We start from the raw sequence: 40,702 nt of genomic DNA, 5'->3' as shown, positions 1-40,702 counted from the left end.
TATTAATTAGCTCCTTTTTTATTTTGATGTTTTTTGGCGTGCAATTCTTTCAATGTTGCTTTTTGTTCTGGCGTAAAAACAGCATTGATTTCATTAAACTCCTTTTGACGAACTTCTTTCATTTTCTTTTTCAATTCCAGTTTTTCGTCTTTGTAGCTGTCTTCAATTTGTTTGATTTTAATGACTTGCGCATCTGTCAAGTTCAAATCTTTTTTTAATTGTTGTAATTTCTGCTCTCTCGATCCTTCATTTCTGTCTTGCGCTGAAGCAGTTGTTAAAGTGAAAGCAATTAATCCTAATCCTACATATTTATAAAATGCTGTTCTCATAATTATCAACTTTTTTTGTTTTATTTATTCTTAAGACTTCAAAAAATTAAAAAGGTTTAAAACGATAAATGTTAAAATTTTTCGGTTATGATGAAATCTTTTAAAAGATGTAACATTTGTGATGAATAATCGACCAATATTTTTTAAATTATTTTTGAAATCGATTAAACCTTTTCCAAAAAGGATTGTCAAACAAGTTGTAAAATTATAAAACTACAAAACGAAAAATTAAACAAATGAGGTTAAGAAGTTTATTTGCTTTGATTTTTATTTGTGTTTGTGCAGGATTGAATGCGCAAGAGCTTTTAAAAATTAAAGGGAAAGTCTTATCAAGTGAAAACAAACCTGTAGAATACACTACAATATCGCTTGAAAGCTCGGAAGATGGAGTTGTGGCAGAAGCGGCAACGGATGCAAAAGGAGAATTTACAGTAGAAGCAAAGGCTGGGCAATATGTTCTTGTGATTGAGCCATTGGGATACGATGTAATAGAAAAACAGATTAATTTAGAATCTGCATTAGATCTAGGTACTTTTACTGTAAAAACGACGCAAACAGTTTCGTTAGGAGCAGCAGTTGTAACAGCGGAAAAGCCAATTTATAAAGTAGAATTGGACAAAAAAGTGTATGATATGGCGAATGATCCAATGTCGCAAGGTCAAACATTGTCTGATGCTTTAGCAAATGTACCATCGGTTTCTGTTGATGCAGAAGGAAATGTTTCGTTGAGAGGAAATGATAATGTAAAATTCTTGATTGATGGAAAACCTTCGGGAATGTTGGGTGTTTCTGATGTAGCAGAAGCTTTAAAAAATATTCCAGCCGAAAATGTTGAGCGTATCGAATTGGTGACAAATCCTTCTGCACGTTATGAAGCTTCTGGTTCTGCGGGAATTATTAATATCATCCTTAAAAAGGGAACAAATACAGGTTTTAATGGTTCTGTAACGTTGAATGGAGGTATTCCTAAAATGGTTGGAGGAAACGTCAACTTAAACTACAAAACAAAAAAATATAACATCTATACTACTTTAGGTACACGTTATATGGATAGAGAAGGGGAAGGAAATGCTTTGACAACAAACTATCCGAATGGAATTATTTCTGATTATAGAAAAACAGATACGAACAACAATAGAATTCGTAGAAACTATAATGCACGTTTAGGAGGTGAATATTATTTAGATGATAAAAATACATTAGGAGCTTCTGCAGGATATCGTTATAATAATGGGAATAATATTAATGATGTTAGATACTATTATTATGATGCATTATGGAATCAAACAGATAAAACAGCTCGTATCGAAAATGAAAAAGAGTTAGAAAAAAGTTTTGATGCGGATTTTAACTACAAACACGCTTTTGATACAAAAGGACATGAGTTTACTTTTACAGGACGTTACTCGTACCAAAAAGAAGACGAAAATGGAATTATTCGTAATTTAAATGCAAGTGATGCATTGACAGGAAATGAAAGAACATATAGTTTAGAAACTCAAAATTCTGCAGTTTTTACAGCAGATTATGTTCGTCCAATTGGAGAAAAAGGGAAATTTGAACTAGGTGCACGTGTTGATTTGAGTGATACGAAAACAAATAGTGGAAATAATACAATTAATACGGACGGAACAGAAACTCCAAATAAAGCTTTCTTAGCTGATATAGATAATCAACAAAATGTATATGCTGGATATGTGCAATACGGAAATGCAATTGGAGAAAAATTCCAATACTTTGCAGGTTTACGTCTAGAAAGTTCTGATATGGAAATTGCAAATCATTCAGAAGGAACTACAATTTCAAAAAAATATACAGATTTATTCCCAACATTAACATTGAATTATAAATTGACAGATAAAAATGAGATGCAATTAAGCTACTCTCGTCGTGTTCGTCGTCCAATGGGATTCATGTTAATGCCATATTTTTCTAGTGTAAATGCATTAGATGTTCGTCGTGGTAATCCAGATCTTAATCCAACATATACTAATTCATTCGAATTATCGTATATCGCAACAGTTGGTAAATTGATGGTGACACCAAGTTTATTCTACCAAAGAACAACTGATGTGATTAATGATTTCCAAACATATAATTATATCGAATCAGGAAATCCTTTAAAACCATATAATCAAGCATTTGAAACGATGCCAGTTAATGCAGGAAATGAAGACCGTTATGGTTTAGATTTAACTGCTACTTATCGTCCTTTCAAATGGTGGAATTTAATGTTTAATGTCAACTTGTTTGGATACAATAGAACAGGTTCTTACTCAGCAATAATTTCAGATTATTTAAATCCAGATACAGGAGTTACAGAGTCGAAAGAATTTACACAAAGTTTCAAAGGAGATGGATTTAGTTCTCGTGGACGTTTATCATCAAACTTTATTTTACCAAGTGATTTTAAATTACAAATTGCAGGTAATTATATGGGAGGAATGAAAACTGCTCAACAAAAAACAGAAGATAACTTATCAATGGATTTATCTTTATCAAAAGATTTATTGAAAAAGAGAGCTTCTTTAACATTAAATGTTCGTGATGTATTCAATTCTCGTAAAAGAGAGCAAACAACTTTCTACGAAGAATCAGAAAACTATCAAAGTATGCGTTGGATGAAACGTTCTATTAACCTTTCATTTACGTATCGTTTCAAAAATACAAATGAGAAAGAGCAACGTGGTAAACAACAACGTTCAAATGGAGAAGAAATGGGAGGTGGAGAAGAAATGCAAATGCAATCAGCTTCTTAGTAGTTTGAAAATAATCGAAAAAAAAAGGATCGCAATTGCGATCCTTTTTTTTTATCATTTGAATGAAAACGAATTATTTGTTTTTCAACAAATCACGAATTTCAGCCAATAATTCTTCTTGTGTTGGTCCAGCAGGAGCAGCTTCTTCAGCAGGAGCTTCTTTTTTCAACTTGTTAATTCCTTTAATCATTACGAATAAAGCAAATGCAACAACTGTAAAAGAAATAGCAGCAGCTAAAAAGCTACCATATTTAATGGCTGTTCCTGGAATTACTAATGCTGCTAAATTTTCAGCATGAATGGCTTTCAAAGCTGGATTTAAAAGTGCTGGTGTAATGATATCTTCAACTAAAGAAGTAACAATTTTACCAAATGCACCACCGATAACAACACCGACAGCTAAATCTACTACGTTGCCTTTTACAGCAAACTCTTTAAATTCTTTAAAAAATCCCATAAGTTTAAATTTATTTCTAAGTTTATAATAATTCTAAGGTTGATTGGTATCTAATCTATTTTTAGATGAGATAAATAAGTATAAACCGATTAACATAAAAGGAATACTTAAGATTTGACCGTTGTTTAATCCTATATTCAACATTTGAGCAACTGCTTCTTCTCCTTGATTTTCTTTATAGAACTCAACAACAAATCGTATTAAAAATAATAAAAATAAGAATATGCCTAACAAAGCTCCCAAATATTTTGTCTTATCTGTTTTGTTGTACATATAAAGCATAATAATTCCTAAGATAACATATCCAATCGCTTCATAAATTTGAGCTGGATGACGAGGAATTACTTCTCCATATCCCAAACTTTGTTGATGAAATTTTACTGCCCAAGGTAATTCTGATGCCTTTCCTACAATTTCTGAGTTGTAAAAGTTTCCAATTCGAACCGCAGCTCCACCAAAAGGAACAACAACAGCCATACGGTCTAATAACCACAATACATTGCGATGCAAATATTTTCTACTAAATAAATAGGAAGTTAAAATGACACCCAATGCTGCTCCGTGACTTGCAAGTCCACTAAATCCTACAAATTCGTAATCTTGTAATAGACCAAAGAAAGCACTTTGTCCTGGTGAATGTTGTACAGGTAAGAAAACTTCGATTGGTCGTTCGATAAACGCTGCTGGATCATAAAAAATATATTCTCCAAGTCTTGCACCTACAATTGCTCCAATAAATGTGTAAAGGAATAAAGGATCAAGTAGTTCTTTTTTCTGATTTTCTTTCTTGAAAATATTTGACATCAAATACCAGCCTACGACAAAGGCAACTATCCAACATAAACTGTAAATATGTACTTTGAATCCTGCTATTTCAAATAAATAAGGTTTTGGATCCCAATCGATAAACGAAATTAAGTTAATCATTAATTTTTCTTTTTAGGTACAGGGTCGTATCCATGTCCTCCCCAAGGATGACAGCGACCAATTCTTTTTGTTCCGAGCCACAAACCTTTTAGCAAACCATGTTCTTTTAATGCCTCTATCATATAAGAAGAGCAAGTTGGTTGATATCTACAATTGCTTCCCATCCAAGGAGAAATCGCTAATTGATAAAATCTTACCAACAGAATAAATGGTGTAACCAAAATTTTGTTCATCTCACAAAGTTAATCAATAACCGAAATAAAAAAGAATCAATCTAAAAAGTTTATGCTTTTGCAGATTGATTCTCTATACGATACGTGCTTAACGCATATTATTTTTTAGTATAACTCGCTGGATCTAATGCTTTGTAAGACCAGTTTTGTAAAAACTCTAACACAACTTTCGGATCATGTCCTTTCACTTCTTTGCTTTCAAGATAAGCTGAGTTTTGTGTGTGAATTAAATTTCCTTTCTCATCTAAAATTACAAAAACAGGAAATCCAAAACGCTCTGGGTGTTTCAATGCAGCTAACGTTTCTTCGTTTTTATTTTTTGGAGAATAATTTACATGAACCACTTCATAATTATTCGCAATATAATCTTTTACTTCTTGATTTTCTTTTGTCAATTTATCAAACATCACACACCAAGCACACCAATTACCACCAATTTGTAATAAAACGTGTTTATTTTCTGCAGAAGCTTTTTGTACCGCATTCGCAATATCTACTTTCGGATTTGTTTCTTCGCTATAAATTTTTGGTTTTTCTGTTTGTTGACCAAATGCAAAACTTAATGATAAAATCATTAAGCTAAAAAACATAGTTAATTTTTTCATTTCAAATTCTAAATATTAAGTCGAATTTACAATAAAAAATTATGCCGAAAACGTTTTTCTACGAATTAATAATCGTATAGTATAAATTTAGTTTTTCTTGAACCGAATTTATTTCATTATTTTTTTCGTTTTGATTAAATTGATTAATCATATTGATAGAGAATTTTGATTCAAATTCTAAACGATCCAATTCAATTTCATAAAAATTAATTTGATGATGAATTTGCGTGAAATAATAATTTACCAATTCAACATACATCAATCTAAGTTCTTGATTTACTCTGATAAATTCGACAAATTCTTGCAATTCGACCAAAAACTCAATCATTTGTTTATTGATTTCTGATTGTTTATCTTTTAGTTCAATCTTTTTCAAATAATCAGTTGATAAAGCAATTTTATCACCCAAAAGTTGGTGCTTTCTTGTTAAAATTAAAGCACATTCTAACGCTTTCTTCATCATTTTAATTTTTATTCTAACACAAAGAAAATAAATCTAAATGCCAAAATATGTCGCCCAAAAAATCATTCATTTTGACAAAACATTCCCTAACTTTGAAATCTAAACAAGATTTTATGAATGCGCCTTTAGCTGAAAGAATGCGTCCAAAAACGCTTGAAGAATACATTAATCAAAAGCATTTGGTGGGCGAAAACGGACCAATAAAAATGATGTTGCAACATGATATGATTGCTTCGATGATTTTTTGGGGACCGCCAGGGACAGGAAAAACGACACTAGCTCAATTGATTTCCGAATTAACTGATCGACCATTTTATACGTTGAGCGCCATAAATTCTGGTGTGAAAGAAGTGCGTGAAGTAATTGAAAAAGCAAAGAATCAAAATTTGTTTTCGGGAACGAAAAATCCGATTTTATTTATAGATGAAATTCATCGTTTCAATAAATCACAGCAAGACAGTTTGTTGGGAGCGGTAGAAACTGGTTTGGTGACTTTGATTGGAGCGACAACCGAAAATCCAAGTTTCGAAGTTGTACCAGCTTTGCTTTCGCGTGCGCAAGTTTATGTATTGAAACATCTCGAAAAAGAAGATTTAGTTGATTTAATCGAACGAGCTATAAAAAAAGATACGGTTTTATCTAAATTAAATATTGAATTAGTTGAAACAAATGCATTATTAAGATATTCGGGTGGTGATGCAAGAAAACTGTTGAACGGTTTGGAGTTGGTGATTAATAGTTTTTCTCCAACAGATAAAATCATCATCAACGATGAAATTGTGCATGAACGTATTCAGCAAAATTTAGCACGTTACGATAAAACGGGAGAACAGCATTACGATATTATTTCGGCTTTTATCAAATCGATTCGTGGTTCAGATCCAAATGGAGCGGTTTATTGGTTAGCTCGAATGATTGAAGGTGGTGAAGATTTGAAATTTATTGCGAGAAGAATGTTGATTTCAGCTTCCGAAGATGTGGGAAATGCAAATCCAACAGCGATGATTTTGGCGAATAATACATTTCAAGCTGTTTCGGTGATTGGTTATCCAGAATCTCGTATTTTATTGAGTCAATGTGCGGTTTATTTAGCAAATTCTCCAAAAAGTAATGCAACTTATTTAGCGATTGGTAAAGCGCAACAAGTTGTGAAACAAACAGGGGATTTACCTGTTCCGTTGCATTTACGAAATGCACCAACTAAGTTGATGAAAGATTTGGATTATGGAAAAGAATATAAATATTCGCACGATTTTCCAGGAAATTTTGCTGAACAAGAATTTTTACCAAATGAAATTTCGGGGACGACTTTTTATGAGCCAGGAAATAATAAGCGAGAACAAGTGGATAAACAATCGCTGAATCAAAAGTGGAAAGGTAAGTATGGATACTAAAAATAAAAATCTCAGTTAATCAAGTTTAACTGAGATTTTAAGGTTTGGTTGATTTTTTTGGTTTAGATTGGTTTTATATGATAATAGGTTGGTGATTGTATATATACAAGGTTTGTGCCAAAACTTAATAAAAAGTAAAAAATTGATTAAAAAAAAGAAAAAATTAAACTTTTTCGATCAAAAAAAGGAATTTTAATTTATAAAATAAAGAAAATGAAACAAATACAAATTATAAACGGACCTAATTTAAATTTACTTGGCGTTCGCGAACCAGAGATTTATGGAACACAAACTTTCGAAGATTTTTTTGAACATGAATTGAGAAAGCAATTTCCAGAAGTTTCGTTGCATTATTTTCAATCAAATCACGAAGGAGATATTATTGATAAATTGCACGAAATTGGTTTTAAATATGACGGAATTATCTTGAATGCTGGTGCGTATACGCATTATTCGTATGCGATTGCAGATGCGATAAAAGCGATTACAACAAAGGTGATAGAGGTTCATATCTCTGATATTTATGCACGCGAAGATTTCAGAAAAAATAGTGTAACAGGTGAAAGTTGTCTAAAAATTATTTCAGGAAAAGGTTTACCAGGTTATGTTGAAGCTGTGAATAATTTTGTGAAATAATTAATAATCATTATCTTAACAAGTTTAAAGTCTATCACCAATGAAGAAAATTATTTTAGGATTAATCTTCGGATTAACCATTGTTAGTTGTAATTCGAAAGCTGATAAACACAATGCAGAGCAAAAAGCTCAGGCAATGACAGCTTGTGAACAAGCGGCAATAATACCAGGAATATCTGCAGCTAAAAAAGAATTGATTACAAAATATTGTGACTGTTCGACAGATAAAATGATGGATGAATTTACGTATACAGAAATGATGCAAATGAATAATCCAACACCTGAATTACAAGAACGATTAATGAAAGTGATTGAGCCTTGTATGAATGATTTGAAAACAAAATCTGCTGAATTAGGAGAGTGATAAACAAAAAAGTCGGAACAACGTTCCGACTTTTTTAATATTCTTTTTTGTATTGTTCTTTCTTGAATTCGTCTACAAGATGTTCGTTCAAACTATCAATATAGCCTAAGATTTCTAATTTACCAATTTTACTCGAAGCCGAACTTGTAAATATTTTTGGTAATTCTTCCCAAGTTTTTAACAACTCGTTTTTGTAGTGATTCAAGTTTTTTTGCATTTGTGTACTCGTTAGTTTATCTAATTTTGTAAACACAATTGCAAATGGAATTTGTTTGTTTCCTAACCATTCCATAAACTGTAAATCTATTTTTTGAGGCGTGTGTCGAGAATCAATCAATAAAAAAACATTCACCAAGTTCTTGCGAAACTCAATGTAATCATAAATCATTTTATTGAAACCACCGCGAACACCTTTTGGTGCTTTAGCAAAACCATAACCTGGTAAATCGGCTAAATACCAAGTGTCGTCCATTTCGAATGTATTAATCAATTGAGTTTTACCTGGAGTTGCAGAAGTTTTAGCTAATGCTTTTTTATCTGCTAACATATTGATTAATGATGATTTTCCAACATTAGAACGCCCAATAAATGCGTATTCTGGTTTGAAAGGATCTGGACAATCTGTATATTTTTGCGAACTTTTTACGAATTCAGCTTTTTTAATCATAATTATGCTTTAGTGGCTGGATCTAATTGTTTTTCGATTAGCCATTTGTATAAAATTTCGTTGAATAATTCAGGGTGTTCCATCATTGGAGCGTGCCCACATTTATCAATCCAAAATAAAGAAGCGTCTGGTAATTCTTCTTCAAATTCTATTGCAACTTCTGGTGGAGTTACATTATCTTGTTTTCCCCAAATCAAACAAACAGGCATTTTGATGTCTTTTAAATCATCTTTCATGTTAGATTTGATTGCGTCTCTTGCAATATATAAAGTTTTGATAGCTTTATTTCTGTCATTTACAGTGTCAAAAACATCATCTACAATTTCTTTTGTAGCGATAACAGGATCGTAAAAAACTTCACGCGTTTTACGTTCTACATATTCGTAATTACCACGTTTTGGGTAAGTTTCTCCAAAAGATTTTTCGTACAAACCAGAACTTCCTGTTAAACAAAGTGCTTTTACATATTCTGGATGTCTGTGACAAACCATCAAACCAATATGTCCTCCTAAAGAATTTCCAACTAAAATAGCTGGTTCTTTAACGACTTCTTCAATAAAATTTGCAACATGTTTTGCAATATTTTTGATATTAGTATTGATGACAGATAAAGAATATAATGGCAATTCTGGTGCGAAAACCTTATATCCTCTTTGTGCATAATAATTTGTAAGTGAGCTGAAATTGCTAAGTTCACCCATTAATCCATGAAGCAAAACAATTGGTTGTCCCTCTCCTTCTTCTATGTAAGAGAACTTATCTTTTTTCTTTAAGCTAAAAAACATTTACTCGATATTAAGTCGACAAATTTAATTAATTATATTTTTTATTTCGTGGTTTATATGAAAAACTTTAACAATCCATATTAATCACTTATCAAAACAAGGTCTATATAAACATTATTTCTCATTTTATACATGGGGTTTGCGTTAGAAAAAACATAACTATCTGATACTAAATTTTAAATTGTTGATAACTATTTCAATAAAAGTGGTAAAAAATGGTAATTTGTGGTAATATTTTCTTTATTTTTGGAAAAATTCTATCATGAATTCATTAATTGGAACATATGAGTGTAAGGTAGATACAAAGGGTAGGCTCCCAATACCAGCGGGTTTGAAGAAACAACTTGCTGAATGTTTGGAAGATGGCTTTGTGTTGAAAAGATCTGTGTTTCAAAATTGTTTAGAACTGCATCCAATGAAAGAATGGGAAAAAGTGATGAATGATTTGAATAAATTGAATCGATTTGTGAAGAAAAACAATGATTTTATTAGAATTTTTACGGCTGGATTAAAAATTGTCGAAGTTGATGCAAATGGAAGGCTACAGATTTCAAAAGATTTAGTGAAATTTGCAGAAATTAATAAAGAAGTTGTTCTGAATTCTTCTGTAAACATGATCGAGATTTGGGATAAAGACAAATATGAAGAGTCGATTAATGTAGATGATTTAGATTTTGCTTCTTTGGCAGAAGATGTAATGGGAAATTTAGGAGAAGATGAGTGAATATCATAATCCAGTATTATTAAAAGATAGTGTTGATGCGTTAATTATTAACGAATCAGGTATATATGTAGATTGTACGTTCGGGGGTGGAGGACACTCACGTGAAATATTAAGTCGTTTGGATCAAAATGGGAAATTATTTTCATTTGATCAAGATGTAGATGCGGTTCGCAATAAAATTGATGATGATCGATTTGAGTTAGTTGAGCAAAATTTTAGATTCTTGAAAAATAATTTAAGATTTCGTGGAATAAAACAAGTTGACGGTGTTTTGGGTGATCTAGGAGTTTCTTCTCATCAGTTTGATACGCCAGAACGTGGTTTTTCAACTCGCTTTGATGGAGAATTGGATATGCGAATGAATCAGAATGCAAAATTATCTGCCAAAACAATTATTAATGAATACGAAGAAGAAGATCTTGCTCGTGTTTTTTATGATTTTGGAGAATTGCAAGGTTCGTATCGTTTGGCGAGAGAAGTTGTGAAAGCAAGAGCAGATAAACAAATTAATACAATTGATGAGTTGAAGCAGATTTTTTCATTCATTCCAAAAATGAAAGAAAATAAATTTTTCGCTCAAATGTTTCAGGCATTACGCATCGAAGCAAATGATGAAATGGCTGCATTGAAAGAGATGTTGACGCAATGTGGAGAAGTGATAAAACCGGGTGGTCGCTTGGTGATTATTTCGTATCATTCGTTAGAAGATCGCTTAACAAAACGCTACATGAAAAACGGAATGTTTGAAGGTGAACCTGAACGTGATGTTTTTGGAAATTGGTCGGCACCTTTCAAACCTTTACAATCAAAGGTGATTGTGCCAACGCAAGAAGAAATTAATGAAAATCCAAGAGCGCGTAGTGCGAAAATGCGTATTGCGGTTCGTAATGAGGATTAAGAAATAGGAATGGCAAAAAAGAAAAAAATATTACCAGAGAAAAAAACTTTTACAGGTTTGTTGAGAGGTGAGTTTTTAATCAAAACTGGCTCAGAACAAAACTGGAAGTTCATGTTGTATCTGGTAGGTTTGGCTTTTTTGAGTATTTCGAGTTCGCATTTAGTTGATCGTAAAGTGGTTCGAATCGCTGAATTACAAGATAAAGTAGAAGATTTAAAATCTCAATATACAGATAAGCATCGCGATTTGATGCGTATGCAATTAGAAACGGAAATTTTGGAGCGTACAGCAGTGTATGGTTTGAAAATTCCAGATAAACAACCTTATTATATAGTAGACAAAGTTTATGACGAAGTCAGCGAAAAATAAAAACAATATTGTCATCAAAGGATGGGTATTTGCCGGCGCACTTGCGATTTGGGCCATCTTTATTGTTGTTTTTATGTTTCGAATTAATATTGTAGAAGGGGTTGAATTAGAGCGTTTTGCTGAAAAGAATAATTTTAGATTAGATACCGTTACGGCGGAGCGTGGTAATTTATATGCTTCTAATGGTGCATTAATGGCTACAACTGTTACAAAACACAATGTTTATGTGGATTTGACGGTGATCAAAGATGAATTATTTAAAACAGAAATGCACAATCTTGCCGATTCTTTAGGTAAGATGTTTACAAAATCACCTTCTTATTTTTACGACAAATTTTCGACAGAACGTAAAAAGAAGAATCGCTACATGATGTTAGTAAAAGATTTGGATTATGAGCAATATCAACGCATCAAAAAATTTCCAATCTTCAACAAAGGTCAAAACAAAGGTGGATTTATTCATGAAACTGAGTCAAAACGAGAATTAATTGTTCAAGACATTGGTGTTCGTACAATTGGTTACGATGATCAACGCGGAAAAGTTGGGTTAGAAGGAGCTTATTCTGACTTATTAAGCGGTATTGAAGGTCGTCGTTGGGAGCAATTTATGGGACGTGGAAAATGGAAACCAATGAAAAGTTGGGAGCAAGAGCCCCAAGCGGGTTCATCAGTTTACACAACAATAGATGCCGATTTACAAATGGTTGCTTATGATGCTTTGTACAAACAACTTTCTGAATTTGAAGCGCAACACGGAAGTGTTGTTGTGATGGAAGTTCAGACAGGGAAAGTTCGTGCAATTGTGAATTTATCTCGCAAAAAAGACGGAACATATATCGACGATTATAACTATGCGGTTGGTGAAGCTGCAGAGCCAGGATCTACTTTCAAAACGGTTTCGTTGCTAGCTGCAATGGATGATGGTTTTATCAATAAAAATTCGACAGTAGAAACGGGAGGTGGAAGTTATAAATTCTATGGTCGTACGATTACAGATACACACGGTTATGGAACATTGACTGTAGATGGCGTGATGAAAAAATCGTCTAACATTGGTACAGCTAAAATTATAAATAAATATTACGGAGAAAACCCGAAAGCTTTCTTCAAAAAAATGGATAAATGGCATATGACTTCGCCTCTTGGAGTAGATATTCTTGGAGAAGGAAGTCCAATTATGCACCGTCCAGATAGTAAATCTTGGAGTAATATTACGTTGCCTGTAATGGGTTATGGGTATGGTTTACAGTTAACTCCAATTCAAATTGTGACTTTCTACAACGCAGTGGCAAATAATGGTAAAATGTTGAAGCCATTATTTATGGATAAAATCACGCGTAAAGGTGAACCTGATAAAGTTTTCGAGCCTGTTGTTTTAGTGGATCAACTAACTTCTTTGGAAAATGTAAAACAGATGCAAGAAATGCTTCGTGGTGCAGTAGAACAAGGAACGGGACGTATTATTAGTAATAGTAATTACGATATTGCTGGTAAAACTGGTACTGCTCGTGTTGATTATTGGAAGCGAGATGGTAAAGGAATGCAATATCGTGCTTCATTTGCAGGATATTTTCCAGCAGAAAAACCAAAGTATTCTTGTATCGTAGTTGTGCACAAACCAAATACAGCCAAAGGGTTTTATGGAGGTAGTGTAACAGCTCCGGTTTTTAAGAAAATTGCCGATTGGGTATATTCAAAAACTCCCATACCTTTGCCACGCGATTTAGTAAAAAAGAACGCGGTGAAAGAGTTTAAAAAAGGAGATGATATTAATGTTAGTAATTCTAAAAATATAGTACCAAATGTGACTGGTCATACAGGGTCTAAAGCAATTCCGGTATTAGAAAATTTAGGATTAGATGTACAATATTCAGGGTTTGGAAAAGTAACAAATCAATCCATTCCTGCGGGAACAAGATTTAAGAAGGGTGAGACAATTTATTTAATGTTGGAAGGATGAGAAATTTAGTTGATTTATTATATAAAGTTTCCATCTCAGAAACGATTGGTTCAACAAAAGTTGAAGTCAATAATATTCAATTTGATTCAAGAAAAGTATCAAACGATGATGTTTTTGTCGCTGTAAATGGAGTTACAGTTGACGGTCATCAGTATATAGAAAAAGCGATTGGTTTAGGTGCTAAAGCAATTGTTTGCGAAGTTTTGCCAGAAAATTTAATTGATGGAGTAACGTATGTGAAAGTTGAAAATTCAACGATTGCATTAGGAATTTTAGCTTCTAATTTTTATGGAAATCCAACAAAAGATTTAAAACTTGTTGGAGTTACAGGTACGAATGGAAAAACAACAACGACAACTTTGTTGTACGAATTGTTTACAAAATTAGGTTATGCTTGTGCATTAATTTCGACGATTAAAATTGTGATTGATGGTGAAGTGATTCCGTCTACGCATACAACGCCAGATATTTTGACATTGAACAAAATGTTTCGTGAAGCGGTAGATAGAGGATGCGAATTTGCTTTTATGGAAGTTTCTTCGCACGGAATTCATCAAAATAGAATTGCTGGTTTGCATTTTGAAGTGGCTGGATTTACGAATATCACACACGATCATTTAGATTATCACAAAACGTTTGCAAATTATCTTGCAGCAAAAAAGAAATTCTTCGACGATTTGCCAAAAACGTCTACAGCAATTTCGAATGCAGATGATAAAAACGGAAAAGTAATGCTTCAGAATACAGTTGCTACGAAAAAATTGTATGCGCTAAAAACTGATGCAGATTTTAAAGGGAAAATTATTGAACACCAATTTGATGGAATGCAATTAGAATTCAACGGAAAAGAATTCTGGACATCATTAATTGGTCAATTCAATGCATATAATTTATTATTAGTTTTTGGTGTAGCGTCAATTTTAGGACAAGATGAGTTAGAAGTTCTAAAAGCATTGAGCACACTAGGAAATGTTGATGGTCGTTTTCAAACATTCAAAACGGAGTCAGGAATTATCGTAATTGTAGATTATGCACATACACCTGATGCATTAGAAAATGTTTTGGATACAATAGAAGGGATTCGTACCAAAAACGAAAAACTAATAACAGTTGTAGGCTGTGGTGGAGATCGCGATAAAACAAAACGTCCAGAAATGGCCGATATCGCGAGCGAAAAATCTAATCTTGCCATTTTTACATCAGATAATCCAAGAACCGAAGATGCAGAAGAAATTCTTCGCGAAATGGAAGTTGGTGTAAAAGCGCAATTTTATAATCGCACCTTGAAGATTACAGATCGAAAAGAAGCTATAAAAACAGCACTTAAAATGTCCGAACCAAAAGATATTATTTTGATTGCGGGAAAAGGTCACGAGACGTATCAAGAAATTAACGGAGTAAGAACACATTTTTCTGATGTAGAAGTTGCATCAGAATTGAGTAAAATATTGAACAAATAAAGAATGTTATACTATTTATTTGATTATTTAGAAGGTATCCATTTTCCAGGAGCGCGTATGTTTCAATACACGTCTTTCCGCGCGGGAATGGCAATTTTATTGGCAATGTTCATCAGTTTGTTTTACGGAAAACGAATCATCAGTTATTTACGTAAAGAACAAATGGGCGAAATTGTTCGTGATTTAGGTTTAAAAGGACAAATCGAAAAAGCAGGAACGCCAACAATGGGTGGTTTAATCATCATTTTGGCGACATTAATTCCGACTTTACTTTTTGCGAGATTAGATAATATTTACATTATTATTTTGTTGGTTTCAACAATTTGGTTAGGTGTGATTGGTTTTTTAGACGATTACATCAAAGTTTTTAGAAAAAACAAAGAAGGTTTACAAGGTAAATTTAAAATTTTAGGACAAGTTGGTCTTGGAGTTGTAGTTGGATTAATGCTTTATTTCAGTCCAACAGTTACTGTAAAACATCAAGAAAATAGAGTAAAAACGCCTGTAGGAACAGAACAAACAGAATACAGCCGACAAATAAAATTTGGTCCAGAAGAAAAAACGTTGGAAACAACAATGCCTTTCGTGAAAGGAAATGAATTTAACTATTCTGATATTTTATTTTGGATGGATGCGCAAGATCGACCAACATGGGCGGTTGCAGCGATTTTTATTTTTGCGGTAATTTTTATCATTACAGCAGTTTCGAATGGAGCAAATTTAACAGATGGAATCGATGGTTTAGCAGCTGGTAGTTCGGCTGTGATTATGGCAGCAATATCAATGTTTGTTTTCGTTTCCGGAAACTTAATGTTTGCCGATTATCTGAACATTATGTTTATTCCGCGTTCAGAAGAAGTCTTGATTTTCTGTGGAGCTTTCCTTGGAGGTTTGATCGGATTTATTTGGTATAATACCTATCCAGCTCAAGTATTTATGGGTGATACAGGAAGTTTAACAATCGGAGGAATTATTGCTGTTTTAGCAATTATCGTTCGTAAAGAATTATTACTACCAATTTTGTGCGGAATATTTTTCGCAGAAAGTTTATCAGTAATGTTACAGGTGTCTTATTTCAAGTACACGAAAAAGAAATTTGGTGAAGGTCGTAGAATCTTTTTGATGTCTCCTCTACATCACCATTTTCAGAAGTTAGGTTATCACGAAAGTAAAATTGTGGTGCGTGCAATTATCATCGGAATCATTTTAGCGGTAATTAGTATTATTACCTTAAAGATTAGATAAAAAATGAAAAGATTAGTCGTTTTAGGAGGAGGAGAAAGTGGCGTAGGAACAGCTATTCTTGCGAAGAAAGAAAACTTTGATGTTTTTCTTTCGGACATGGGACAAATAAAAGACAAGTATAAACAACTTTTGGAGGAGCACGGAATTGCTTATGAAGAAGGTCAGCACACAGAAGAATTAATTCTGAATGCCGATGAAGTAATGAAAAGTCCAGGTATTCCAAAAAAAGCAGCGCTAATTCAGAAATTAGAAGAAAAAGGAATTTCAATTATTTCTGAAATTGAATTTGCGTCTCGTTACACAGATGCAAAAATTATTGCGATTACAGGATCTAATGGAAAAACAACAACGACAAGTTTGATGTTCCATATCCTAAAGCAAGCTGGATTAAATGTAGGATTAGGTGGTAACATCGGAAAAAGTTTTGCAAAATCTGTAGCAGAAGACAACTTCGATTATTATGTGTTAGAAGTAAGTAGTTTTCAGTTAGATGATATCAAAACAGATTTCAAACCGTATGTTGCAATTTTACTGAACATTACACCAGATCATTTAGACCAATACAATTATCAGTTTGATTTGTATGCAAAGGCTAAATTCAGAATTACTGAAAACCAAGATGAAAACGATTATTTTATCTACAATTTGGATGATCCAAAAACAATGGAGATGATTGATCAGATTGATATTCGAGCTCATCGCAAACCGTTCACAATGATGGATGCAACAAATGAAGCATACGCAAACAATGAATTGTTCCGTGTGAACGATTCGAATGGTGATTTTACAATGTTAGTGAATGATTTAGGATTAATTGGTAAACACAATGTTTCTAATTCATTGGCTGCGGCTGTAGCTGCAAAAATTATTGATATCAATAATGAGGAACTAAAAAAGAGTTTGTCTGATTTTAAATCGGTTGAACATCGTTTAGAGCCTGTTTTGACAATTGGAGGAATAGATTTTATCAACGATTCTAAAGCAACAAATGTGAATGCAACATATTTTGCTTTGGAAAGTATGACGAAACCAGTTGTTTGGATTGTTGGAGGAACTGATAAAGGAAACGATTACAACGAAGTTTTACCTTTCGTGAAAAAGAAAGTGAAAGCAATTGTTTGTTTAGGTGTTGATAACGCAAAAATTGTTGATTTTTTCAGTCCATATATCGATACAATTGTTGAAACAAATACAATGAAAGATTGTGTAGAACAATCATATAAATTAGCAACAAAAGGAGAAACGGTTCTTCTGTCACCAGCTTGTGCAAGTTTCGATTTGTTCAAAGGTTACGAAGATCGTGGAGATCAATTTAAAGAAAACGTACGCAAATTATAATAACATAACCAACCAATGTCTAACATCGTACAAAAATATTTTAAAGGCGATAAACCGCTTTGGGCTTTCATTTTATTGTTAGCACTATTTTCGTTCTTACCTGTTTATTCTGCAAGTTCTAACTTGGTGTATACGGTAGGATCGGGAACTATTTTTGGGCATTTAGGTAAGCACGCTGTGATTTTATTAATTGGTTTATTTATCATTTATGGATTACAACGTATTGATTATCGTTGGTTTGGTTTGTTTGCTTTAACAGCGGTTGTTATACTTTCTGGAGTTTTGGCAATAACACTCGTACAAGGACAAACCATTGGAGGTGCAAATGCTGCGCGTTGGTTAACTATTCCAGGGACTGGAATTGGTATTCAGCCTTCGATGATTGCTTCGCAAGCGTTGTTGATTTATATAGCTCGTTATTTAACAAAAAATAGAGACAAAGAATATACATGGAAAAATACAGCAGTTCCATTATTCTTACCAATTATTGTAATTGTAGGATTAATCTTTCCTTCTAATGGTTCAACAGCGTTGATGTTAGCTGGAATGTGCGGAATATTGTTGATTATTGGTGGATTTCCATTCAAATATTTATTTACAATTGCCGGGGTAGGTTTAGTACTTGGTGGCGGATTTGTGTGGATGGCTTTATCTCGACCAGATTTAGTAACAAATTCTCGTGTGCACACATGGATGTCACGTATCGAGAAATTTAATGACGATTCTGGATTAGAAAGTTATCAAGTTTTACACGCAAAAGCTGCAATTGCGAGAGGATTGAATGAAATGGCTGGACCAGGAAAAAGTGTTTTCAAACAAACTTTACCGCAGTCATCATCCGATTTTATCTTCGCGATTATTGTAGAAGAATATGGTGCAATTGGTGCAATTCTATTAATCGGAATTTTCCTTCTGATTTTAATACGGATTTGTATCATCGCATCTAAAATTCATACCGTTTTTGGTACGCTACTTGTATTTGCAGTGGGCTTACCAATTATTATACAAGCGATGGTAAACATGGCGGTAGCGGTTAATTTAATTCCTGTAACAGGGCAACCATTGCCAATGATTAGTTACGGAGGAACATCCATTTGGATGACATGTATTTCGTTCGGAATAATTTTGAGTGTAAGTACTCAGATTAAATCGCAAGAAGAATTAGAACAAGATAGAAAAGTATTAAGTGAAGAATACATCGAAGACATCGCCTAAAGTTTTAATAAGCGGCGGAGGAACAGGTGGACATATTTATCCAGCCATTGCAATTGCAGACGAAATAAAACGTCGTTTGCCAGATGCACAAATTTTGTTCGTTGGAGCAGAAGGAAGAATGGAAATGGAAAAAGTGCCAAAAGTTGGGTATGACATAAAAGGTTTACCAATTTCTGGATTTGAAAGAAGTAACATGAAAGCGAATTTAAAGTTCCCTTTCAAATTGATAAAAAGTTTAAATCTTGCAAAGAAAATCTACAAAGATTTTCAGCCAGATTTAGCTGTTGGTACAGGAGGTTATGCAAGTGGACCAATGTTGTGGGTAGCGGGAAGTAAAAATGTTCCGATTTTATTACAAGAACAGAATTCGTTTCCAGGAGTTACCAACAAAATTTTGAAAAATAAAGCTAGTGCTATTTGTACAGCTTACGAAGGAATTTCTCAGTTTCCGCAAGAAAAAGTGCATTACACAGGAAATCCTATTCGTGCCGAAATTTTTCAAAATTTACCTTCAAAAGCAGAAGCAATTTCAGCTTTTGGATTAGATCCAGAAAAACCAACTATTTTATCAGTTGGTGGTTCACAAGGATCAAGAGCAATGAACAATGCTTGGTTAGAAAACCTTGACGAATTTGTTGCAAGTGGTGTTCAGTTGATTTGGCAAACAGGAAAGTTAGATTATCAAAAAATCAAAAATTTGGTTGGCGATAAATATCCAACGATTCATGTAACCGAATTTATTTACAACATGAAAGATGCGTATGCAGCTTCGGATATGATTGTTTCTCGCGCAGGAGCAATGGCGATTTCTGAATTGTGTATTGTTGGTAAAGCAACTATTTTGCTTCCATTGCCAACAGCGGCAGAAGATCATCAAACCAAAAATGCACAAGCATTGGTTGAGAAAGATGCAGCGATTATGGTAAAAGATGTAGATGCAAAACAAATTTTAGTCAAAGAAGTAATTGCTTTGGCGAACAATGAAGAATTAAAAAATAAATTATCTCAAAACATTAAGCAATTAGGGAAACCGAATGCGACAAAAGAGATTGTAGATATATTATTGAATTTATTATAATGAATATTTTAGATAAAACATATTATTATTTCATCGGTGCAGGAGGAATCGGAATGAGTGCTTTGGAACGTTTCTTCAAGTCAATCGGAAAAGAAGTTGTAGGTTATGACAAAACACAAACCGAGTTAACAACTGAATTGATTGCTGAAGGAATTGATATTCATTTTGAAGATAACATCGAGTTAATTCCAGCAGGAATTAATCCAAAAAATACGTTGGTAATTTATACGCCAGCAGTACCAAAAGATCATTCAGAACTAAATTATTTTTTAGTGAATGATTTTAAAGTCATGAAGCGTTCAGAAGTGTTAGGTGAAATTACCAAACATACATACAATATTGGTGTTGCGGGAACACATGGAAAAACAACGACTTCATCTATTTTAGGACATATCCTAAAAGTTGCGAATGTAGAATGTACAGCTTTTTTAGGTGGTATTGCAGAAAATTACGATTCGAATATCATCTTAAATGGATCTAAATATACAGTTGCAGAAGCCGATGAGTTTGACCGTTCTTTCTTACGTCTTTCTCCAAAATTAGCGATTATCACAAGTGATGATGCAGATCATTTGGATATTTATGGTGAGCGTGATGAAGTGAAAAAATCGTTTCAAGAATTTGCGGCAATTGTGGAAGAAAAATTATTTGTTCACAAAGGTTTGCCTTTCGACGGAGCTTTTACGTATGGAGTAGATTTGGACGCAGATTATGATGGGCACAATGTAAGAATTATTGATGGACATTATGTATTTGATGTAAAAACACCAAACGGTTCATTGACAGATGTTGGAATTTTATTACCAGGACATCACAATATGGAAAATGCGGTTGCGGCTTTAGCTGTTGCAGATTACATGGGTGTTCCACATGATAAAATTAAAGAAGCTTTATCAACTTTTGTTGGAGTTAAAAGACGTTTTAATCGTTTCGAAGCAAATGGAAAAATTTACATCGACGATTATGCACATCATCCAACAGAATTGAATGCAGCAATTCGTTCAGTTCGTGAACTTTATCCGGGTAAAAAAGTGTTGGGAGTATTTCAGCCTCACTTATTTACACGTACAAGAGATTTCGCAGAAGAGTTTGGACAAAGTTTATCGCAGTTAGATAGTTTGATTTTATTAGACATTTATCCTGCCAGAGAGTTACCAATCGAAGGAATTACTTCAAATTGGTTGCTAGAAAAGGTGAATTTAAATGAAAAAATAGTATCTTCATTAGAAGATAGTTTAGCAAACATCAAAAAACAAGATTTTGATGTATTATTGACTGTTGGAGCAGGAAATATTGATACAATTGTTAAACCAATAAAAGAGTGGTTAAGTGAAGCGTAAATTGAAAATCATAAAAGTGATTTTTGGAGTTGCCTTGCTAATCGGTTTGATTAGTTTTACGGTAATTAAGAATGCTTCGCGTACTGTGAAAAAAATTGACGTGGCGTTTGTTCAGCCAGTTGATAATTATTTTATTAATGATGAATCGATAAGAGAAATTATCAACAAAGATGGAAAAGACATTCTGAAACAATCTCTACGAGAGGTGAATGTAAAAGAAATCGAACAAAAAGTAAGTGAGAGTCCTTTTGTGGATTCTGTACAAGTAAGTAAGGATATCAACGGACATTTACGACTTGACATAAAAGCAAACTCAGCAGTAGCAAGAATAAAGACGCTGAAAAATGAATTTTATTTGACAACAAAAGGCGGAAAAATGCCTTTATCTAAATTAAATTCAGCAGATGTAATCTTAGTTTCTGGTGATGTAAAACCGAATGAATATGAGGATTTGAGTAAATTTGTTCAAGCTTTGAAAGCAGACGATTTATTAAAAAATCACATCATAGCCATTCAAAAAGTGGGACAACGTTCTTTTAATTTAATTGTAAACACAGGAAACTATTATATAGAATTAGGAACTTTAAACAACTTTGAACAGAAGTTACATAATCTAAAATTATTCTATAATCAATACATTGATTTTATAGGAACTGAAGATTATGAAAAATTGAGCTTGAAATTTGTAAACCAAGTTGTAGCAACCAAACGAATAAAAAATGGAGAACAATAGTAAGATTGCAGTTGGCTTAGACATAGGGACTACAAAGATTGTAGCGCTTGTCGGACGAAAAAATGAAAACGGAAAAATTGAGATTCTTGGACACGGACAAGCAAAAAGCTTGGGTGTACACAGAGGTGTTGTAAATAATATTACTCAAACCATCAACTCGATAAAAGAAGCAATTGATAAGGCTGAAAGGTCATCTGGTGTCAAAATTACAGATGTTACTGTTGGTATTGCCGGACAACATATTCGTAGTTTACAACATAGCGATTACATTACTCGTACCAATTCAGAAGACGTGATTGATGATAATGATTTAAAGTTATTAACAAATCAAGTTTACAAATTGGTCATGTTACCTGGAGAAGAAATTATCCATGTTCTTCCTCAAGAATTTAAGGTTGATAACGAAGGTGAAATCCGCGAACCAATCGGAATGTACGGAAGTCGTTTAGAGGCTAATTTCCATGTGGTTGTAGGACAAGTATCATCTATCCGAAATATTGCACGTTGTGTAAAAGCTGCTGGTTTACGTTTGGCAAGTATTACTTTAGAACCAATTGCATCGTCTAGTGCTGCGCTTAGCGAAGAAGAAAAAGAAGCTGGTGTTGCATTGATTGATATAGGTGGTGGAACAACGGATATTGCAATTTTTAAGGATAATATTATTCGTCACACATCTGTTATTCCGTTTGGAGGAAATGTGATTACAGAAGACATTAAAGTTGGATGTTCTATTATTGGAAAGCAAGCCGAAGCTTTAAAAGAAAAATTTGGTTCTGCTTGGCCAGGAGAAAATAAAGAAACAGAAATTGTATCGATTCCTGGTTTAAAAGGACGCGAAGCAAAAGAAATATCATTAAAAAGATTGTCACAAATTATTCATGCACGTGTGCAGGAAATTTTGGAACAAGTATATTTGGAATTGAAAAACTACGGTTGCGAAGATCAAAACAAAAAATTGATTGCAGGAATCGTTTTAACAGGTGGTGGATCTAAATTGAAACACATTCGTCAGTTAACAGAATATGTAACAGGAATGGATGTAAGAATTGGATACTCTAACGAACATATTGTTGGTGCTAAAGCAGAAGAAATTAGTGGTCCAGAATATGCAACATCTGTAGGTTTATTGATGAAAGGTTTAGAAGAATTAGCGGCGAATTATCAGCACGAAATTTATGAAAAACCAGTAATTAATAACTTAAATAACCAAGAAGAATTAGAAATTGGAATTCAACCAACTCAGCACAAAAAAACTGCAAAAGCAGAAGTTATAGTAGAGGAGGAATCGGTAATCCAAAAACCAAAAAGAGAAGAAATAGTTGACGAATTTTTGGATCAAGAAATTGGTGAAAAGAAAGAAGCTAAATCTAAACCAGAAAAGAAAAATTTCTTTTCGAAATGGACGGATAAATTTATCCAAATGATCAACGAAACTGAATAATAAGAATAAACTAGAATAAATTACGAACCAATTTAATAAGAAGAATATGAGTGATATGTTAACAGGAGATATTGTGTTCAACTTACCAAAGAGCCGATCTCAAGCTATCAAAGTAATCGGAGTAGGTGGTGGAGGTAGTAATGCCGTAAACTACATGTTTGAACAAGGAATTGCAGGTGTAGAATTTGTAATTTGTAATACGGACTCTCAAGCATTAGCAAATAGTCCAGTACCAACAAGAATTCAATTAGGACAAGCAATAACAGAAGGTTTAGGAGCTGGAGCAAATCCTGAGGTAGGAGAGCAATCTGCTATCGAAAGTATGGATGATGTAAAAGCTGTTTTAGACGAGGGTACTAAAATGGTATTTATTACTGCCGGAATGGGTGGTGGTACAGGAACCGGAGCAGCACCAGTAATTGCTGGTATTGCAAAAGAAATGGATATCTTAACAGTTGGGATTGTTACAGCGCCATTCTTTTTCGAAGGAAGAATGAGGTTGGAACAAGCCGAAAAAGGTATCGAAAAATTAAGACAAAACGTCGATTCATTAATTGTTATCAACAATGATAAATTACGTGAATTATACGGAAACTTAGGTTTCAAAAATGGTTTCTCGAAAGCTGATGAGGTTTTAACAACAGCAGCTAAAGGAATTGCAGAAGTTATTACTCAACACTATGCAATGAACATCGATTTACGTGATGCGCGTACAGTACTTAAAAATTCTGGTACAGCAATCATGGGATCTGCGCAAGGTTCTGGTGAAAACAAAGCGAAAGACGCAATTTCTTCTGCTTTAGATTCTCCATTGTTAAACAACAACAAAATTACAGGTGCACGTAACGTATTGTTATTGATTTTATCTGGTAATAACGAAATTACAATGGATGAAATCGGTATCATCAATGATTACATTCAACAAGAAGCTGGTAATAGTGCAAATATTATCATGGGTATTGGTGAAGACTTAGATTTAGGAGATTCTATCTCTGTAACTGTTGTAGCAACTGGTTTTCCTACAGAAGATCAGGCGTATACAGGAAAAGAGGAACAAAAAATTGTACATACATTAGAGGAAGAACAACCAATTAATAAAACGTTATCAGTTGAGCAACCTTTTGTGAATCGTGTAAAACCAATGACGTTAGATTTTGGTCGTTCTAATGCTTCTCAGCAAGCACCACAAACGCCTCAACAAAATCAAACGCCAGAGGCTCCTCAAAATAATTATCGTCAAGCAGATATTAACCAAAGTTTTCAACAACAAACTTATCACAATACGCCAGAAGAATCTTTCGAAGAAAATAATTCTCCAAAGCGTTATGTTTTAGATGATATTGATGATGAGCCAGTGCAAGAGAGACGTTCTTATGATGATTTCGAACCACGTTTGAAATCAGATTTTAATCGTCCGCAAGAACCAACGAATAATGTAAATAATAATCAAACATATAATTCATATTCTAATCCTGTAGCTTCAGAGCAGTCAAACTATCCTCAAAATAATTATGCTGGATATCAAGCTCCAAAGAACGAAGGATATGGAAATGTAGAGCCAGTTCAATCTAATGTAGCTCATTCTGTTGCTCCACAAGCTGAAGAATTACAAGTTGCTATAGATCCATTTAGTCAACCAATTGAGCAATCAAATGATCCTGAATTGAATAGTATGATTGAAGAAAGAAGAAATCGTTTGAAACAATTTAATTTTAAATTCAACAATACGATGACGAATTCTCAAGTAGACGAATACGAAGCAATTCCTGCTTACAAACGTCAAGGATTGAATTTATCTGATCGTAATGATAATCAATCTTCTGATTTTTCTGTCGGAACGAATCGTAACAACGAAACACAAATTCGTCCAAACAATTTTCTACACGATAACGTAGATTAACAAACGATCACTCGTAAAAAATATTCTTATTATAGAAAAGGTTCATTGCTTTTGCGATGAGCCTTTTTTTGTCTTAAATTTGTAGTCTAAAAGCAAAACAAATGAATTTAGAAACTCAAATAATGGCACAGTTAAAAGAAGCGATGAAAGCTAAAAATACTGTTGCTTTAGAAGCTTTAAGAGCTGTAAAATCTGAATTATTATTAGCAAAAACATCAGGTGCTAACGGAGAATTATCAGAAGATCAAGAAATTGCTTTATTACAAAAATTAGTAAAACAACGTAAAGAAGCTGCTGAACAATTCGAAGCAAATGGACGTGCTGAATTAGCTGAAAAAGAATTGGCACAAGCAGAAGTTATTCAACAATTTTTACCTGCTCAATTATCAGACGAAGAATTAACAGCTGCAATTACAGAAATTGTTGCAGAGGTTGGCGCTACTTCTCCAAAAGATATGGGAAAAGTAATGGGAGCTGCTTCATCTAAATTAGCTGGTAAAGCGGAAGGGAAATTAATTTCAGCTAAAGTAAAAGACATTTTAGCTAGTTTATAATTGATTTTTAAATCTTTAAAAATTAAGAAAAGGTAAAGTTTTATAAACTTTACCTTTTTTATTTCTTTATTAGATAAATTTCTTCAAATTATACAAAACTATTATTTATTGATAATCAATAGTATATCCGATTTAAATAAATAATTCCCAAAAAAATTAGGATTATAGTTTTATTTTAACATTAAATTAACAAATCGCTGTAAGCATCTAAATTCGCAAAGCACATGAGATTTTAGAATTAAAAATCAATTGATTAGAATAATTCTAAATAAGAAGCTGTTTATACCCTTAAATTTGCAAAGTAAATCAGAAAAATCTAAAGGATGACGAAAAGCATTACAGCGTTTATAGCAATGTTAATGATTTTTCCAATAGCAAATGCTGATGGTAAAATTTTTAAGGATTCTGGTAATAATGACACAATTATTATGCCAGCTTCTGAGAAAAGATTTAGTAACGATATTGATAATGATACCATCAAAAAAGATACATTATCAGTTGAAGATGAAAAGTTGGTTGGAGAACTTATCGAGAATAGTGCTCGAAAAATCTCGACAGGAGTTGTTTCTTGGTATGGAGACAAATTCCACGGACGCAAGACAGCTAGTGGTGAAACGTACGACAAACACGAACTAACGGCTGCCCATAAGTCTTTACCATTTGGTACGAAAGTAAAAGTTACGAATATCAGAAATGGTAAATCTGTGGTTGTAGAAATCAACGACAGAGGTCCATACGCTAAATCTAGAGTTTTAGACTTAAGTCAAGCTGCATTCAGCGAAATTGGTCACACCAACACAGGAGTGATGCAAGTTGAATACGAAATTATCAAAAGCGAAGACAAGAAAGACTAAGATGTTCAGAAAAAATTAAAAGGTTTGAGAATTTATTCTTAAACCTTTTTTTATGCTTTTAAGTTTCGTGCAAAAAAAATCCTGACAAATGAATATCAGGATTTATAATTATATGATGTAAGAAAATCTTAATCTAAAATTTTAAGCACTTTAGTTGTACGGGCTCTTGATGCTTCAACTAATTCAGCTTGTGCTAAATCTTCACCGTAAGAAGGGATCATTTCTTTGATTGCTTCGTTCCAGTTGTTTTTCATCAAGTCTGGGAAACATTGTTTCATTAAGTTCAACATTGCACTAACAGATGTAGATGCTCCTGGAGATGCTCCTAATAAAGCAGACATTGTTCCATCTTGAGATGTAACGATTTCTGTACCAAATTTCAAAACTCCTTTTCCGTCTTGTTTTTCGATTACTTGTACACGTTGTCCAGCAGTTTGTTCGAACCAATCGTCTAATTTCGCTTCTGGGAAATATTCTTGTAATTCTTCTACTTTTTTCGCTTTAGACAACATCACTTGTTCTACCAAGTATTTTGTTAAATCGATATTGTTTAAACCACAATTCATCAAAAATCCTACGTTTCCTAAGTTTACAGATTTGAATAAATCACAATTAGATCCGTATTTTAAGAATTTTGTTGAGAATGTTGCAAATGGTCCAAATAATAAAGATTGTTTTCCATCAATAACACGTGTATCTAAGTGAGGAACAGACATTGGTGGTGCACCAATTTTTGCTTTTCCATATACTTTTGCATGATGTTTTTTGATGACTTCTTCGTTTTGACAAATTAACCATTGTCCACCAACTGGGAAGCCACCAAATTTTTTCGATTCTGGAATTCCAGATTTTTGTAACAATAAAATTGCTCCTCCACCTGCACCAATAAATACGAAATCAGCATTAAGTGCTTTGTTATTTCCAGATTTTAAATCTTTTACTTTAACTGCCCATTTTCCGTTGCTAAGACGAGTTAAGTCTTTTACTTCGTGTTCAGTTTCTAACGTGATTTCTTTTTTGTCTTGTAAACCTTTGAAAATTTGACGCGTTAATTCACCAAAATTCACATCAGTTCCCAAGTTCATATGCGTTGCCGCAACTTTTTCATTACCTTTTCTACCGTCAACAATTAATGGAGCCCATTCTCTGATTTTAGAAACATCATCCGAATATTCCATATCCTTAAATAAAGGATGCTGAGATAATTTTTCGTAACGTTTTTTCAAGAAATTTACATCGTCATCGCCCCAAACAAAAGACATATGCGGAGTAGGACGTAAGAATTTTTCTGGAGAAGAAACGTAATTATTTTCGACTAAGTAAGACCAAAACTCTTTCGAAGTTTCAAATTGTTTTGCAATATTAATTGCTTTATCAATATTAACCACTCCATTTTTGTCCATTGGTGTATAATTCAATTCACAAAAAGCAGAGTGACCAGTACCTGCATTATTGAAAGCATCAGAGCTTTCAAATCCAATCTTATCTAATTTTTCGAAAACAGAAATCTTAATTGCCGGATTTATTTTTTTAAGAAGTATGCTTAAAGTAGCACTCATGATACCAGCACCAACTAACACTACCTCTTGAGGTTGTTTTTCCATTTCTCAAAAATATATTTACGTTGCAAAGGTATTAATAAATAGCCTTTTTTGCGAAATAATACGCAGAAAAAACAATGATTTTTTACATAAATTATTGTTTTGAGATAATTTGAATAGATTTTATTTTATAGAAAATTATTCAAACTCTGTTTTTCCGATACTTTCGATGTTGTCTGCTTGTGATAAATCTAATTCAAAAGCTTTTTTATTGACAACTGTAGTTTTAGAAATCTTATCGTGCCAACCATTTTCTCCTAAAAAAGATAAAACTTAAAAGGAATTATTCTACAAAGACTTCTCATAAAATAATCTTTCGTGGTAGGTGTAGAACCATCTATCATCACAACTTTTGTTCCGGTAACTAATTTGCCAATAGAACGTCCTTTTGTGATAGATTCTATCAGAAAGTAATAAAAAACTAAAACAATTGCTGCTATAATATTATAAATCAAATTGCTTTCAGGTAATTGGAAATTCATCATTACTGCTACTACACCTAATATCAATCCAATAATAAATGTACATATCAAGTATACTATGCCATCTATTAAATAATTTGCTAATCTCAAACCTTGATTGGTTTTGTGTTCGCCAACTTTGTAATCTTGATACATAATGTTTAGTGTTAATTAGTTGTAAATATATGATAAATGATAATTTTAGTGGAATTATTATTAAATTTTATCTTCCATCCAACGTCTAAGGTTGATATAATTGGTATTTCTACGCAACAAATTTTCATTGTACGAATCTTTCAAGAAATCATCTAATTCTCTGAAAGCTTTAACTTTTTCATGAGGATACAAATCATTCAATTCAATAAAAAATAAACTAATTTTTCGTGTAATAATGTTACTATTTTTCATCTTTTTGCAGAATTGATGCGTTTTGTACGAATATGTATCCAATTCTTGATCATTCCCAGAATCATACAAATTCATCATAATCAAAACCAAGGTGTAAAAATGTAAATCTTCTTGAATTGACGCTTCACTATTGATTATTTTTTGACAATACTCGAACGAATTATCCCAATCTTTGTTTAAGAAATAATAGGCAGCAATTTTTAGATAAAGCACCAAAATATGATGATTATCGATTTTATGATGATGCGATTTAATTTCGCGTAAAATATCTTTAATCAAAAATGGACTAATATTTTCTTTTGGATTAATGAAAAAATAATTCAGTTTGCTATTAAATTTATTGATAAACCAAAGCGCTTCCACATTATCATTTTGAGGCAAAATCTCGTAAACAGATTCTAATTTATCAAACCAAAATTTAAATTCTTCAGAATTTTTTTTCAGGTATAAGATCTTTAATAAATAGCTATTTCCTTTAATAAACCAAACTGGATGACTAAGAATTCGTTCTTTTTTCTCGTAAAATAATTCAACCCATTTTTTCGAAAATTCATAGGCAGAGTGTAGGTTTTGCGTTAACATCGACAACCAAACATTTGCTTTGTAAAACCACAGTTTCTCTTTGAATTTTAATTTCTTAAAATCGATATTTTTTGTTTCCGAATCAAAGAAATTCTGAATTTTTTGAATTTCATCATCATCTTTTGCGTATCCATTCTCGAGCAAAATACTATACAATTTTAGCGATAAATTAGACAATTTACTTGCTTGTAAATTCTGTAAACTCAATTCCTCCGATTGTTCAATCAACTGATCTGCACGACCAGAAATACTTCGTGTAATGAATTGTGATTCGATAATTTTTTCGAGTTCTAAAATATCATAAGCAATGGCTTTTTCGTCAAAATCTAAGGCTTGAGTTTTGGCTTTGTCCAACATTTTTAGACTTTGTTTGTGTAAGCCTTTTTGATACAAAATCGTAGCAAAATCAAACTGTTCACGTATTTGCATACGCGAATTTTGTTGCGAAGGATTCATTCTCAAGCTAAACAAAATTTGTTTGTACAAATGCGCTTTTAGATTAGATAATTGTTGTTTCGTGGTAATTTTTTTCTTCAAAATAGCCGTTTCATCATATTCTTCCAACTTATCCAATGCTTCAAATAATAACAAAAATTTTGCATCTGCATTAATTTGCAGACGATTTACATAAAGTTTGAATTGACGTTTTTCGGAACGATTAAGTGACTTTATTAAACTAAATAGTGCGTCTTTGTTATGATTTGACATTGTAATTAAATTATATATAATGTATTGAAAATAAAATGATTATGATAAATATTTTAGCTTTAAGAATTGTAAAACACTTTTCAATTTGAAAATTTAAAGTTAGTACAATTTTAATTTTACATCACAATAACAAACAAAACTAATTGCAATGAGTGCTGAGAAGATTCAAATTTTTGATACGACACTGAGAGATGGAGAGCAAGTGCCGGGGTGTAAGTTAAACAAAAAACAGAAGTTAGAAATTGCGGCTCGATTGGACGAATTAGGCGTTGATATTATCGAGGCTGGTTTTCCAATTTCAAGTCCTGGAGATTTCGAAGCCGTAAATGCAATTTCAAAATTAGTGAAAAATGCCACAGTTTGTGGTTTAACTCGTGCAAACAAAAAAGATATAGAATCTGCAGCTAAAGCTTTACAATATGCGGTAAAACCAAGAATTCATACCGGAATTGGAACTTCGGATTCTCATATTATTCACAAATTTAATTCGAATCGTGAAGCGATTATCGAACGTGCCGTTGAAGCGGTTGCTTATGCAAAAACATTTGTAGATGATGTTGAGTTTTATGCTGAAGACGCAGGAAGAACGGATAATGCTTTTCTTGCTCAAGTTTGTGAAGAAGTGATCAAAGCTGGTGCGACAGTTCTTAATATTCCAGATACAACGGGTTATTGTTTGCCTTTTGAGTATGGAAATAAAATTAAATATTTGAAAGATCATGTTCAAGGAATTGATAATGTGATTATTTCTTGCCACAATCATAACGATTTAGGTTTAGCGACAGCGAATGCAGTTGCAGGAGCTATAAATGGAGCACGCCAAATAGAATGTACAATTAATGGAATTGGTGAGCGTGCTGGTAATACGGCCTTGGAAGAAATCGTGATGATTTTTAGACAACACAAAGAATTGAATTTTTATACAGATATCAATGCTCAAATGTTAACAGAATTAAGTCAATTAACTTCTGATACAATGGGAATGATGGTTCAACCAAACAAAGCAATTGTAGGATCGAATGCTTTTGCGCACAGTTCTGGAATTCATCAAGATGGTGTGATTAAAAATCGTGAAACATACGAAATTATCAATCCGGCAGATGTTGGAGTTAATGAGTCCTCTATTATTTTGACAGCTCGTAGCGGGCGTTCAGCATTAGCTTATCGTCTAAAAGATATCGGTTTCGATACATCTAAAAATGAATTAGATATTTTATATGAACAATTTTTAGAAATTGCGGATCTAAAAAAAGAAGTCGTTCGTGAAGATTTACTTGGATTAATACATCAGTTTAATCAAACATCACAGAGAAAATTCGCATGAGAACATTATTCGATAAAGTGTGGGATGCCCATGTTGTCAGCCAAGTAGAAAATGGACCACAAGTGATTTATATTGATAAACATTTAATTCACGAAGTAACAAGTCCACAAGCTTTTGCAGAATTAGAAGCGAGAAATATTCCAATTTTTCGACCAAATCAAATTGTTGCAACTGCGGATCACAATGTACCAACGATTAATCAAGATCAGCCAGTTCGAGATCCATTATCAAAACAACAATTAGAGCAATTAGCGATTAATTGCGAAAAAAATAATATTACTTTTTATGGTTTAGGTCATCCGTATCAAGGAATTGTTCACATTATTGCGCCAGAATTGGGTGTTACGCAACCAGGAATGAGCATGGTTTGTGGTGATAGTCACACATCTACGCATGGAGCTTTTGGAGCAATTGCTTTCGGAATTGGAACAAGTCAAGTTGCACAGGTTTTTGCTAGTCAATGTTTGTTGATGAATAAACCAAAATCGATGCGAATTACAGTTAATGGAAAACTGAATCCAAATGTTCAACCAAAAGATGTGATTTTATATATCATTTCTAAAGTGGGAACAAATGCAGGAACAGGTTTTTTCTGTGAATATGCAGGAGATGTTTTCGAGAATATGTCGATGGAAGGTCGAATGACCGTTTGTAATATGTCGATTGAAATGGGCGCTCGTGGCGGAATGATTGCACCAGACGAAACAACTTTTGCTTATTTAAAAGATAAACCATTTGCCCCGAAAGGAGAAGAGTGGGAGCAAAAAGTAGCGTATTGGAAAACTTTACCAAGTGATGCTGATGCGATTTTTGATGAAGAAATAGAATTTGATGCGGCGGATATTTATCCAATGATTACGTTTGGTACGAATCCGGGAATGGGAATTTCGGTGAAAGATATCATTCCATCAAAAGATTCGTTAAGCGATAATGAAAAAGAATCGTTTGAAAAAGCATTGAAATATATGGGTTTCCAAGATAATCAATCAATCATCAATCATCCAATTGATTATGTGTTTATCGGAAGTTGTACCAATGCAAGAATCGAAGATTTGCGTGAAGTGGCAAATTATGTGAAAGGAAAACAGCGCAATGAAAATGTAACAGCGTGGATTGTTCCAGGATCGAAACAAGTAGAAAAACAAGCGATAGAAGAGGGTTTGGATAAAATTTTTGAAGCTTCTGGATTCAAATTGCGCGAACCAGGTTGTTCGGCTTGTTTGGCAATGAACGACGATAAAGTTCCAGAAGGAAAATATTGTGTATCGACTTCGAATAGAAATTTTGAAGGTCGTCAAGGTCCAAATTCTCGTACATTATTAGCAAGTCCTTTGATTGCTGCTGCTGCTGCAATTCATGGAAAAATTGTTGATATCAATTAAAATTTACTCAAAATGGATTCAATCAATCAATTAAAATCATCGGCTGTTCCGATTAAAATAGAAAATATAGATACCGATCAAATTATTCCAGCTCGTTTCTTGAAAGCAATTAGTAGAGAAGGTTTTGGAGATAATTTATTCAGAGATTGGCGATTTAATCAAGATAATCAATCAATTGATAACTTTCCGCTGAATGATTCAAAATATGCAGGAAAAATATTAGTTGCAGGTAAAAATTTTGGTTGTGGTAGTAGCCGCGAACACGCTGCTTGGGCAATCAAAGATTACGGATTTGATGTGGTGATTAGTTGTTATTTTGCAGATATTTTCAAAGGAAATGCATTGAATAACGGAATTTTACCAATCGTTGTTTCAGATGAAATTTTAAATCAAATTTTTGAAATCATCGATCAAAATCCTTCAACAGAATTTGAAGTTAATTTAGAAAATCAAACCTTAAAAATTCAAGATCAAACCATCTACTTTGATGTTGATTCTTATAAAAAAATCTGTTTATTAAATGGATATGATGACATCGATTTTTTAATCAGTCAAAAAGATAAAATAGAAACTTACGAACAAAACCATAAATCTTTACAACATGAAAACGCATAAAATTGCAGTACTTTCTGGCGATGGAATAGGACCAGAAGTCGTTTCGGAAACAATAAAAGTTCTGAAAGTCGTAGAACAAATTTTTAAATATAATTTCGAATTTGAGGAAGCTTTGATTGGTGCAATTGCAATAGACGAAACGGGAAATCCTTTGCCTGATGCGACATTGCAATTATGTAAAGATGCAGATGCGGTTTTGTTTGGTTCTATTGGAGATCTAAAATATGACAATAATCCGAACGCTAAAGTTCGTCCCGAACAAGGTTTGTTAAAGCTGAGAAAGGAACTTGGTTTATTTGCAAATATCCGTCCAATTAAGGCTTACGAATCTTTGTTGGGGAAAAGTCCATTGAAACGTTCGCACATCGAAGGAACAGATATGGTTATTTTTCGTGAGTTGATTAATGGAATTTATTTCGGAGAAAAATTTACGGCGCAAGATGGTTCGCATGCCTATGATACGTGTTCGTACAATAGAAAAGATATTGAACAAATTACACATTTAGCTTTTCAGGAAGCAATGAAACGTCGTAAAAAAGTAACGTTGGTAGACAAGGCAAATGTGTTGGACACGTCTCGTTTGTGGAGAAAAGTTGCGATGGATATTAGCCAAGAATATCCAGAAGTTGAATTAGATTTCTTGTTTGTTGATAATGCAGCGATGCAATTAATTATCAATCCAAAACAATTTGATGTGATTTTGACTGAGAATATGTTTGGCGATATTATTTCGGATGAAGGAAGTGTAATTGGAGGAAGTATAGGTTTGTTGCCTTCGGCTTCTATTGGTACAGAAAATGCATTGTTCGAGCCTATTCATGGTTCGTATCCACAAGCAAAAGGAAAAGGAATTGCAAATCCTATGGCTTCTATTTTGAGTGCTGCAATGATGTTGCATTATTTGGGATTAGAAGAAGGTGCGAAAGCAATAGAAAATGCGGTGGAAAATGCGATTAATAATTTGATTGTAACTTCAGATTTAGATGAAACGAGTGATTATTCGACATCTGTTGTAGCAAATTATATTGCGAAGATATTATTGAGCGATCATGATCATCATTCATATTTTAATTTTGAAAACGTATTGATGGGAAAGTCGACAATTATATAGTTTTTATTATTTATGACTTAATGAAAAAGCCATTCAGATTTCTGAATGGCTTTTTCTATTGTATATTTTTATGAGTTGATGATTACATCATTCCTGGCATTCCGCCTCCCATTGGCGGCATAGCTGGCTCATCTTTTTTAATTTCTGTAACAACCGCTTCAGTAGTAATTAACATACCTGCAACAGAAGCAGCGTTTTCTAATGCAACACGAGCAACTTTAGTTGGATCAATAACTCCAGCCTCGATCATGTTTACATATTCGTCAGTTTTTGCATTGTATCCGAAATCACCATTTCCTTCTTTTACTTTAGCAACAACTACAGAACCTTCTCCACCAGCGTTGTGAACGATTTGGCGTAATGGTTCTTCAACTGCACGCGTTACAATTTTAACACCTGTCGCTTCGTCAGCATTTGTTGTGTCAATTGTTAAGTTAGATAAAGCTCTAACGAAAGCAACACCACCACCAGCAACGATACCTTCTTCTACAGCAGCGCGAGTTGCGTGTAAAGCATCATCAACACGGTCTTTGATTTCTTTCATTTCAACCTCAGAAGCAGCACCAACGTATAATACAGCAACACCTCCAGCTAATTTAGCTAAACGCTCTTGTAATTTTTCGCGATCGTAGTCAGAAGTAGTTGTTTCTACTTGCGCTTTAATTTGGTTAACACGAGATTTGATTTGCTCAGCATCACCAGCTCCGTTAACAATAGTTGTATTGTCTTTGTCGATAACTACTCTTTCTGCAGTACCTAACATTTCTAAAGTAGCAGTTTCTAACGTAATTCCTTGCTCTTCAGAAATAACAGTTCCTCGTGTTAAGATTGCGATATCTTGTAACATTGCTTTTCTACGATCTCCGAATCCTGGTGCTTTAACAGCAGCAATTTTTAAAGATCCTCTTAAACGGTTCACTACTAAAGTAGCTAAAGCTTGACCTTCAACTTCTTCAGAAATGATTAAGAATGGACGACCTGATTGAGCAACTGGCTCTAATAAAGGTAAGATTTCTTGTAAGTTAGATATTTTTTTCTCACATAATAAGATGTAAGGATTCTCTAATTCAGCAATCATTTTATCTGCATTTGTAACGAAGTAAGGAGATTGATATCCACGATCGAATTGCATCCCTTCTACAACGTCAACATAAGTTTCTGTTCCTTTCGCTTCTTCAACAGTGATAACACCTTCTTTTCCAACTTTAGAAAAAGCTTCTGCGATTAATGATCCTATTGTATCATCGTTATTTGCAGAGATAGAAGCAACTTGTTTGATTTTTTCTGATGAATCACCAACTTCTTGAGATTGCTCTCTTAAGTTAGCAACGATTCCTGCAACAGCTTTATCAATACCACGTTTTAAGTCCATTGGGTTTGCACCAGCAGCAACGTTTTTCAAACCTTCGCGAACGATAGCTTGAGCTAAAACTGTAGCAGTTGTAGTACCATCACCAGCAACGTCGTTTGTTTTAGAAGCAACTTCTTTTACCATTTGCGCACCTAAGTTTTCGATTGGATCTTCCAATTCGATTTCTTTTGCTACAGAAACTCCGTCTTTAGTTACATGTGGAGCACCGAAAGATTTTTCTAAAACTACGTTACGACCTTTTGGTCCTAATGTTACTTTAACTGCATTTGCTAATGCATCAACACCTCTTTTTAAAGCGTCTCTTGATTCAATATCGAATTTAATATCTTTTGCCATTTTTATTTATGTTTTGATGTCTTAAGTCTTAAGTCTTAAGTCGAATATGATTAAAAATTAAAAAATAAGTTACTTTGTACTTAATACATTTTACTTATTACAACTAAATTTAGATGATTGCCAAAATATCAGCTTCACGCATGATTAAATAGTCCTTTCCTTCTAATTTTAATTCAGTTCCTGAATATTTTCCGTAAAGAACTTTGTCTCCAATTGCAACAGTTATTGGTTCATCTTTTTTACCATTACCAACTGCTACAACGATTCCTTCTTGTGGTTTTTCTTTTGCTGAATCTGGGATAATAATTCCTGATGCTGTTTTAGTTTCTGCAGGAGCAGGCTCAATAACCACTCGATCTGCTAATGGTTTAATGTTTAATTGTGACATATTTGTATTTTTATTTTAATAATTGATGGTTTTAAATAAACGAAAAACGTGCCAACACACAATTTCTGCCATTATGGATAAGTTAATTTCACTCCTTAAAACAAAAATGCCAAGTTGTATGACAACTTGGCATTTAAAGTGATTTTTATGAATAATTATTTTTTGATAATCACTTTTTTCGTGAATTGTTCGTTACCTGCTTCAATCGAAACAATGTAAACACCATTTGATAAATTCGATAAATTAACTTGTTGAGATTTCGAAGAATTTAACGTGTTTGAATAAACTGTTCTTCCTGCTAAATCTGTCACCGTAATTTTACCTGATGTAAATGATTTTGTAAAATCTAAATTGATAATTCCATTTGATGGATTTGGAGAAATCGTAGCTAAATCTTTCGAATTGATTTCAGAAGTTGCTAATTTATCAGAAATTTCAAAATTTGCAGCATTTACAGCTAAGAAAACATTATCAATCGCTTTAATCATAATGCGCGCTTCTTTTGTCAAGGTAACATTTGTTGGAACTGTAAAATCATATTTTCCATTATTTGGAACTGATTCAGCTAAAACATAATCAAATGTTTTTCCACCATCAACCGATAATAAAATTTTTACGTTTTGTGTATCAATTCCATTTGCATCCGTTCCCGCAACATCCCAAGTAATTGATGCTGGATAATTTTGAGTCCAATAATCAGTTGTTGCTTGCGAAGTCACTTTGAATGGACCGAAATCTTTTGTAACAAGTACAACATTTTTACGATCAGTTTGACCTCCTTTAGGATTGTTATCTCTAACTAAAAGAGAGAATTTTAGCGTACGAGCAACGCTTGGAATAACTTCCCAGTTCATAGGAGCTGGATTTGTCTCTAAAGTTAATTTACCATCAACAATTGATTGTAAATTAGGGAAGTATCTGTATCCTACTGTAGTTGGATTAAGAGATCGAAATGTTGGTCCATTTTTATTAGTAGATACAGGAGGTTGTGTAGCTATTTGTGTATCTGTTTGTTCCCAGTTGTATGTTATTGCGTCTCCATCAGGATCACTAGCTGTTGCTTCCAAAACAAAAGCGGTTGAGTGAGGAATGTTATATGACAATTTATCTAGAACAATGACAGGTTCATTGTTTCCTGAATCAGAATTTACTGAACAACTTCCATTTGTAGAAGTAACAAAATTATATATATTACTAACACTTACAGTAGAAAAATAAGGGTCACTATTATTTTGTACATTAGGAGGACAAATACCAGCATAAGCCATAATGGTACTTCCACTACCAGGTTCAACTGCTGTAGCGCCTGAGCGATTTCCACTACAAGAATTGTTAAAAGTATGTGGTGCTCCAAATTGGTGTCCCATTTCATGGGCAACATAATCAATATAGAAAGGATCATTAATAGGAGCTCCTAATCCTGTAACACCACCAGCTTTATCTGTACTACAGGGGCTTCTCAAATATGCAACACCTCCACCACCAGTAGAAAATACGTGTCCGATATCATAATTGTCAATACCTATAACTTCATCAATTACTTTTTGATTTTCAGATAACATTTCTTCTCCGTCATTGTTTGTATATTCATCGTCTGTTATAAATAGAATTTTATCATTGTCTTCAACTAATTCCATTGTAACACCAAACTCTTTTTCATAGACTCCATTTACACGAGTCATAGCTACATTTATTGCAGATAAAACTACAGCTAATTTTTCCTCATCTGTTCCATTCGTTGCTCCAGATCTGTTTATGTGGTATCTAGAATATTCTACAGTTGTGGCTAATGCTAATCGATATTTTCTCATTTTACCATCAACAACTGTTCTGTTATGACTGAAATTTTCTGTTACTTGATTAATTAAATTTTGTTGTTGTACATCATCAGTATGACATATGAAATTAATATTATCATCTACATTTTTTCGACTGTAAGAAATGTATGTAGATAGATCTTCTGTATACGCATCAATGTAGGAGATTTCATAACCTTTATGAATCATAGCGCTAAAGCCATGAGATGGTGAATAACTGAATCTAACGGTTGATTTTCCATCAGTAGATTTTCCGACGTAAGACTTAATTGTTTTAAATTTTTCTTGTAGTTTAGGAGCCATAATAGAAGCCTCTTCTACAATATATTTTGTTAATTCTCCATTTTCATTTGGAATATAAATTGTTTTAGATTGATTCAATCCTTTATTCGAAGTATTGTTTAAATCGTCAATTAAATTTCCAATGTCTAATTTAAATAATTTATAATCTTTAGGTGTTGATGATCTTTCTACTAAATCATTAAGTTGGAAATTTTTGTTTTTAAATTCATGCCAGTGATTTTTCTGTGCAAAAACAGTTCCTCCTATAAGAAGGGATAAAATAATAAATTTTGATTTCATAAGCTTTAATATTCAAGTATTAGATAGTGAATTTCTTTTGGAATTTCTAAAAATAAAGTATTAATAGAATCATCAAATTCTGTGTTACTCTTAGTTAATTTTAAAATGCCTTTTTTCTTGTTAACAATTAATTCAGAAGCATCATAATTGCTGATATCCATTTTGCATATAACAGCAATTTTTTTATCTGAAAAATCAACAATATCTAGCGGACTATTTTTTTTACCAGGAATAATAAATGATTTTTGATATTGGTTAAAATTGTCTGAATTAGAAAATATCGTAATCTCATTTTTACAGCCATTACCATCAAAAGAAGTTCTTAAAATAGTTAATTCTTCTTTAGGTATTTTTTTTAATTTTTTCTGTGTAGAGCATCCAAAAATTAATGTGAACAAAATGAATAGATATAAATATTTTTTCATTGCAAGATAGAGGTTTAAATCTTTATTATATAACAATAATTAATTAAATATATTATGATTTTATTGAACAAAAAAAACCTCAAATAATTTATTTGAGGTTTTCTTGTATATTTTTTAAAAAGAATTACTTCGCTGGTTGAGCAGGTAATTGATTTTGACTAGTTCCATTTGCTGCTGGTTGAGCAGGTAAATTATTAGCTGGAGCAGTAGTTGTTTGTTTTATTGGTTTTATTGCATTTGGATTTTCATGCGTTACACCCGCACCAATAATTAATACAACGATAGCTATAAATAATCCCCATGTTGTATTGTCTAAAAACTTGTTAGTTCTTTGTACTCCAAACATTTGGCTACCTCCGCCACCTCCAAAAGTAGAAGATAATCCCCCTCCTTTAGGATTTTGAGATAATACAATTAATACTAGTAATACACTTAATATCATGATAATAACCATGAAAAACTGAAATAGTCCCATTTTATTATTTAGAGTTTTTTAAATTTTCAATTTCTTTAATTCGATTTGCAAATAAACCATTTTTTTCTGGATATTTCAAAATTAATATTTTATAAGCTTTAATTGCTTTATCATATTTTTTTTGTTCAATGTAAATTTGTGCTAATGTCTCAGTCATTAAATCTGAATATTCTTCACTGTTTTGAACAAAATTGGAAGCTGAATTTACTGGAGTAATTTCCGATTTTTTCATCGGAACTATTTTAGGATTTTTTTCAAGAAAATCGTCAATTAGTTTATATTTTATTTCTCTTTCAGCAATTTCCTGTTCCTCTTCTATCGTTTTTTGATCTTTCTGTTGAGAAGGAAATTTTTTTAACCAATCTGAAAAAGAAAATGTAGAATCAG

The 40,702-nt window shown here is 32.9% G+C and carries 40 protein-coding genes (1 of these 40 running past the window's edge); 23 read left to right on the top strand and 17 right to left on the bottom strand.

Features of this window, described 5'->3' with window-relative positions:
- Positions 1 to 2: 2 nt before the first annotated feature.
- On the bottom strand, positions 3 to 329 hold the full coding sequence (locus tag N5D03_RS05440; RefSeq protein ID WP_280051108.1) for a hypothetical protein: 327 nt from the start codon (positions 327 to 329) through the stop codon (positions 3 to 5).
- 236 nt (positions 330 to 565) lie between these two features.
- Between N5D03_RS05440 and N5D03_RS05435 the strand changes: the two genes are divergently transcribed.
- Entirely contained in the window at positions 566 to 3,088 is a 2,523-nt protein-coding gene (locus N5D03_RS05435) for an outer membrane beta-barrel family protein (RefSeq protein ID WP_125349656.1), read from the top strand.
- A 73-nt stretch (positions 3,089 to 3,161) separates the two neighbouring features.
- Here N5D03_RS05435 and mscL read toward each other — a convergent pair whose 3' ends face one another.
- From mscL to N5D03_RS05410, 5 genes are all read right to left on the bottom strand, one after another.
- Positions 3,162 to 3,545, bottom strand: a complete 384-nt coding sequence (gene mscL / locus N5D03_RS05430; protein WP_038332787.1) for a large conductance mechanosensitive channel protein MscL — start codon at positions 3,543 to 3,545, stop codon at positions 3,162 to 3,164.
- Positions 3,546 to 3,578: 33 nt separating this feature from the next.
- Complete coding sequence (gene lgt / locus N5D03_RS05425) at positions 3,579 to 4,472, bottom strand: prolipoprotein diacylglyceryl transferase (protein WP_280051107.1); 894 nt, start codon at positions 4,470 to 4,472, stop codon at positions 3,579 to 3,581.
- Positions 4,472 to 4,705 carry a membrane protein insertion efficiency factor YidD gene (gene yidD / locus N5D03_RS05420; protein WP_125349653.1) on the bottom strand — a complete coding sequence of 78 codons (234 nt, stop codon included), beginning with the start codon at positions 4,703 to 4,705 and terminating at the stop codon, positions 4,472 to 4,474. Before yidD ends, lgt begins: the two co-directional genes overlap by 1 nt.
- Positions 4,706 to 4,803: 98 nt before the next feature.
- The gene (locus tag N5D03_RS05415) at positions 4,804 to 5,295 is read right to left on the bottom strand and encodes a thioredoxin family protein (RefSeq protein ID WP_280051106.1); all 492 of its coding nucleotides are present in this window, start codon (positions 5,293 to 5,295) and stop codon (positions 4,804 to 4,806) included.
- Positions 5,296 to 5,368: 73 nt separating this feature from the next.
- The gene (locus N5D03_RS05410) at positions 5,369 to 5,770 is read right to left on the bottom strand and encodes a hypothetical protein (protein WP_125349651.1); all 402 of its coding nucleotides are present in this window, start codon (positions 5,768 to 5,770) and stop codon (positions 5,369 to 5,371) included.
- Between the two features lie 116 nt (positions 5,771 to 5,886).
- Here N5D03_RS05410 and N5D03_RS05405 point away from each other — a divergent pair, with 116 nt between their 5' ends.
- The 3 genes from N5D03_RS05405 (at position 5,887) to N5D03_RS05395 (ending at position 8,167) form a co-directional block, all read left to right on the top strand.
- Complete coding sequence (locus N5D03_RS05405; protein ID WP_280051109.1) at positions 5,887 to 7,167, top strand: replication-associated recombination protein A; 1,281 nt, start codon at positions 5,887 to 5,889, stop codon at positions 7,165 to 7,167.
- 213 nt (positions 7,168 to 7,380) lie between these two features.
- Positions 7,381 to 7,803, top strand: a complete 423-nt coding sequence (locus N5D03_RS05400; RefSeq protein ID WP_115001756.1) for a type II 3-dehydroquinate dehydratase — start codon at positions 7,381 to 7,383, stop codon at positions 7,801 to 7,803.
- A 40-nt stretch (positions 7,804 to 7,843) separates the two neighbouring features.
- Positions 7,844 to 8,167: a hypothetical protein gene (locus N5D03_RS05395; protein ID WP_280051105.1), complete on the top strand. Its 324-nt coding sequence runs from the start codon at positions 7,844 to 7,846 to the stop codon at positions 8,165 to 8,167.
- A gap of 34 nt (positions 8,168 to 8,201) precedes the next feature.
- On the opposite strand, the gene yihA is transcribed toward N5D03_RS05395, so the two are convergent.
- Positions 8,202 to 8,834, bottom strand: coding sequence for a ribosome biogenesis GTP-binding protein YihA/YsxC (gene yihA, locus N5D03_RS05390; RefSeq protein WP_084106860.1), 633 nt, complete (start codon positions 8,832 to 8,834; stop codon positions 8,202 to 8,204).
- A 2-nt stretch (positions 8,835 to 8,836) separates the two neighbouring features.
- A complete protein-coding gene (locus N5D03_RS05385; protein ID WP_280051104.1) occupies positions 8,837 to 9,619 on the bottom strand; it encodes an alpha/beta hydrolase in 783 nt (260 codons plus the stop codon).
- Positions 9,620 to 9,881: 262 nt separating this feature from the next.
- On the opposite strand from N5D03_RS05385, the gene mraZ reads away from it, so the two are divergent.
- From mraZ to N5D03_RS05310, 15 genes are all read left to right on the top strand, one after another.
- Positions 9,882 to 10,343 carry a division/cell wall cluster transcriptional repressor MraZ gene (gene mraZ, locus N5D03_RS05380; RefSeq protein WP_038332815.1) on the top strand — a complete coding sequence of 154 codons (462 nt, stop codon included), beginning with the start codon at positions 9,882 to 9,884 and terminating at the stop codon, positions 10,341 to 10,343.
- Positions 10,336 to 11,241 carry a 16S rRNA (cytosine(1402)-N(4))-methyltransferase RsmH gene (gene rsmH / locus N5D03_RS05375; protein WP_280045228.1) on the top strand — a complete coding sequence of 302 codons (906 nt, stop codon included), beginning with the start codon at positions 10,336 to 10,338 and terminating at the stop codon, positions 11,239 to 11,241. Before mraZ ends, rsmH begins: the two co-directional genes overlap by 8 nt.
- 9 nt (positions 11,242 to 11,250) lie before the next feature.
- Positions 11,251 to 11,610 carry an FtsL-like putative cell division protein gene (locus N5D03_RS05370; RefSeq protein ID WP_052217625.1) on the top strand — a complete coding sequence of 120 codons (360 nt, stop codon included), beginning with the start codon at positions 11,251 to 11,253 and terminating at the stop codon, positions 11,608 to 11,610.
- Positions 11,588 to 13,570, top strand: a complete 1,983-nt coding sequence (locus N5D03_RS05365) for a penicillin-binding protein (RefSeq protein WP_280051103.1) — start codon at positions 11,588 to 11,590, stop codon at positions 13,568 to 13,570. The genes N5D03_RS05370 and N5D03_RS05365 overlap by 23 nt, the downstream gene beginning before the upstream one ends.
- The gene (locus N5D03_RS05360) at positions 13,567 to 15,030 is read left to right on the top strand and encodes a UDP-N-acetylmuramoyl-L-alanyl-D-glutamate--2,6-diaminopimelate ligase (protein WP_280051102.1); all 1,464 of its coding nucleotides are present in this window, start codon (positions 13,567 to 13,569) and stop codon (positions 15,028 to 15,030) included. Before N5D03_RS05365 ends, N5D03_RS05360 begins: the two co-directional genes overlap by 4 nt.
- 3 nt (positions 15,031 to 15,033) lie before the next feature.
- Positions 15,034 to 16,275, top strand: a complete 1,242-nt coding sequence (mraY, locus tag N5D03_RS05355) for a phospho-N-acetylmuramoyl-pentapeptide-transferase (protein WP_125349644.1) — start codon at positions 15,034 to 15,036, stop codon at positions 16,273 to 16,275.
- A gap of 3 nt (positions 16,276 to 16,278) precedes the next feature.
- Positions 16,279 to 17,613: a UDP-N-acetylmuramoyl-L-alanine--D-glutamate ligase gene (murD, locus tag N5D03_RS05350; protein ID WP_280051101.1), complete on the top strand. Its 1,335-nt coding sequence runs from the start codon at positions 16,279 to 16,281 to the stop codon at positions 17,611 to 17,613.
- 15 nt (positions 17,614 to 17,628) lie between these two features.
- On the top strand, positions 17,629 to 18,828 hold the full coding sequence (locus tag N5D03_RS05345) for an FtsW/RodA/SpoVE family cell cycle protein (RefSeq protein WP_115001740.1): 1,200 nt from the start codon (positions 17,629 to 17,631) through the stop codon (positions 18,826 to 18,828).
- Positions 18,800 to 19,906 carry an undecaprenyldiphospho-muramoylpentapeptide beta-N-acetylglucosaminyltransferase gene (gene murG, locus N5D03_RS05340; protein WP_280051100.1) on the top strand — a complete coding sequence of 369 codons (1,107 nt, stop codon included), beginning with the start codon at positions 18,800 to 18,802 and terminating at the stop codon, positions 19,904 to 19,906. Before N5D03_RS05345 ends, murG begins: the two co-directional genes overlap by 29 nt.
- Entirely contained in the window at positions 19,906 to 21,246 is a 1,341-nt protein-coding gene (gene murC, locus N5D03_RS05335; protein ID WP_125349641.1) for a UDP-N-acetylmuramate--L-alanine ligase, read from the top strand. Before murG ends, murC begins: the two co-directional genes overlap by 1 nt.
- Before the next feature lies 1 nt (position 21,247).
- Complete coding sequence (locus N5D03_RS05330; RefSeq protein WP_236688178.1) at positions 21,248 to 21,979, top strand: cell division protein FtsQ/DivIB; 732 nt, start codon at positions 21,248 to 21,250, stop codon at positions 21,977 to 21,979.
- Positions 21,966 to 23,420: a cell division protein FtsA gene (gene ftsA, locus N5D03_RS05325; RefSeq protein WP_219034378.1), complete on the top strand. Its 1,455-nt coding sequence runs from the start codon at positions 21,966 to 21,968 to the stop codon at positions 23,418 to 23,420. The genes N5D03_RS05330 and ftsA overlap by 14 nt, the downstream gene beginning before the upstream one ends.
- Positions 23,421 to 23,475: 55 nt before the next feature.
- Entirely contained in the window at positions 23,476 to 25,320 is a 1,845-nt protein-coding gene (ftsZ, locus tag N5D03_RS05320; RefSeq protein ID WP_125349666.1) for a cell division protein FtsZ, read from the top strand.
- A 101-nt stretch (positions 25,321 to 25,421) separates the two neighbouring features.
- Positions 25,422 to 25,874: a GatB/YqeY domain-containing protein gene (locus N5D03_RS05315; protein ID WP_125349638.1), complete on the top strand. Its 453-nt coding sequence runs from the start codon at positions 25,422 to 25,424 to the stop codon at positions 25,872 to 25,874.
- 323 nt (positions 25,875 to 26,197) lie between these two features.
- Positions 26,198 to 26,728 (top strand): septal ring lytic transglycosylase RlpA family protein, encoded by a 531-nt coding sequence (locus N5D03_RS05310; protein ID WP_125349637.1) that lies wholly within the window; start codon positions 26,198 to 26,200, stop codon positions 26,726 to 26,728.
- Positions 26,729 to 26,856: 128 nt separating this feature from the next.
- Here the strand turns inward: N5D03_RS05310 and mqo are convergent, their stop codons facing one another.
- From mqo to N5D03_RS05295, 3 genes are all read right to left on the bottom strand, one after another.
- Positions 26,857 to 28,332, bottom strand: a complete 1,476-nt coding sequence (mqo, locus tag N5D03_RS05305; RefSeq protein ID WP_280051098.1) for a malate dehydrogenase (quinone) — start codon at positions 28,330 to 28,332, stop codon at positions 26,857 to 26,859.
- A 254-nt stretch (positions 28,333 to 28,586) separates the two neighbouring features.
- Positions 28,587 to 28,946 carry an RDD family protein gene (locus N5D03_RS05300; RefSeq protein WP_115001726.1) on the bottom strand — a complete coding sequence of 120 codons (360 nt, stop codon included), beginning with the start codon at positions 28,944 to 28,946 and terminating at the stop codon, positions 28,587 to 28,589.
- Between the two features lie 60 nt (positions 28,947 to 29,006).
- Positions 29,007 to 30,488: a hypothetical protein gene (locus tag N5D03_RS05295; RefSeq protein WP_280051097.1), complete on the bottom strand. Its 1,482-nt coding sequence runs from the start codon at positions 30,486 to 30,488 to the stop codon at positions 29,007 to 29,009.
- Positions 30,489 to 30,636: 148 nt separating this feature from the next.
- On the opposite strand from N5D03_RS05295, the gene N5D03_RS05290 reads away from it, so the two are divergent.
- From N5D03_RS05290 to leuB, 4 genes are read left to right on the top strand one after another with little or no spacing between them, the layout of a single operon-like run.
- Positions 30,637 to 31,812 (top strand): 2-isopropylmalate synthase, encoded by a 1,176-nt coding sequence (locus N5D03_RS05290; RefSeq protein ID WP_125349634.1) that lies wholly within the window; start codon positions 30,637 to 30,639, stop codon positions 31,810 to 31,812.
- On the top strand, positions 31,809 to 33,194 hold the full coding sequence (gene leuC / locus N5D03_RS05285; protein WP_280051096.1) for a 3-isopropylmalate dehydratase large subunit: 1,386 nt from the start codon (positions 31,809 to 31,811) through the stop codon (positions 33,192 to 33,194). The genes N5D03_RS05290 and leuC overlap by 4 nt, the downstream gene beginning before the upstream one ends.
- A 12-nt stretch (positions 33,195 to 33,206) precedes the next feature.
- Positions 33,207 to 33,809 (top strand): 3-isopropylmalate dehydratase small subunit, encoded by a 603-nt coding sequence (leuD, locus tag N5D03_RS05280; RefSeq protein WP_115001719.1) that lies wholly within the window; start codon positions 33,207 to 33,209, stop codon positions 33,807 to 33,809.
- Positions 33,796 to 34,920, top strand: coding sequence for a 3-isopropylmalate dehydrogenase (leuB, locus tag N5D03_RS05275; protein WP_115001717.1), 1,125 nt, complete (start codon positions 33,796 to 33,798; stop codon positions 34,918 to 34,920). The genes leuD and leuB overlap by 14 nt, the downstream gene beginning before the upstream one ends.
- An 82-nt stretch (positions 34,921 to 35,002) precedes the next feature.
- Here the strand turns inward: leuB and groL are convergent, their stop codons facing one another.
- The 6 genes from groL to N5D03_RS05245 form a co-directional block, all read right to left on the bottom strand.
- Complete coding sequence (gene groL, locus N5D03_RS05270) at positions 35,003 to 36,628, bottom strand: chaperonin GroEL (RefSeq protein WP_280051095.1); 1,626 nt, start codon at positions 36,626 to 36,628, stop codon at positions 35,003 to 35,005.
- Positions 36,629 to 36,737: 109 nt separating this feature from the next.
- Positions 36,738 to 37,016 carry a co-chaperone GroES gene (locus N5D03_RS05265; RefSeq protein WP_125349629.1) on the bottom strand — a complete coding sequence of 93 codons (279 nt, stop codon included), beginning with the start codon at positions 37,014 to 37,016 and terminating at the stop codon, positions 36,738 to 36,740.
- 155 nt (positions 37,017 to 37,171) lie between these two features.
- Positions 37,172 to 39,415: a zinc-dependent metalloprotease family protein gene (locus N5D03_RS05260; RefSeq protein ID WP_280051094.1), complete on the bottom strand. Its 2,244-nt coding sequence runs from the start codon at positions 39,413 to 39,415 to the stop codon at positions 37,172 to 37,174.
- A 5-nt stretch (positions 39,416 to 39,420) separates the two neighbouring features.
- Positions 39,421 to 39,840: a hypothetical protein gene (locus N5D03_RS05255; RefSeq protein WP_280051093.1), complete on the bottom strand. Its 420-nt coding sequence runs from the start codon at positions 39,838 to 39,840 to the stop codon at positions 39,421 to 39,423.
- A gap of 124 nt (positions 39,841 to 39,964) precedes the next feature.
- Positions 39,965 to 40,315, bottom strand: a complete 351-nt coding sequence (gene secG / locus N5D03_RS05250) for a preprotein translocase subunit SecG (RefSeq protein WP_280051092.1) — start codon at positions 40,313 to 40,315, stop codon at positions 39,965 to 39,967.
- 4 nt (positions 40,316 to 40,319) lie between these two features.
- Positions 40,320 to 40,702, bottom strand: partial view of a tetratricopeptide repeat protein gene (locus tag N5D03_RS05245; RefSeq protein WP_280051091.1) — the 3' end only. The gene runs 601 nt beyond the window's last position; 383 of the gene's 984 nt are visible here — the last part of the coding sequence; its start codon lies off the right edge, out of view — the gene reads right to left on this strand; it ends in the stop codon at positions 40,320 to 40,322.

Origin of the sequence: Empedobacter sp. GD03861 (genome assembly GCF_029840885.1) — a bacterium.
GTDB classification, from domain to species: Bacteria; Bacteroidota; Bacteroidia; order Flavobacteriales; family Weeksellaceae; genus Empedobacter; species Empedobacter falsenii_B.
Note: the sequence above shows the minus strand (reverse complement) of the source record. Positions and strands in the feature narration are given on the sequence as shown.

Bases quoted from the DNA above. Each gene is read 5' to 3' on its own strand.
- rsmH (WP_280045228.1), top strand. From the start codon at position 10,336: ATGAGTGAATATCATAATCCAGTATTATTAAAAGATAGTGTTGATGCG.
- N5D03_RS05300 (WP_115001726.1), bottom strand. From the start codon at position 28,946: ATGTATCAAGATTACAAAGTTGGCGAACACAAAACCAATCAAGGTTTG.
- N5D03_RS05255 (WP_280051093.1), bottom strand. From the start codon at position 39,840: ATGAAAAAATATTTATATCTATTCATTTTGTTCACATTAATTTTTGGA.
- secG (WP_280051092.1), bottom strand. From the start codon at position 40,315: ATGGGACTATTTCAGTTTTTCATGGTTATTATCATGATATTAAGTGTA.
- mraY (WP_125349644.1), top strand. From the start codon at position 15,034: ATGTTATACTATTTATTTGATTATTTAGAAGGTATCCATTTTCCAGGA.
- N5D03_RS05435 (WP_125349656.1), top strand. From the start codon at position 566: ATGAGGTTAAGAAGTTTATTTGCTTTGATTTTTATTTGTGTTTGTGCA.
- yihA (WP_084106860.1), bottom strand. From the start codon at position 8,834: ATGATTAAAAAAGCTGAATTCGTAAAAAGTTCGCAAAAATATACAGAT.
- N5D03_RS05365 (WP_280051103.1), top strand. From the start codon at position 11,588: ATGACGAAGTCAGCGAAAAATAAAAACAATATTGTCATCAAAGGATGG.
- leuD (WP_115001719.1), top strand. From the start codon at position 33,207: ATGGATTCAATCAATCAATTAAAATCATCGGCTGTTCCGATTAAAATA.
- N5D03_RS05315 (WP_125349638.1), top strand. From the start codon at position 25,422: ATGAATTTAGAAACTCAAATAATGGCACAGTTAAAAGAAGCGATGAAA.
- N5D03_RS05400 (WP_115001756.1), top strand. From the start codon at position 7,381: ATGAAACAAATACAAATTATAAACGGACCTAATTTAAATTTACTTGGC.
- lgt (WP_280051107.1), bottom strand. From the start codon at position 4,472: ATGATTAACTTAATTTCGTTTATCGATTGGGATCCAAAACCTTATTTA.
- N5D03_RS05295 (WP_280051097.1), bottom strand. From the start codon at position 30,488: ATGTCAAATCATAACAAAGACGCACTATTTAGTTTAATAAAGTCACTT.
- N5D03_RS05385 (WP_280051104.1), bottom strand. From the start codon at position 9,619: ATGTTTTTTAGCTTAAAGAAAAAAGATAAGTTCTCTTACATAGAAGAA.
- murD (WP_280051101.1), top strand. From the start codon at position 16,279: ATGAAAAGATTAGTCGTTTTAGGAGGAGGAGAAAGTGGCGTAGGAACA.
- groL (WP_280051095.1), bottom strand. From the start codon at position 36,628: ATGGCAAAAGATATTAAATTCGATATTGAATCAAGAGACGCTTTAAAA.
- ftsZ (WP_125349666.1), top strand. From the start codon at position 23,476: ATGTTAACAGGAGATATTGTGTTCAACTTACCAAAGAGCCGATCTCAA.
- N5D03_RS05370 (WP_052217625.1), top strand. From the start codon at position 11,251: ATGGCAAAAAAGAAAAAAATATTACCAGAGAAAAAAACTTTTACAGGT.
- N5D03_RS05260 (WP_280051094.1), bottom strand. From the start codon at position 39,415: ATGAAATCAAAATTTATTATTTTATCCCTTCTTATAGGAGGAACTGTT.
- N5D03_RS05405 (WP_280051109.1), top strand. From the start codon at position 5,887: ATGAATGCGCCTTTAGCTGAAAGAATGCGTCCAAAAACGCTTGAAGAA.
- yidD (WP_125349653.1), bottom strand. From the start codon at position 4,705: ATGAACAAAATTTTGGTTACACCATTTATTCTGTTGGTAAGATTTTAT.
- N5D03_RS05440 (WP_280051108.1), bottom strand. From the start codon at position 329: ATGAGAACAGCATTTTATAAATATGTAGGATTAGGATTAATTGCTTTC.
- N5D03_RS05265 (WP_125349629.1), bottom strand. From the start codon at position 37,016: ATGTCACAATTAAACATTAAACCATTAGCAGATCGAGTGGTTATTGAG.
- ftsA (WP_219034378.1), top strand. From the start codon at position 21,966: ATGGAGAACAATAGTAAGATTGCAGTTGGCTTAGACATAGGGACTACA.
- mraZ (WP_038332815.1), top strand. From the start codon at position 9,882: ATGAATTCATTAATTGGAACATATGAGTGTAAGGTAGATACAAAGGGT.
- N5D03_RS05360 (WP_280051102.1), top strand. From the start codon at position 13,567: ATGAGAAATTTAGTTGATTTATTATATAAAGTTTCCATCTCAGAAACG.
- N5D03_RS05290 (WP_125349634.1), top strand. From the start codon at position 30,637: ATGAGTGCTGAGAAGATTCAAATTTTTGATACGACACTGAGAGATGGA.
- leuC (WP_280051096.1), top strand. From the start codon at position 31,809: ATGAGAACATTATTCGATAAAGTGTGGGATGCCCATGTTGTCAGCCAA.
- N5D03_RS05415 (WP_280051106.1), bottom strand. From the start codon at position 5,295: ATGTTTTTTAGCTTAATGATTTTATCATTAAGTTTTGCATTTGGTCAA.
- murC (WP_125349641.1), top strand. From the start codon at position 19,906: ATGAATATTTTAGATAAAACATATTATTATTTCATCGGTGCAGGAGGA.
- mscL (WP_038332787.1), bottom strand. From the start codon at position 3,545: ATGGGATTTTTTAAAGAATTTAAAGAGTTTGCTGTAAAAGGCAACGTA.
- leuB (WP_115001717.1), top strand. From the start codon at position 33,796: ATGAAAACGCATAAAATTGCAGTACTTTCTGGCGATGGAATAGGACCA.
- N5D03_RS05410 (WP_125349651.1), bottom strand. From the start codon at position 5,770: ATGAAGAAAGCGTTAGAATGTGCTTTAATTTTAACAAGAAAGCACCAA.
- N5D03_RS05345 (WP_115001740.1), top strand. From the start codon at position 17,629: ATGTCTAACATCGTACAAAAATATTTTAAAGGCGATAAACCGCTTTGG.
- N5D03_RS05310 (WP_125349637.1), top strand. From the start codon at position 26,198: ATGACGAAAAGCATTACAGCGTTTATAGCAATGTTAATGATTTTTCCA.
- N5D03_RS05395 (WP_280051105.1), top strand. From the start codon at position 7,844: ATGAAGAAAATTATTTTAGGATTAATCTTCGGATTAACCATTGTTAGT.
- mqo (WP_280051098.1), bottom strand. From the start codon at position 28,332: ATGGAAAAACAACCTCAAGAGGTAGTGTTAGTTGGTGCTGGTATCATG.